This is a genomic window from Epilithonimonas sp., assembly GCF_056329745.1.
In genome coordinates this window covers 57,672-115,342 of the sequence record NZ_JBWEYV010000008.1, presented here as the reverse complement: position 1 = coordinate 115,342, position 57,671 = coordinate 57,672, and the positions used below count along the sequence as shown (strand labels likewise).

The 57,671-nt window shown below is 38.1% G+C and carries 50 protein-coding genes (2 of these 50 cut by a window edge); 27 read left to right on the top strand and 23 right to left on the bottom strand.

Annotated features, from left to right (window positions below):
• Together AC00Y6_RS08055 and AC00Y6_RS08050 are read right to left on the bottom strand one after the other, a co-directional pair.
• Positions 1–255, bottom strand: partial view of a RagB/SusD family nutrient uptake outer membrane protein gene (locus tag AC00Y6_RS08055; RefSeq protein ID WP_474490106.1) — the beginning only. The gene continues 1,302 nt to the left of window position 1, outside the view; only the first 255 of its 1,557 coding nucleotides appear in the window; the start codon lies at positions 253–255; the stop codon falls past the left edge of the window.
• A gap of 11 nt (positions 256–266) precedes the next feature.
• Positions 267–3,164: a SusC/RagA family TonB-linked outer membrane protein gene (locus tag AC00Y6_RS08050; protein ID WP_474490105.1), complete on the bottom strand. Its 2,898-nt coding sequence runs from the start codon at positions 3,162–3,164 to the stop codon at positions 267–269.
• A gap of 209 nt (positions 3,165–3,373) precedes the next feature.
• On the opposite strand from AC00Y6_RS08050, the gene AC00Y6_RS08045 reads away from it, so the two are divergent.
• On the top strand, positions 3,374–4,561 hold the full coding sequence (locus AC00Y6_RS08045; protein ID WP_474490104.1) for an MFS transporter: 1,188 nt from the start codon (positions 3,374–3,376) through the stop codon (positions 4,559–4,561).
• Positions 4,548–5,315, top strand: coding sequence for an NUDIX hydrolase (locus tag AC00Y6_RS08040; protein WP_474490103.1), 768 nt, complete (start codon positions 4,548–4,550; stop codon positions 5,313–5,315). The genes AC00Y6_RS08045 and AC00Y6_RS08040 overlap by 14 nt, the downstream gene beginning before the upstream one ends.
• A gap of 33 nt (positions 5,316–5,348) precedes the next feature.
• On the opposite strand, the gene AC00Y6_RS08035 is transcribed toward AC00Y6_RS08040, so the two are convergent.
• The 4 genes from AC00Y6_RS08035 to polA all read right to left on the bottom strand — a co-directional run bounded on the left by AC00Y6_RS08035 (position 5,349) and on the right by polA (position 9,946).
• Positions 5,349–6,374, bottom strand: coding sequence for a M28 family metallopeptidase (locus AC00Y6_RS08035; RefSeq protein WP_474490102.1), 1,026 nt, complete (start codon positions 6,372–6,374; stop codon positions 5,349–5,351).
• 32 nt (positions 6,375–6,406) lie between these two features.
• On the bottom strand, positions 6,407–6,757 hold the full coding sequence (locus AC00Y6_RS08030) for a bleomycin resistance protein (protein WP_474490101.1): 351 nt from the start codon (positions 6,755–6,757) through the stop codon (positions 6,407–6,409).
• An 11-nt stretch (positions 6,758–6,768) separates the two neighbouring features.
• On the bottom strand, positions 6,769–7,038 hold the full coding sequence (locus AC00Y6_RS08025; RefSeq protein ID WP_474490100.1) for a YciI family protein: 270 nt from the start codon (positions 7,036–7,038) through the stop codon (positions 6,769–6,771).
• A gap of 64 nt (positions 7,039–7,102) precedes the next feature.
• Positions 7,103–9,946 (bottom strand): DNA polymerase I, encoded by a 2,844-nt coding sequence (polA, locus tag AC00Y6_RS08020; protein ID WP_474490099.1) that lies wholly within the window; start codon positions 9,944–9,946, stop codon positions 7,103–7,105.
• A 135-nt stretch (positions 9,947–10,081) separates the two neighbouring features.
• Here polA and AC00Y6_RS08015 point away from each other — a divergent pair, with 135 nt between their 5' ends.
• From AC00Y6_RS08015 to AC00Y6_RS08000, 4 genes are all read left to right on the top strand, one after another.
• Positions 10,082–10,654 carry a pyruvate decarboxylase gene (locus AC00Y6_RS08015; RefSeq protein WP_474490098.1) on the top strand — a complete coding sequence of 191 codons (573 nt, stop codon included), beginning with the start codon at positions 10,082–10,084 and terminating at the stop codon, positions 10,652–10,654.
• 14 nt (positions 10,655–10,668) lie between these two features.
• Positions 10,669–12,039: a magnesium transporter gene (gene mgtE / locus AC00Y6_RS08010; protein ID WP_474490097.1), complete on the top strand. Its 1,371-nt coding sequence runs from the start codon at positions 10,669–10,671 to the stop codon at positions 12,037–12,039.
• A 264-nt stretch (positions 12,040–12,303) separates the two neighbouring features.
• The gene (locus AC00Y6_RS08005) at positions 12,304–14,625 is read left to right on the top strand and encodes a TonB-dependent receptor plug domain-containing protein (RefSeq protein ID WP_474490096.1); all 2,322 of its coding nucleotides are present in this window, start codon (positions 12,304–12,306) and stop codon (positions 14,623–14,625) included.
• Positions 14,626–14,635: 10 nt separating this feature from the next.
• Positions 14,636–15,136, top strand: a complete 501-nt coding sequence (locus AC00Y6_RS08000) for a thioredoxin fold domain-containing protein (RefSeq protein WP_474490095.1) — start codon at positions 14,636–14,638, stop codon at positions 15,134–15,136.
• Positions 15,137–15,306: 170 nt separating this feature from the next.
• Here AC00Y6_RS08000 and AC00Y6_RS07995 read toward each other — a convergent pair whose 3' ends face one another.
• From AC00Y6_RS07995 to AC00Y6_RS07975, 5 genes are all read right to left on the bottom strand, one after another.
• Entirely contained in the window at positions 15,307–15,918 is a 612-nt protein-coding gene (locus AC00Y6_RS07995; protein WP_474490094.1) for an inorganic pyrophosphatase, read from the bottom strand.
• Positions 15,919–15,924: 6 nt separating this feature from the next.
• Positions 15,925–16,434 (bottom strand): DUF7935 family protein, encoded by a 510-nt coding sequence (locus AC00Y6_RS07990; RefSeq protein ID WP_474490093.1) that lies wholly within the window; start codon positions 16,432–16,434, stop codon positions 15,925–15,927.
• Between the two features lie 92 nt (positions 16,435–16,526).
• Positions 16,527–17,204 carry a RadC family protein gene (gene radC / locus AC00Y6_RS07985; RefSeq protein ID WP_474490092.1) on the bottom strand — a complete coding sequence of 226 codons (678 nt, stop codon included), beginning with the start codon at positions 17,202–17,204 and terminating at the stop codon, positions 16,527–16,529.
• Positions 17,205–17,276: 72 nt separating this feature from the next.
• Positions 17,277–17,951 carry an ABC transporter ATP-binding protein gene (locus AC00Y6_RS07980; RefSeq protein WP_474490091.1) on the bottom strand — a complete coding sequence of 225 codons (675 nt, stop codon included), beginning with the start codon at positions 17,949–17,951 and terminating at the stop codon, positions 17,277–17,279.
• A 62-nt stretch (positions 17,952–18,013) separates the two neighbouring features.
• The gene (locus tag AC00Y6_RS07975; RefSeq protein ID WP_474490090.1) at positions 18,014–20,344 is read right to left on the bottom strand and encodes an ATP-dependent helicase; all 2,331 of its coding nucleotides are present in this window, start codon (positions 20,342–20,344) and stop codon (positions 18,014–18,016) included.
• Between the two features lie 138 nt (positions 20,345–20,482).
• Here AC00Y6_RS07975 and AC00Y6_RS07970 point away from each other — a divergent pair, with 138 nt between their 5' ends.
• Positions 20,483–21,565 carry an FUSC family protein gene (locus AC00Y6_RS07970; RefSeq protein WP_474490089.1) on the top strand — a complete coding sequence of 361 codons (1,083 nt, stop codon included), beginning with the start codon at positions 20,483–20,485 and terminating at the stop codon, positions 21,563–21,565.
• Positions 21,566–21,569: 4 nt separating this feature from the next.
• Here the strand turns inward: AC00Y6_RS07970 and AC00Y6_RS07965 are convergent, their stop codons facing one another.
• From AC00Y6_RS07965 to aspA, 3 genes are read right to left on the bottom strand one after another with little or no spacing between them, the layout of a single operon-like run.
• The gene (locus tag AC00Y6_RS07965; RefSeq protein WP_474490088.1) at positions 21,570–22,625 is read right to left on the bottom strand and encodes a glycosyltransferase family protein; all 1,056 of its coding nucleotides are present in this window, start codon (positions 22,623–22,625) and stop codon (positions 21,570–21,572) included.
• A 59-nt stretch (positions 22,626–22,684) separates the two neighbouring features.
• Positions 22,685–23,596: a glycosyltransferase family 2 protein gene (locus AC00Y6_RS07960; RefSeq protein WP_474490087.1), complete on the bottom strand. Its 912-nt coding sequence runs from the start codon at positions 23,594–23,596 to the stop codon at positions 22,685–22,687.
• A 4-nt stretch (positions 23,597–23,600) separates the two neighbouring features.
• Complete coding sequence (aspA, locus tag AC00Y6_RS07955; RefSeq protein ID WP_474490086.1) at positions 23,601–25,010, bottom strand: aspartate ammonia-lyase; 1,410 nt, start codon at positions 25,008–25,010, stop codon at positions 23,601–23,603.
• Between the two features lie 316 nt (positions 25,011–25,326).
• On the opposite strand from aspA, the gene AC00Y6_RS07950 reads away from it, so the two are divergent.
• From AC00Y6_RS07950 to AC00Y6_RS07930, 5 genes are all read left to right on the top strand, one after another.
• A complete protein-coding gene (locus AC00Y6_RS07950) occupies positions 25,327–26,520 on the top strand; it encodes an MFS transporter (RefSeq protein WP_474490085.1) in 1,194 nt (397 codons plus the stop codon).
• A gap of 82 nt (positions 26,521–26,602) precedes the next feature.
• Positions 26,603–28,195 carry a peptide chain release factor 3 gene (locus tag AC00Y6_RS07945; protein ID WP_474490084.1) on the top strand — a complete coding sequence of 531 codons (1,593 nt, stop codon included), beginning with the start codon at positions 26,603–26,605 and terminating at the stop codon, positions 28,193–28,195.
• Positions 28,196–28,233: 38 nt separating this feature from the next.
• Positions 28,234–29,004 (top strand): 16S rRNA (adenine(1518)-N(6)/adenine(1519)-N(6))-dimethyltransferase RsmA, encoded by a 771-nt coding sequence (rsmA, locus tag AC00Y6_RS07940; protein ID WP_474490083.1) that lies wholly within the window; start codon positions 28,234–28,236, stop codon positions 29,002–29,004.
• Positions 29,005–29,323: 319 nt separating this feature from the next.
• Positions 29,324–29,833, top strand: a complete 510-nt coding sequence (gene idi, locus AC00Y6_RS07935; RefSeq protein WP_474490082.1) for an isopentenyl-diphosphate Delta-isomerase — start codon at positions 29,324–29,326, stop codon at positions 29,831–29,833.
• A 50-nt stretch (positions 29,834–29,883) separates the two neighbouring features.
• Positions 29,884–30,537: an NAD(P)H-binding protein gene (locus tag AC00Y6_RS07930; protein WP_474490081.1), complete on the top strand. Its 654-nt coding sequence runs from the start codon at positions 29,884–29,886 to the stop codon at positions 30,535–30,537.
• Positions 30,538–30,549: 12 nt separating this feature from the next.
• Here the strand turns inward: AC00Y6_RS07930 and AC00Y6_RS07925 are convergent, their stop codons facing one another.
• The 4 genes from AC00Y6_RS07925 to AC00Y6_RS07910 form a co-directional block, all read right to left on the bottom strand.
• Entirely contained in the window at positions 30,550–31,992 is a 1,443-nt protein-coding gene (locus AC00Y6_RS07925) for a hypothetical protein (protein ID WP_474490080.1), read from the bottom strand.
• A gap of 110 nt (positions 31,993–32,102) precedes the next feature.
• Entirely contained in the window at positions 32,103–33,122 is a 1,020-nt protein-coding gene (gene galE / locus AC00Y6_RS07920; protein WP_474490079.1) for a UDP-glucose 4-epimerase GalE, read from the bottom strand.
• A gap of 220 nt (positions 33,123–33,342) precedes the next feature.
• Positions 33,343–33,810 carry a transposase gene (locus AC00Y6_RS07915; RefSeq protein WP_474490078.1) on the bottom strand — a complete coding sequence of 156 codons (468 nt, stop codon included), beginning with the start codon at positions 33,808–33,810 and terminating at the stop codon, positions 33,343–33,345.
• Between the two features lie 27 nt (positions 33,811–33,837).
• The gene (locus tag AC00Y6_RS07910; protein WP_474490077.1) at positions 33,838–34,974 is read right to left on the bottom strand and encodes a DegT/DnrJ/EryC1/StrS family aminotransferase; all 1,137 of its coding nucleotides are present in this window, start codon (positions 34,972–34,974) and stop codon (positions 33,838–33,840) included.
• Positions 34,975–35,090: 116 nt separating this feature from the next.
• Here AC00Y6_RS07910 and AC00Y6_RS07905 point away from each other — a divergent pair, with 116 nt between their 5' ends.
• Entirely contained in the window at positions 35,091–36,704 is a 1,614-nt protein-coding gene (locus AC00Y6_RS07905; RefSeq protein ID WP_474490076.1) for a S8/S53 family peptidase, read from the top strand.
• A 45-nt stretch (positions 36,705–36,749) separates the two neighbouring features.
• Here AC00Y6_RS07905 and AC00Y6_RS07900 read toward each other — a convergent pair whose 3' ends face one another.
• On the bottom strand, positions 36,750–37,253 hold the full coding sequence (locus tag AC00Y6_RS07900) for a thioredoxin family protein (protein ID WP_474490119.1): 504 nt from the start codon (positions 37,251–37,253) through the stop codon (positions 36,750–36,752).
• Positions 37,254–37,377: 124 nt separating this feature from the next.
• On the opposite strand from AC00Y6_RS07900, the gene AC00Y6_RS07895 reads away from it, so the two are divergent.
• Genes AC00Y6_RS07895 through AC00Y6_RS07885 form a run of 3 tightly spaced genes read left to right on the top strand, consistent with a single transcriptional unit; the run spans position 37,378 to position 39,792 of the window.
• A complete protein-coding gene (locus tag AC00Y6_RS07895) occupies positions 37,378–38,256 on the top strand; it encodes a lysophospholipid acyltransferase family protein (protein ID WP_474490075.1) in 879 nt (292 codons plus the stop codon).
• Positions 38,257–39,231 (top strand): glycosyltransferase family 2 protein, encoded by a 975-nt coding sequence (locus AC00Y6_RS07890; protein ID WP_474490074.1) that lies wholly within the window; start codon positions 38,257–38,259, stop codon positions 39,229–39,231.
• Between the two features lie 6 nt (positions 39,232–39,237).
• Entirely contained in the window at positions 39,238–39,792 is a 555-nt protein-coding gene (locus AC00Y6_RS07885) for a 3'-5' exonuclease (RefSeq protein WP_474490073.1), read from the top strand.
• A 95-nt stretch (positions 39,793–39,887) separates the two neighbouring features.
• Here the strand turns inward: AC00Y6_RS07885 and apaG are convergent, their stop codons facing one another.
• Positions 39,888–40,271, bottom strand: coding sequence for a Co2+/Mg2+ efflux protein ApaG (gene apaG, locus AC00Y6_RS07880; RefSeq protein WP_474490072.1), 384 nt, complete (start codon positions 40,269–40,271; stop codon positions 39,888–39,890).
• Between the two features lie 156 nt (positions 40,272–40,427).
• Between apaG and purB the strand changes: the two genes are divergently transcribed.
• From purB to AC00Y6_RS07825, 11 genes are all read left to right on the top strand, one after another.
• Positions 40,428–41,855, top strand: a complete 1,428-nt coding sequence (gene purB, locus AC00Y6_RS07875; protein ID WP_474490071.1) for an adenylosuccinate lyase — start codon at positions 40,428–40,430, stop codon at positions 41,853–41,855.
• A 143-nt stretch (positions 41,856–41,998) separates the two neighbouring features.
• Positions 41,999–45,694, top strand: coding sequence for a phosphoribosylformylglycinamidine synthase (locus AC00Y6_RS07870; protein ID WP_474490070.1), 3,696 nt, complete (start codon positions 41,999–42,001; stop codon positions 45,692–45,694).
• 112 nt (positions 45,695–45,806) lie between these two features.
• Positions 45,807–46,508 carry a DUF3667 domain-containing protein gene (locus AC00Y6_RS07865; RefSeq protein WP_474490069.1) on the top strand — a complete coding sequence of 234 codons (702 nt, stop codon included), beginning with the start codon at positions 45,807–45,809 and terminating at the stop codon, positions 46,506–46,508.
• 19 nt (positions 46,509–46,527) lie between these two features.
• A complete protein-coding gene (locus AC00Y6_RS07860) occupies positions 46,528–47,460 on the top strand; it encodes a GLPGLI family protein (RefSeq protein ID WP_474490068.1) in 933 nt (310 codons plus the stop codon).
• An 89-nt stretch (positions 47,461–47,549) separates the two neighbouring features.
• Complete coding sequence (locus AC00Y6_RS07855; protein WP_474490067.1) at positions 47,550–48,122, top strand: RNA polymerase sigma factor; 573 nt, start codon at positions 47,550–47,552, stop codon at positions 48,120–48,122.
• Positions 48,106–48,951 carry a hypothetical protein gene (locus AC00Y6_RS07850; RefSeq protein ID WP_474490066.1) on the top strand — a complete coding sequence of 282 codons (846 nt, stop codon included), beginning with the start codon at positions 48,106–48,108 and terminating at the stop codon, positions 48,949–48,951. The genes AC00Y6_RS07855 and AC00Y6_RS07850 overlap by 17 nt, the downstream gene beginning before the upstream one ends.
• A 48-nt stretch (positions 48,952–48,999) precedes the next feature.
• Complete coding sequence (locus tag AC00Y6_RS07845; RefSeq protein WP_474490065.1) at positions 49,000–49,806, top strand: DUF4097 family beta strand repeat-containing protein; 807 nt, start codon at positions 49,000–49,002, stop codon at positions 49,804–49,806.
• A gap of 20 nt (positions 49,807–49,826) precedes the next feature.
• Positions 49,827–50,525, top strand: a complete 699-nt coding sequence (locus AC00Y6_RS07840; RefSeq protein ID WP_474490064.1) for a hypothetical protein — start codon at positions 49,827–49,829, stop codon at positions 50,523–50,525.
• A gap of 9 nt (positions 50,526–50,534) precedes the next feature.
• A complete protein-coding gene (locus AC00Y6_RS07835; RefSeq protein WP_474490063.1) occupies positions 50,535–50,918 on the top strand; it encodes a barstar family protein in 384 nt (127 codons plus the stop codon).
• Positions 50,919–50,934: 16 nt separating this feature from the next.
• Positions 50,935–51,561, top strand: a complete 627-nt coding sequence (locus AC00Y6_RS07830) for an SGNH/GDSL hydrolase family protein (protein WP_474490062.1) — start codon at positions 50,935–50,937, stop codon at positions 51,559–51,561.
• A 77-nt stretch (positions 51,562–51,638) separates the two neighbouring features.
• Positions 51,639–52,820: an acyl-CoA dehydrogenase family protein gene (locus AC00Y6_RS07825; protein WP_474490061.1), complete on the top strand. Its 1,182-nt coding sequence runs from the start codon at positions 51,639–51,641 to the stop codon at positions 52,818–52,820.
• A 38-nt stretch (positions 52,821–52,858) separates the two neighbouring features.
• Here AC00Y6_RS07825 and AC00Y6_RS07820 read toward each other — a convergent pair whose 3' ends face one another.
• The 3 genes from AC00Y6_RS07820 to AC00Y6_RS07810 all read right to left on the bottom strand — a co-directional run.
• A complete protein-coding gene (locus tag AC00Y6_RS07820; RefSeq protein ID WP_474490060.1) occupies positions 52,859–55,552 on the bottom strand; it encodes a PD-(D/E)XK nuclease family protein in 2,694 nt (897 codons plus the stop codon).
• Between the two features lie 253 nt (positions 55,553–55,805).
• Positions 55,806–56,177, bottom strand: a complete 372-nt coding sequence (locus AC00Y6_RS07815; protein ID WP_474490059.1) for a response regulator — start codon at positions 56,175–56,177, stop codon at positions 55,806–55,808.
• On the bottom strand, positions 56,164–57,671 hold the 3' portion of the coding sequence (locus tag AC00Y6_RS07810) for a sensor histidine kinase (protein ID WP_474490058.1). 7 nt of this gene lie beyond the right edge of the window; the window shows 1,508 of its 1,515 coding nt (coding positions 8–1,515); its start codon lies beyond the right edge, outside the window; the stop codon is at positions 56,164–56,166. The genes AC00Y6_RS07815 and AC00Y6_RS07810 overlap by 14 nt, the downstream gene beginning before the upstream one ends.

The following is a 57,671-nucleotide window of genomic DNA, read 5'->3' as shown; positions in this document are numbered from 1 at the left end:
ATAGAAGTCATCAGATGCCGCATTGAAAAATGTAACCATATTTTCAAATCCGCCAGCATATTTTTTCATGATGTCATATACCGAGGCTGTTGCACTGATGCATTGATCTTCTGATTTGAAATAATTAGCTTCATCAAAAGAGCCTATATTTTGTACATCACCAATATAATCTCCTGTACAGCCAACCGTACACAAGCTCATACTACCCAGCATAAGAACGGCTAAACTTTTATATAATATTTTCTTTTTTTGCATTTCTTTAAATTTTAGAATTGAATATTTGCCCCGAATAAAAATGTTCTTGCCTGTGGATAATAGGCTCTATCGATACCATATTCGTTACCACCGGCAATTTCAGGATCATAGCCTGTATATTTTGTAAAAGTGAAGACATTTTCGCCAGTAACGAAAATTCTAACCTTGTTAGCACCAAATTTAGATGTCACATCTCGAGGTAAGGTATAGCCTAATGAAACTAATTTGATTCTCATGTAATCACCTTTCTGTAAATAATAGCCAGACATTTTTGTGTAATTTCCGTTAGGATCATCTCGGGTCAATCTAGGGTTGTCATTGGTAGAGCCTTCCCCAGTCCAACGATTTAGGATAGATGTTTGATAGTTGGCATCCAACATATCCAATCTTCTTAATCCCTGCAAAATTTTGTTTCCACCTTGTCCTTGGGCAAATACCATCAAATCAAAGTTCTTATAATTCATATTGACTGTAAAGCCATAAGTGAATTTTGGCAATGAACTGCCAATGTCCACCATATCGTCTTCTGTGATCTTGCCATCTCCGTTATTATCTTTCCATATAAAATCTCCCGGCTTTGCATTTGGTAATATCATAGAACCTGATGAATTAACATATGAGTTAATCTGGGCTTGGTTTTGAAATACTCCATTGTAGGTGTAACCGTAGAATGTACCCACAGGTTTACCAACTTGTAGTCTAGAAACAGTTCCCATAGAATGCAATGATGAAAATTCTCTCCATTCTACATCATCTTCCAATCGGAGAACTTTATTCTGATTAGTAGAGAAGTTACCATTTAAAGACAAACTAAAATCTTCCCAATTTTTTTTGTAGCCGAGTTCAAACTCCATTCCTCTATTTTCCATATCTCCGATATTAAAGAAAGGATCTGTAGGTACGCCTACATAGCCCGGTATAGCTACTCGTCGGAGGATATCTGTTGTTTTTTTGTAATAATAATCAAAGCCTAAGGTAAAATTGTTCAAGAATTTGATATCAGCTCCTACATCGGTTTGAGCTGTCTGCTCCCACTTTAGATTTGGATTACCAAGCGTGTTGGGACTATAACCAATAATAATCGAAGGATTAAGTTCACCATTAGGATAATTACTGCCTGGCACAAGGGAGCTTCTATACATGAAATCATCTATAGCATCATTCCCAAGAACACCATATCCACCTCTAATTTTTAAAGTATTGATGATATTATTCTCACGCCAAAAGCCTTCTTTGTGTACATTCCATCCTAATGAAAAGGAAGGAAAATTACCCCAGTATTTCAAAAACTTAGAAGATCCATCCCTTCTGAAAGTACCTGTTAACAAATATTTGTCTTGATAGTCGTACATCAAGCGACCAAAATAAGAAGCTTTTCGGGTTTGAGAAGTATCCCATGCATTAGCCGTAATATTTTTAGCATCTACCGAATAAAATGCGGCTTCATACCAATTATCTACGGGCAGGTTCTGATAGGTCACACTTTCTCCAGAACCAATGTTATATCTATAAACACCTTGTCCCAACATAATATTGAAGTTGTGATCTCCCCATTTTTTTTGATAGCTGATGGTATTTTCAAAACTCCATTCAAATTTTGTTTGAGTAGTTCTGTTCAGATTATTGAAAACAAGGTTACTAAGAGAACTACTCAGATAGAATTTTGGAGAAAAACCTTGGCTACCCCAAAATGACTTTTTGCCATTGAGTGTTGTTTTGAAGTTAAGCCCGGGTGCTAATTTTAAATCTGCAAACACATTCCCAACAAAGTCATCGGACCAGCCATTTCTACCCTTCTGAGTATAACGGTAAGCCAGTGGATTAGACATCTCTTGGTTAACCCATGGTGATATACCATAAGGATTACCATTAGGATCTCTAATAATGTACTGATTGGTATAGTCATTAGGATTTACCAAAGACCAATCTCTAACAACTGTAGGCGTAGTAGGATCTAAATTGATTGCGGAACTAAGTGGGCCACCAAAAGTCTCGTTAACTCCAATACCCTGACTTTTCTGATGGGTATATAAGAATGTTTGGCCAATCGTTAAAAAATCCAACACCTTATGATTGGAGTTTAATCGGGCATTCATTCTTTTATAGTTTGAAATGTCTCCCATTACAATACCTGTCTGATCAAAGTATCCAAAAGAAGCGTAGTAGGTAGACTTGTCATTTCCTCCATTAATGCTAATTTCGTGAGATTGTCTGTTGCCTGTGTTAAAAATAGTGTCCTGCCAGTCCGTCCCTATTCCAAACGCACTTGGATTAGAAAATCTAATGGGCTTGTTGTCATTAGAAAACCCTTCATTAATAATTGTAGCATACTGTGTAGCATTAAGAAGATCTAGTTTTCTTGCCGCACTTGAAACACCAAAAGAGCCGCTGTATGATAAGTTTAGCACACCTTTTTTCCCCTTTTTTGTCGTAACTAAAACTACCCCTCTTGCCGCACTTACACCGTAAATTGCAGAAGAAGCTCCATCTTTAAGAACTTCGATACTTTCTATATCAGATTGATTTAGCCATCCAATCCCATCTACTATAATCCCATCAACAACATACATTGGGTCATTACCCCCTGCTCCAAAACTGGTTAGCCCACGAATCCTCACAGTAGCACCTGATCCTGGTTGTCCAGAGTTGGTCACCACATTAACCCCTGCTGCCCGCCCTTGAAGAACCTGCTCGGGCTTCCCAGCTGGTATGGCTTCTATATCAGATGCCTTGATACTGGCAATGGCACCTGTTACATTGCTTTTCTTTTGAGTCCCATAGCCGATGACCACTACCTCTTCTATCGTTTTCTCTTTAGAAGCCGTATCTTTCACCTGCTGTGCAGAGTAGTTAGCTGTAAAGTAAAGTACAGCTGCCAACCCAAGACATTTTGAATACTTTAAGTTCATATTATTAATTAATTTTAGTTAATCTCATATTGAGACAATAAAAATATATTTTTTTTCTACATGTCAAAATTATTTTTTACTTTTTTAAATTTTCCTTTTATTTGTGGGATGTTAAGAGTGATAGATTTGTTCAAAAATGATATGCTTGCTTCGATTTTTCTTCCCCAAAAATGCTATCTACTGTTAACAATACGTTAATATGACCATAAATGAGTGTTAATAAAAATAATATAAAACTACCGTTGATGCTGAGCTTTTTGATTTTCTCCATGCTCCTCAACAGCATGGGCGTCATCATCCTAAAACTCTCAGAAAATGTGTCGTACGATGGTCTGGGCTTTTTGGAGTCTTTCAAAGATCTGCCAATGGCTTTTGTATCTCTGCTGTGCGTCAATTTTATTAACAGAACCGGGAATAAAAATGCCCTGATGTTTTCCCTGCTGTTTATTATTGTCAGCTGTATAGCCTTACCTCTGGTAGATGCTTTTTGGTTTTTCAAAATATGGCTGAGCATCGTGGGGGTTAGCTTTGCCCTAGCGAAGATTTCGGTATTCAGTATTATTAAAGATAATTTTAAAGACCGTCAGCTGGCAAGTACGATGAGCCGTGTAGAGGCTTCTTTTATGATTGGGATTTTCGTTATCAATATCGGCTTTGGGAGTTTGTTGTCCGGCCCATTTGCAGAATATTGGAAGTTTGGTTTTTGGCCAATTGCCTTGGTGAGTATCATTACATTACTCATTCTGAAACCCATAAAAATTAATGAAACACAACTGTCTGACAAACATGTTTTTGCCGGTGGCATTGGTTTTATGCTTTCGCGCAAGATGATTTATTTTTTTGTAATTATCTTTCTGATGGTATTTGTAGAACAGAGTTTCAATTCGTGGTTGCCTAGTTTTCTGAAAAGCAATTTACAAATGAGCTCTTATTTTGCACTGCAATCATCGGCATTTTTGGCCTTGTTTTCTTTTTTGGGCAGGATGGTTACCAGCAAACTGATATTGCGTTTTCATTGGTTTCGGTTTGTAATAATATGCCTTGTCGCGATATTTTTTATTTTGATAAGCTCGCAGCTCATTATTTCCTTCGTTTCAGATTCAAAGCTTTTACTCGCTATCCTTATTCCCGTTACAGGACTGTTTCTTTCGCCGTTGTACCCTCTGTACAACTCGGAGGCTCTTAATGAGATTCCATCAGAGAAAACACATTTGTTTATCTCGGTCGTTGTGATTTTTTCATCTATAGGAAGTTCTGTGGGATCAATCTACATGGCACTTATCTTTCACAATCAGGTAAGTTCTTACTATCCATTATTTATTTCTTTACCATTAATAATTATATTTGGCCTCACATTTTTTCTGAATAAAAAAACATTAGCTTATGATCGAGAATAATAAAATAAAACAGAATCTTCGGGAACTTATTGATACCAAGGATTTTGTGGAGCATGTTTCGGTAGACTGCGTAATCTTTGGTTTTCACAAAGACACACTAAAAGTTCTTTTGCTAAAGTACCACGATCTCGACCTATGGTCTGTCCCTGGTGGATTTATTTTTAATGATGAGAATCTCAATGACGCTGCTGCAAGGACTTTGTATGAACGTACCCACCTTTCGGATGTTTTTTTGGAACAGTTTTACACTTTTGGAGATATCCACCGGACCGAAAATAATACACACCAAAAGTTGTTGGAAAACCGCAAAATCGATGTAGATCAAAACCACTGGATCTACCAGCGTTTTATCTCTGTGGGCTATTGTGCCTTGATAGATTATACCATGACCTACACATTCCCGGATTCCTTTAACGAAGTTTGCCAATGGTTCAACGTCAATGAGTTGCCCAATATGGCATTTGACCACAAGGAAATGATCGAAAAAGGCCTACTGTACCTCAGGAAAAATATTGATTATCAAGTGATGGGCAGCAATCTTTTGCCGGAAAAATTTACGATGAAGGAACTTCAAAACCTCTACGAATCTATCTTGGGAGAGCCATTAAGAAGGAATAATTTCCAGCGTAAAATATTGAGTCTTAATATACTGGAACGCCTGGAGAAGCACTACAGCGGATCTGCCAACAAGGCACCTTACCTCTACCGTTTTCTCGATTCTCCCAAAATATCGGTCAACGATTTTCTTAAATAAAAAAAGCAACCTTCAAAAAAGGTTGCTTTCTTATTATCTTGTGTTTTTGCCATCTACCACAATACGTTCCGCCCTATTGGCCAGTTCCCACGCGGTTGCAAATACCAGCTGAGTCCGCTTTTGCAGCAATGGATAATCAATCTTATCCGGGTCATCCGTAGATTTGTGATAATCTTCATGGATGCCGTCAAAGAAAAATGCCACAGGAATATTGTGCTTGGCAAAATTATAATGGTCAGACCGGTAATAAAGGCGTTGAGGATCTTTGGGATCATCATATTTGTAGTTAAGTTTTAAGTTGACCGTTTTTTCATTAGCCGCTTCATTGATTTTTTTAAGCTCCGTACTTAGCATTTCGGAACCGATGACATAAACATATTGCTGGCCTCGGTTTTCTGGATCGTCGCGGCCAATCATGTCAATATTAAGGTCTGCAACAGTGTTAGCCAGCGGGAAAACCGGATGGTCAGAATAATATTCGGAACCGAACAAACCGTGCTCCTCACCTGTTACATGCAAAAACAGGATAGAACGCTTCGGGCCAAAACCTTTCTTTTTAGCTTCCTGAAAAGCTTCTGCAATTTCCATCACAGCCACGGTGCCGCTTCCGTCATCGTCGGCACCATTGTAAACAACGCCTTCTTTGGTCCCCACATGATCGTAATGTGCAGAAACTACGATGATTTCATTTGGCTTTTCTTTACCGGGGATGTACGCCAAAATGTTCTCCGAATCTGGTAGTGTTTCACCATACTTTTTCATGGATGATGAGGGTACTTTCTGATAATAAGATCCAAGATCTGGTGGAAAACCAATACCATTTTTCTTGTATTGCTCTATCATATAAACCCCTGCCCGCTTCTGCCCTGCGCTTCCGGTGTCCCGGCCTTCCATATTGTCGGCAGCAATGACATAAAGGTTTTCTTTCAGTTCCGCAGCAGTGATGCCATTATAAGCATCCTTGAAAGCTTTGCCTTCGTAAGTGTAGTTTTTTACCGAAGAGCAACTGCTCACTAAGGCTACAGTGAGGAAAAAGCCATAAATTTTTAAGTTTTTCATAAGTTTATTTTATAAATATTAACAATTAATTATCAGAGTTTTTCACCAAAAGTTAAAAGTGTTCCACAAGGGTCTATCACAGAAAATTCACGCATTTGCCAAGGTTGGTTTTTCAAATCGCCATTGGGGTGTATGGCGATATTTTTATCCTTGATTTGCTGGTAAAACTCATCAATATCATTCGATATTTTCAGGTAGATCATAAAATCAGATTGCTCCGGAATCAACGTTGGATAATAAAAAAAATGAAGTTCGTGATTGTTATAATGCGCCATTAAATAATTATCATAATCACCCACAAAATCAAAACCCAGTTGTGCGTAAAATAGCTTGGTTTCTTCTTTATTAATAAACGGAAGCTTTGGGATAATGTGCGAAATCATAATTATACTATTTAGGCTAATTCATCATTCCATTCCTTGATGCTGACTTTGGCAATCAGGCCGTGTTTTACAAACGGATCGCCATTCACAAAAGCTTCGGCAGACTCTTTATCTATAAAAATCGCCATAGCGCCTTCTCCAGGATTGGCAAAAGCGCCAGTTCCCAAAACTTTCCCCGATTTCAAAAATTCTGCTTCAAAAGCTTCATGCAATGGGAAAACTGCCATAAAATCTTCCATAGACTTTGTGGCATCATGCTCGTAAAAAACAACTGCTTTCATATTAATTTATTTTGGTTTATAGCATTATTAATCGATCATCATTGATCAATTATCTTTTATTAATCTAATGTGCCTGAAGCCAATTATCCCCAACACCTACTTCCACTAGTAGTGGCACATTCGTTGGGAAAGCTGATTCCATTTCTTTTTTAATGAGTGCTTTGGCAGTCTCCACTTCGTCAATCGGTGTTTCGAAAAGCAATTCGTCATGCACCTGCAAAAGCATCTTGGTTTCCAGTTTTTGGATCTCCAGTTCTTGCTCAATTTTAATCATCGCCAGTTTGATAATATCGGCGGCACTTCCTTGGATTGGCGCATTCACAGCGTTACGTTCGGCATGGCCTTTTACTACAAAGTTGGTAGAATTAATATCTTTCAGGTGGCGTTTTCTGCCAAGGATGGTTTCTACATATCCCAACTTTCTGGCCTTCTCGATTTGCTCGTTCATGTATTCTTTCAACCTTGGGTAAGTCTCAAAATAAGCATCGATCATTTTTTTGGCTTCTGACCTGGAAAGCCCCGTCTGATCAGCTAAACCAAATGCACCCTGCCCATAGATAATCCCAAAATTAACCGTTTTGGCTTGGCTTCTTTGGGTTTTGGTAACGTCTTCCAGCGCAATATCAAATAGTTTTGCAGCCGTGGAAGCATGGATGTCTTCATTATTTTGAAAGGCTTTGATCATATTTTCTTCTCCCGAGATCTCCGCAATCAGCCTTAATTCGATTTGGGAATAATCCGCAGAGATGATTTTCTTGCCTTCATCCGAGACAAACGCACCGCGGATCTGTTGCCCGCGCAAAGTCCTGATGGGAATATTCTGCAGGTTGGGATTTACGCTGGCGAGCCTTCCTGTGGCGGCCACCGTTTGGGCAAAAGTAGTATGCACGCGGTTGTCTTTTTTCTCAATCTGCATAGGCAAAGCATCCACATAAGTCGATTTAAGCTTTTGCAACGTCCTGTATTCCAATATAGAGGCAATAATCTCATGTTTGGAGGACAGTTTTTGCAGCACATCTTCCGAAGTGGCGTATTGACCGGTTTTGGTTTTTTTTGCTTTGGGATCCAACTGCATTTTTTCGAAAAGAATATCTCCCAACTGCTTAGGCGAGTTCATGTTAAATTCTTCTCCAGACAACTTAAAAATTTTGGATTCCAACACTTTCAAATCATTTTCAAGGTCTTTACTCTCCTTGGCCAACCATTCGCTGTCAAGTTTTACGCCGGTTAATTCGATTTTGGCCAGCACTTTCATCAGTGGCATTTCTACATTGTAGAAAAGATCTTCCAAGTTTTCCTTGGCCAGTTGTGGCGCAAATAATTCATATAGCTGAAACGTCACATCTGCATCTTCTGCAGCATAATTGGTTTGAGTTTCGATGTCCACTTCGCGAAGTGTCAACTGATTTTTGCCTTTTTTGCCTATCAGAGATTCTATCGAGACCGGTTTATAGTTGAGATACATCTCAGAAAGGTAATCCATCCCGTGCCGCCCGTCAGGGTTTAGCAGGTAATGCGCAATCATAGTGTCAAAAAGTTTTCCCTCAACATCAATATGATAATTTTGAAGGACCTTGTAATCGTATTTGAGGTTATGGGCAATTTTTAAAACTTTCTGATCTTCAAAAAACGGACGGAAAACCTCTAACGTTTCCTGTGCTTCTTCTTGATTTGCCGATATGGGAACATAGTAGGACAAGCCTTTTCTGTAGCTGAAACTCATGCCAATCAATTCTGCTTCCAACTCATTAAGCGATGTGGTTTCGGTATCAAAACACACCGCTTTTTGACGGAGAAGGTTTTGCACCAAGATCTTTTGCGCCTTGGCATCGTTAATATATTGATAAAGATGATCGTTCTCCGTAATGGTAGATTTGGTAGTGGTGGCCTGATCTAGCTGTTCAAATGTCGCGAAAAGATCCATTGTACCGTTTTTATGAACCACCACTTTTTCTTCGATTATTTCGGTTTTCACTTGAGCGGTTTCGTCACCATCCATAAGCGCTTCGGTATAATCTCTATTCGCAAAAGCGCGGTAAAGGTTTTCATAAAGCCGACGAAATTCTAGCTCTTCAAAAACTTCTTTTACTTTTTCAAAGTCAGGGACTTCTAGGTCATATTGTTCTTCTACAAACTCAATAGGTGCGTCACAAAGTATGGTAGCTAACTTTTTGGATAACAAACCTCTTTCTGCACTGGCTTCAACTTTTTCTTTAAGTTTTCCTTTAAGCTGGTTCGTATTTGCTAGAAGATTTTCCATAGAACCATATTGCTGGATAAACTTCTTGGCAGTCTTTTCACCGACGCCTTCCAGCCCGGGAATATTGTCCACCGCATCACCCATCATTCCTAGATAATCGATGATTTGCTTAGGGTCATCAATCTCATATTTGGCTTTCACTTCTTCCACACCTAAGATTTCGATATCGCCTCCTTTCAATCCTGGCTTGTAGATCTTGATTTTGTCAGTAACCAATTGGGCAAAATCCTTATCGGGTGTCACCATAAATACATTGTAGCCCTGTTTTTCGGCTTTGCAGGCAATAGTTCCTATCACATCATCTGCCTCGTAACCTTCCACCCCAAGAATGGGAATATGCATCGCTTCCAAAATGCTGTTAATGTAGGGCTTAGCCAAGAGAATAGGCTCCGGAGTTTCCAGCCTATTAGCTTTGTATTCAGCATAATCATCATGTCTTACGTTGGTTCTTCCAACATCAAAAACTACAGCAAGATGCGTGGGTCTATCTCTTTTTATCAGTTCTATCAATGAGTTGGTAAAGCCAAAAATAGCAGATGTATTAAGGCCTTTGGTGGAAATTCTTGGATTTTTGATGAATGCAAAATACCCACGAAAAATCATTGCGTAGGCATCTATAAGGTATAATCTTTTGTCTTGAGAAGTCATAAAAACAAAAGTAACGATTTGCAGGTGATTATAAACTGTAATTGTTCCAAAAAAAATAATTTTATGAATGTTAAAAAATCTTAAATTTTTGTTATGACTAAATGATTTTGGTTGTATTTTTGCAACATCAATACGATGAAAAAAAATTACCCATTTTCTATAATCATTCTTTGCCTTCTAGTATCCTGTGCCAACTATGGCGACAGTCTTCTTTATTTTAAAAAGGATGCAAAAATCAATGGTATAAAAACAGTACTGTTTTTTGACCCTGAAATTTTTCCCGATATTAATGAGATCAAAGAACCTACCTACTCGGCTTTTTATAATGCCACTTCGGAAAAGATGAGAACTATTGGTACTGTAAAATATATGCAGGTGAATACAGCCATCCCATTTGAAGAAATAGATTCGGAGATGATAAAAGATATTTGCAAAAATAATAATGCAGATGTTGCCGTGATTCCGAAAGTTAAATATTTTAAAGTTGGTTTTGGAAAATATGTATTTTCTAATCAGGTAGTTGTAAGCCTAAAACTGTATGATTCCCAGGGCAATTATATTATGGAAACCTCTTACGACACCTACAAAGGAAATGGGAGATTGTTGGGATCTGCAGAAAATTCTGTGATCATCGGTACTAAAGGCGCTATCCGCAAAATGGAAAAAGAACTTCGTAACCGGCAAGTGATTCTCAGAAAGGCATCTTAATTTACATTGTATTAATGTATGTTTTGTTTAGTTTTTATACTTTTGCAAAGCAAAAAATTACACTTATCAAGGAGCAAGAAATCATATTAAACCCTGCAGACGTCGCAGAAACGCTGAGCAAATTGCCGGCGGAAGAACGCATTCTGCAATTCCTGAAACTTCCAAAATCAGAAAAGGCAGAAGTTTTCGCACACCTTGATCCTGATTTTCAGGAAGATACCATCAGAAGCATTGCCAGTCACGAGGTATCCGACATCCTTAACGAGATGTCTCCGGATGACAGAACGCAGCTTTTTGAAGATTTTCCCGATGAGTTAATTAAATATTCCATTAATCTGCTAAACCCACAAGAACGGCGTGTTGCCCTTAAATTGTTGGGGTATGAAGCAGATTCTATTGCACGTCTTATGACGCCTTATTACGTGCAAATCCGTAAAGAATGGACCGTCAAACGCTGCCTGCAACAGATCAAAAAAGTGGGAAAAAAAGCTGAAACGCTCAATTTCCTGTATGTGGTAGATGAGAGAAACCGCCTGATAGATGATATTACGGTGGGATCACTTCTCTTGGCAGATGAAGAAGAATTGATTTCTGAACTTTGTGATAACCATTTTGTAGCTATCACGACAACAACCAGTAAAGAAGACGCTGTCCCATATTTTGAAAAGTACGACCGCAGTGCTTTACCTATCATTACAGAGAATGGGGTTTTGGTAGGTATTGTAACCATTGATGATATCTTGGACCAAATCGAACAACAAAATACCGAAGATATCCAGAAATTTGGTGGTTTGGAAGCATTAGATATGCCCTACACACAGACTTCGGTGTTTGAAATGGTAAAAAAACGAGGATTTTGGTTAGTTGTTTTGTTTTTTTCGGAAATGCTTACGGCATCGGCCATGGGCTACTTTGAAGAAGAAATCCAGAAAGCTGTTGTGCTTGCCCTTTTTGTACCATTGATAATCTCAAGTGGTGGTAATACCGGTTCTCAGGCCGCTACCCTAATTATCCGAGCCATGGCTCTTCAGGAAATTGGTTTAAAAGACTGGTGGTATGTTATCCGCAAAGAGGTTTTTACAGGTATACTTTTGGGTGGTATATTGGGATCCATCGGATTTTTGAGAATTGCGCTTTGGCAAGAGACAGGCCTTTTTAACTACGGTGAACATTGGGTTTTCGTAGGAATCAGTATTGCTTTTTCCCTAATGTTGATTGTCCTGTGGGGAACAATTTCTGGTTCTATGGTACCATTCGTATTAAAGAAGCTAAAACTTGACCCTGCAACATCTTCTGCCCCATTTGTAGCTACATTGGTAGATGTTACCGGCCTAATTATCTATTTTTCTGTTGCCGGATTATTTCTCACAGGTAAACTATTGTAATTAATATCCGTTTATTTCATTTTTTTAGTCCTGCTTTTTTATTTCTTAAAGGCTTATTACAGTTTGATTTCAGACTTCTGCTTTGCCAGGCATCCTTTTATGAGTGCTCTTGTAGTTTCTAGTTTTCATAATTAGTCATCTTATTCATCATCATTTAAAAAATTTAGGAAAAATATAATTCTAAAAAAATTTCTTAAAATTATTGTTAGATTAATCTAACTTATTATTTTTGCAAAACTAAAATTATGCAATATATAATCTAACATGAATAAATTTAAAACTCCTTTGCTATCCATATGTTGTTCTACAGCTACATTATGGGCTAGCGCACAAACTATTAACGATTCCATACCTTCTAGAAGAGAAAAATTTGCCACCGGAGATGTTGAAGAGGTAGTGGTTACGGGTACAATGAAGCAGGTGCGAAAGTCTGACAGTCCTGTACCTGTCACTATTATATCTGCCAAGCTTTTTCAAAAAAATCCGACGTCCAATGTTTTGGATGCTTTGTATCAGGTAAATGGACTCAATCCGCAGGTTAACTGCAATATGTGTAACACTTCGGATATTGGTATTAATGGAATGCAAGGACCTTACACAATGGTTTTGATTGACGGAATGCCAATCGTAAGTTCTTTGTCCACAGTGTATGGACTAAGTGGAATCCCTAACAGTATTATTCAACAGGTAGAAATTGTAAAAGGTCCGGCCTCGTCCCTCTATGGCTCGGAGGCCATTGGTGGTGTCATCAATATTATAACAAAAAAGGCGAGCCAAGCGCCTCGTTTTTTTCTGGACTACAACTCAACTACTTGGGAGGAATTGACAGGGAATATAGGTTTCTCTCAATCTTTTAATAAAAAAGTCTCAACACTCTTCAATATAGACGGCTATTATTATGATAAACCACAGGACTTGAACCATGATAATTATATGGATAAAACACTGCAAAAACGAGTATCTATTTTTAATAAATGGGATATTAAGCAGAAGTACAATAAAACAGCCAGTGTTTCATTAAGGTATTATAATGAAAATAGGAATGGTGGTGAATTGGGCTGGGATAAGGATCAGAGAGGTTACGTTCAGTTTAATGAGTTGAATAATGATCTTGCGTCGCCAGGGTATAATGGCGATGTTGTTTTACCAAATGGTTACACTGTCTTTAATCAAAAATATGCAAAGGGATTTCGAATACCGAGATTTTTGACCCCGTCAGAAAAGCAGGAGTGGATACAAAAAGTTCATAATGCTAACCCCGATGCCCTTTTGGCAGATCATATGAAATATCAGGAATCAATTTATACAAGCCGGTTTGAAGCCGTGGGGCAATGGCAACTGCCTATCAAAGAAAATATAACAATACAAGCTTCGTATAATCAGCACGATCAAAATTCAGCCTATGGGACCGAATTATTTATGGCACATCAGAAAACTGGATTTGGACAAATATATTGGGATAAAAAATGGGGAGCGCATGATCTTTTGGCGGGAATAGCCTATAGATACACCTGGTTCAAAGACAATACTATTGCATCAAACAATGGCACATTTCCCTTTGAAACCCACCTGCCCGGAATTTTTTTCCAGGATCTTTGGAAAACCGGAGAAAAAACCAGTTTGTTACTGGGCTATAGATTGGATTACGATAAAACAATATCCGCCAACGGAAGCCACGAGAACATTGTACATTCACCAAGGGCTGCCTTTAAATGGACACCAAATTCCAATAATACCCTGCGGGCTAGTGTAGGTACCGGATACCGTGTGGTAAATATTTTTAGTGAAGACCATCGTGCTTTGAGCGGACAATACGAGGCCCGATTTGGAGAGGACCTGAAACCCGAAAAATCGATTAGCGGCACATTGGATTATGAGGGACGCTTGGCGACAGAATCTGTTGGGCTGACTTACGATATAGGAGCTTACTACACCCATTTTTTCAATAAAATATATCCGGTAAGAAATGATCAAACCAGAACATTGATCTACTACAATGTAGACGGACAAGAATATGCTAGAAATATCGGTTTATCATTGGATATCGCGCTTAATTTTAGCTTTCCATTGCGACTTACAGGTGGTGTATCTTACAACAAAGCACAGTTGTTTGAATTTCAACGCGATGCAGAAGGAACAAAAACCAGTACTACGATAACCGCCCGCGATTTTGAATTCTCACCAAGATGGATGGGTGTTTACTCTGCCAGCTACGATATTTCAAAACATCTTACCATTGATATTACAGGAGATTGGAAAGGTCCTATGCTTTTACCAACGCAGGGCGAAATGGAGACCTACGATGCGATGGGGAGCGTTACATTAAGTATTAGAGACCCAAGGCCGGAGCGTTCCCCATGGTTCACCAAACTCAATTCTCAGCTGACTTACCGTTTAAATAAAATCCAAATCTATGGCGGTGTAAAGAACATTTTCAATTACATGCCTAAATATGTTCTGGTAAACAGTAATGACCCTTTTAATGATCATGCTAATAAGTACGGCGGATTACAGTTTGATACTGAATATAATTACACGCCACTCCAGGCTCGCATAGGCTATTTGGGTATCCGATATAGTTTCTAAAAATTCTACGATGTTTTATTATAAAAAACAATTTATAAAGAGTTTTAAAAAAAATTCGTCGCCACTCGATTGTCGATGGATTTTTCTCTTAATGATAATTGGGACTTCATCTGCTTTTTACACTCAGGTTAAGATAGACTCTGTTGATATTTTGATGAAGACAGAGCCCAAATTTATTATTGTAAATATCAGCTCAAAAGGTTGCATCTATTGTATGATGCAGGAAAAGAAAATTAAAAAGGACAAATTGTTACAACAAAATCTAGCCTCTCAGGTTTATAGCATTTCGATAATGGCAGAACACAGCAATTCTTTCAAATTTGATAGTACAAACTTCAAAAATATGGAAACATTTATAGATAAATATGGAAAAGACAAATTTGGTTATTTAGCTTACCCTTTGTGGATTATTTTTGATAAACAATATCAGCCGATATACCGATATTATGGCCTCTTAAAGAATGAAGAAATTGAAAAATTACTCCAAATTTTAAGTAACGATAAAAAGTAATTTTAAATAAAACCGAATTTACTGTTAATGTGAAATCATATTATAGACTAGCGCTTTAGTGCAAAAAAAATTGTTCGTGGGTTGTATATTATCGTAACGATAATTGCAAACACACGAACAATTTAATCTAAAAGCTGGCCTCTAATTATGAAAGCAACAGCTGGAATTTATTAATTGCTGTAATTATCAGCATAATCTTTCTGAGAAGCCAAAATCACCTTTTTTGCGTGATCTGCTCCGTAAACCAAATCAATTTTAACTTTGGCAGGTTCTGTTGGTAGGTTTTTATAGCTCAAAAAGTAGTGAAGCAAACGGTTCACTTCTGCCTGAGGCAATTCAGAAATATCTCTGATATGTCCATACAATTGATCCTCTACCAAAACAGCAATAATTTTATCATCAGCTTCACCTTTGTCAATCATCTGAAATCCTCCGATTGGAATGGCTTGGCAAATAATGTTACCCGAAGTGATGTTGTGTGAGCTTAGCACGCAGATGTCCAATGGATCATGATCCCCTTCGGAAACGTCTTTTGCGCCCGTAGCCACAGCCAGGTTTTTAACTTCCTCTTCACAGTAAGTTTTAGGCACAAAACCATACAGGGCAGGGATAATGTTGGAAAACTTCTGTGGACGGTCTACTTTTAGGTAGCCCGTTTCTTTGTCAACTTCGTATTTTATAGTGTCTGTAGGTACAATTTCTACAAAAACGTTAACCACTTCCGGGGCATTTTCTCCTGCAGAGATCCCATGCCAAGGATGGGCTTTACAATTAGGAATCATGTTTATTTATATTATTTTGTTAAGTTCTTTTCTAAGGTTTTCTATCGTGTCGGCAATATAATCATCAGACTGCAGGTAACCCATCAGCAAGATGGTCTTAAAATCATCCAATCCTGCGTTGTCTGCCAACTCCTCATAAGTTTTGCGAAGCAGCTGGATCACATTATTCTTTGAGGTAATAATGTCCTGCCAGGAAGATCTTGAGATGTATAACTGCTGAGAAGAATTGTAATCAAACTCCTCATTGATATTCTTTTCTGTAAGGAAAACAAATTCGTGCGGTTGAAGGCCTTTATCAAACCTGGTGACAAGGTTGGCCGGTTTCAGGCGTTCCAGAAAAAGCGTCATCCGTTCCAAAGCCTGAAGCTTGATCTCGCTGTTGGACTTGGTTGCCAAAAAGTTGATTTCCTGCTTTTTCAGACGGATAAAGTTGTTGACAAACTGTTTTGCAAAAACCAAAAATGGCAATGCAATAATAACGGCCGCAGCATAAGGTAAATAATCTGAATCAAACATATCTGAAATCGGATTGCAAAATTAAGAAAATTTTGATCAATTTTAACGGATGTTTCTGCATTTTAAAACGGTAAGTTCAAAATGTATCAATATTATAGCATTCCTTCGTCCTTGAAACTGTAATATTTATTCTGGGCGATGATGAGATGATCCAGCAGTTCTATGTCCAGCAATTTCCCGGATTCTTTGATTTTTTGAGTGATGGCTATATCCTCCCGGCTGGGGTTTAGACTGCCTGCAGGATGGTTGTGTGCCACAATAATCCGTGTAGAAAAATGTTCCAATGCAGTTTTGAAGATAATCCGTACATCCGCAACAGAGCTGGAAATACCGCCGCGGAAAAGGCAACTTTTGTAAAGTACTTTGTTCTGATGATTGATAAAAATAGCCCAGAATTCTTCGGTGGACAAATCCGCAAGATGCGCCTGCAGGATTTCAAAAGCATCCTGGCTGCTACCAATCTGTTGCCTTTCCAGGACTTCTTGTTGGGACTTCCTGTTACCGATTTCCATCGCTGTTGCAATAGAAACTGCCTTGGCCTCACCCACCCCTTTGAATTTCATTAGGTCTTTGATTGACAGTTGGCTTAGTCTATGCCAGTTATTATCCACCGAATTGAGTACGCGGCGCGCCAATTCTACCGCTGACTCTTCCCTATTTCCGCTGCCCATAATGATCGCCAGCAGCTCAGAATCCGAGACGGCTGCTTTCCCCTTTAACAGGAACTTTTCTCTTGGGCGGTCATCTTCCGCAAGGGATTTGAGATTCAAAATAGAAGTTTTTTGAGTTAAAGAAAAGTCTATTATTTATCTGTCTATTATCAACAATTCATTGATCACACATCATTTATCATTAATAATCTGCCCGTCTTTCATCACCAGCTTTCTATCGGTACTTTCTGCTAAAACCATATTGTGCGTCACAATTACAAAGGTCTGATGGTACTTGTCCCGGAGGTCAAAGAACAACTGATGCAGCGCATCTGCATTCTTGGAGTCCAGGTTGCCTGTAGGTTCATCGGCGTAGATAATTTTTGGCGAATTGATGAGGGCTCTGGCAACCGCCACACGCTGAGACTCGCCACCGGAAAGTTCTGACGGTTTGTGGTGCAGCCTGTGCGCAATGTTCAGGTCTTCAAAAAGCGAATGGGCTTTGTCTATAACTTCTTTTTCTGCAATGCCGGCAATTCTAGTAGGTAAGAGAACATTTTCCAAGGCTGTAAACTCAGGCAGAAGCTGATGGTTCTGGAACACAAAACCAATATTTTTGTTCCTGAATTTTGACAGGTCTTTATCCTTCATCCCTAGAAAACTTTGCCCGTCAAGGCTAATCTCGGTATGGTGTTTTTCGATGTCAGTTGGCCTGTCCAGCGTCCCAAGGATCTGTAACAAAGTCGATTTTCCCGCCCCCGATTCTCCAACGATGGAGATCACTTCGGCCGGTTTTATATGGATGTCTACACCTTTTAAAACTTCTAGGCTACCATATGATTTATGTATATTTTTTGCTCGGATCATAGTCTGCTTATTGCGGTTAGCACTTGGCTTTTCGTTGATTATACTTTTGCTAATATATAATTTTAAATCTTTGTCAATTTAGCAAATTTCAGGATAAGGTTTTTCTCGCCTTCATTGGCAAAGATCACTTTGGCCTTGATATTCTGTGGATCTGTACCATCCAAAAATGTGACTTCACCAATACCAAAACGGTCGTGGCGCACGCGGTCTCCCACCTCTATATCTTCGGAAGATGATCCACTTGGGTTGATTATTTTGGCTGTGGCTACAGGTTTCAGTTGTTTTTTAGGTGCAGGAACGCCAATATTTCTATCCAGCGTTTTCTTTTCCTCTTTCTTCTTGAAAAACCGTGGCTCTGATGGCGTTTCATCAAAAATATTGGAACTGATCCCCGAATTATTTACAAAACGGGCTTCCATCATTGGATTGATAAACTCGATGTATTTGGAATCGACTTCACTCAAAAATCTTGACGGCTCCGAATCTGTAATTTTCCCCCATTGGAAACGCGACACGGCGTAGGTAAAATAGGCTTGCTTTTCTGCTCTTGTCAAAGCCACATAAAACAACCGGCGCTCTTCTTCCAGCTCTTCTCTCGTGGATGAACTCATAAAACTCGGGAAGAGGTTTTCCTCAAGCCCAACAAGGTAAACTACAGGGAACTCCAGCCCTTTGGAAAGGTGGATCGTCATTAGCGACACTTTATCTGTATCATCGTCTTTTTTGTCCTGCGTGTCCGATGACAGTGCAATATTCTCAAGGAAATTGGACAAGCTTGGGTTACCGTCTTCTATCTGCCTTTGCTCCTCGATAAATCCCTGCATCGAGTTTAGTAATTCCTGGATATTTTCTACCCTCGAAATTCCTTCGGGTGTCTGGTCATCTTTCAGGAACTTGATAAGGCCGCTTCGTTTGGCCACTTCCATCGCCACATCGTAAACGTTTTCGGTTTTCAGCATGACCTGAAAGGCTTTGATCATTGCCCAGAAATCGCCAAGTTTGGTAAGAATTCCGTTGTTAAGACCTAGTTGTGGGGCATAAAATCCGAGGTTATCCAATACCTGGGTTAACGCCAAGTTATGCGAATCTGCGAAGACAATTAGTTTGTTTTGGGTAGTTTCGCCAATACCTCTTGCAGGATAATTGATAATCCGCGACAATGCTTCGGAGTCATTTTCATTCACCAGAATACGAAGATAGGCCAAGAGATCCTTCACCTCTTTTCTTTGGTAGAAAGACAAGCCGCCGTATACTTTGTAAGGGATATTTTTTTTCCTCAATGCGTCTTCAAACGCTCTGGTTTGGGAATTGGTGCGGTACAGAATCGCAAAGTCAGAAAAATGACGCTGTTGCGTATTGTGTAATTCGAAGATGTTGGCAGAAACAAAGTTGGCTTCATCGGCATCGGAAAGACTTCGGTAAACCTTGATTTTTTCCCCTACTTCATTCTCACTGAAAACATTTTTCTTAAACTGCTGCAGGTTTTTGGAAATCACCACATTAGCAGCATCCACAATATTCTGAGTAGAGCGGTAATTCTGTTCCAACGAAACCGTGACCGCATCGGGATAATCCTTTTTAAAATTGAGGATGTTGTAAATATTGGCACCACGGAATGAGTAGATGGACTGCGCGTCATCACCCACCACACAAATATTTTCAAATTTAGACGCTAATGCCTTGACAATCAAATATTGAGAATGATTGGTATCCTGGTACTCATCCACTAAAATGTATCTGAATCTATCTTGATATTTTGCTAAGACTTCAGGAAATCGTGTAAGTAATTCGTTGGTTTTTAATAATAAATCATCAAAATCCATTGCTCCGTTCCGGAAACAAGTATCCACATATTTTCTGTAGATTTCCCCAATCAATTTCATATTGGCACGTTCGTCCGCCTCGAGCAATTCAGGATTATTGAAATAGGCATTGACGGTGATCAGGTTGTTTTTGTATTGCGAAATCCTACCAAGAACTTTTTTGGGTTTGTAAACTTCCGAATCTATATTAAGGTCTTTGATTACTTTTTTAAGGACGTTTAGCGCATCCTGAGCATCATAAATCGTAAAATTGGAAGGGAATCCGAGGTAATGCGCTTCACTCCTGAGGATTCTTGCAAAAACCGAGTGAAAAGTTCCCATCCAAAGTGATCGGGCATCGCTGTTTCCCACAACTTTGGCAATACGCTCCTTCATTTCTTTGGCTGCTTTGTTGGTAAACGTGAGCGCCAAGATATTAAAAGGATCCACGCCATTGGTGATGAGATGGGCAATCCGCATGGTGAGAACCCTGGTCTTGCCGGATCCCGCGCCTGCCAAAACCATCAGTGGTCCCTGTAATGTGGTAACTGCCTCATATTGTGCTTCATTCAACCCTTTCAGATAATCCATTATAATCTCAAAATTTTAAGATAACAAAAATAGGGAATTTTAAGCAATTCTATGTTCAACCCTCTTGAATATCCGGTTAGCATTAGGTACTTTTGTGAAATCTAAATTTTATCATTTCAATCCAAAAAATAGTTACAGTTGAAAATTAACCAACTCAAAAAGGAAATCAGTACATTTTTCATTCTTAAACCGTCGCCCCGCAGCTGGCATATCCCTTTTCTTGCAGGACTTTCGGTGGGGATTCCGCTGGTGTTTGGTTATATCTTTGCCGATGTAAGATCTGCTTTAACCGCCAGTCTGGCAGGATTGGTCATCCTTTACATCCCCAACACAAAAGATATTTTTGAAATGATGATGAAGATGTTTGTCTGTTCGTTTGGGATGATAATTTCTTACATATTTGGGCTGGTTTTCAGTTTCAATATGTGGGTTGCACCGCTAGCATTTGGGATTTTTTCCGGGATTGTATATTATTTGGTCAAATATTTTAACCTGAAACCGCCCGGTAGTTTTTTCTTTATTATGATGGCTTCTATGGCAATTGGGCTGCCTCATCACTGGGAAACAATCCCGCAGAGGATTGGTATTTTCACCATTGGGACACTTAATGCCTGCTTAATTTGCCTGATTTATGGCCTTTTAAAATCGAAAAAAGGAATTAAAAGTAATGTCACTACCCTAGAAATAAATCCCTATGTCAACTTTGTAGAATCCTTTATTGTAGGGATTTGTATGCTGGCTTCGGTTTTGGTTGGGCATATTTTCAAACTGGAATATCCTTATTGGATCCCAATTTCCAGCCTTGCCGTTTTGCAGGGCGTTAGCCGATACCACATCTGGAAACGCTGCCTGCACAGGGTTATAGGAACTATTATTGGTTTAGGGATTGCCTGGTTTATCTTCTCTTATGTCAAGGATATGCTATGGATTTGTGTGGCGATTGTTTGCTTGCAAATTATTGTGGAAATGCTGATTACCAGACATTACGCATTGGCTGTAGTCTTCCTCACCCCGATGGGGATTTTATTGGCTGAGACCGGAAGTTCTACTTCACTTAATCCTGATTATCTTTTAAAAATGAGATTGTTAGAGATTTTAATAGGGAGTGCTATAGGCTGCGTTGGCGGATGGTTTTTGTACAATGAGAAAATTAGGTTTAACTCTATAAAACACCTGCGAAAAACCAAAGTGGTTCTTAGAAAAGGTTTTCTGAAACAGTAAGTTTTTAAAGTCGTTTAAGCAGCGTGACCAAATCCTGGGATACGTGCTCTTTAGAATAAGAACTGAAATCAAAGTTTTGACGAAACAATTCCGTTATTTGATGCTGCAGATCAGATGTTTCTACGATTATAAAATCGAGATTAGAAGGATAGCTTGCAGGGAAAATTGCCGGTTTACCATACTTGATAGCATCACCGATGTTTCCGCTTGCTTTGGTTTTTCCATAGAATTCTTTCACAGAGAAAAAATCAGTTTTTGGCTGTATCGGGCAATACAGAAGATCCGCAGTGGACATTATTTTGTCAAACTGATCCTGTGGAATTTTATCTATAAAATATTGAAAATTAATATTTTGAAGATTATTTTTTTCAAAATATTTCAGCTTTTCCAACTCTTTCCCTGATGCTTTTCCCAGGAAAATAAATTGGTAAAACAAACCATTATCCTTGAAATTTTTCAGTTTTTCAAACAACGAATCATAATCCCGCCTGCTCTGAGAAACAGCGCCGGGAATGACAATCTTAATAATTTGACGATCCAATAATTGAGCTGATTTTCCTATTGAAGCATTATAGTGATAAAGTGGAAGGAATTTAAATTGATATTTTTCCGACATTTTTTTATCGATCGCCAAAATATTTTTAGCTTTTTGATAAACATTCGGAGCCTCCAACAATCCTTCTTTCAATAGCAGTTTGAGCCTGTATTTAAAATCTTTCCTGAAGATACTTTTAAATAAATCCCATTTGGAAGCTTGTGAAAAATTGAGATTATGTACAAGAACCGCCGTGTTATATCTTTTCACAATGGCTTTGTAAAAAATAAAATGCCTGTGAACGGTCCCGATAATAATCAGGTCATATTTCTTCTTTTTAAGAATGTCCAAAAGGTCAGAATAGTCTGTGATATGGATGTTTTTATCTCGGATATTGAGTAGTTTAAATATCTTTTCGGAGAAGTAGAAATCAACAGAAATATCAGCGGAATCTTTCGTCAATTCATAAAAATTGGCGGCCAACTCGGCGTGCGTATCCAGCTCTATGTATGCAATTTTTTTCAAAATGATAGTCTGTTTTTTCTTCTGAACCTTTCATGATTTTTCAGCCCTGAAAAGCTTTGTTAAAATCCAAAATTTTTAAAAAACTCTTTCCACCTCAGGTTTCTGATGAATTTAATTTCTTCTTTACTTAGCTGTAGCTGCCCTTTTTGCCTCAGAAAAGATCTGATGGTTACAAAAAATTCTTTTACAGATTGGTTTTTAAAAGAAGATTTTGCGGAAGAAATCATTGCCAAAGGTAAGCTGAGACCAATATTATAAAAATACTGCCCTAGTTTTTCTGCCTTCTGCGATTTGTATTTGTAAGCCGTTGGCCGCAGGTGTTTTACCCAAAGATCCTTGATGGTAACCACTTCCCAATGATGCATCTTTGCCAGCAAAATATCCAGATTGTCCCAGCCAAGCACCGGACGCAGCCCCTTCATAGCAACAAAACATTCTCTCCTGTAAGCTTTTATCGGACCACGGACGTGATCCCGCGAAGATAGGTTTTCAAAAACCCAGTCTTTATTTTGATTGCTAAAATCTGCCCAGTTTTCGCTTTGTTTCCTCAGGTTTTTGATCTCCGGATTCTGCTTGTAATTTCTGATATAAACCAAACCGGAACAAATGCCGATTGTTGGATTGGTCTCAAATTTATGATTGATTTTTTCCAGGTAATTTTTAGGAAATACAATATCCGCATCAAATTTACAGATGATGTCAAAATCTTGCCAGTCAACAGACTCCAAACCCTGATAAAAAGTTTTTACCACTTTGGCGCCAGGATGATGCTCAGATGTTTCTAAAGTCTGAAGTTTGAAGTTTGAAGTCTGATGAACCAATTCCTGAGCTATTTCTCCAGTTTTATCGGTAGAGCCGTCGTTCACCACCATACAGAGAAAATCCTGAAAACTCTGATGTTTAAGAGAATCCAGACAGAGGGAAATGTTATTTTCCTCGTTATGAGCCGGAATGATGATGAGGAACTTCAAAATTCTAAATCAGTATTTTGTTATGCGGGTTCAGCATGTTTTTAGGATCCAGGATTTCGTCCAGTTTTTCCTGAGACAACAATTGATGTTCAATCACCAGGTCATACACGCTTTTACCAGTTTCCAAAGCTTCTTTTGCAATCTTGGTCGAGTTTTTATAACCGATGTAAGGGTTAAGCGCCGTTACAATCCCAATGCTGTTTTTTACCATATTTAGGCAAACTTCTTTGTTTGCAGTAATACCGACAACGCATTTTTCGCGAAGCGTATCAAGCGCATTACAAAGAAAATGAATATTTTCCATTATGGCGTGGCAAAGCACAGGCTCCATCACGTTCAGCTGCAATTGCCCGGCTTCTGCCGCAAAAGTTACAGTCAGGTCATTACCAATCACTTTATAGCAAACCTGGTTTACAACTTCCGGAATCACAGGGTTCACTTTTCCTGGCATAATGGATGATCCCGGCTGCATAGGGGGAAGGTTGATCTCATACAAACCGGCACGCGGACCAGAAGAAAGCAACCGTAAATCGTTACAGATTTTGGAAAGTTTTACAGCCATCCTTTTCATAGCAGAAGAATAGATAACGTACGCACCCGTATCCGGCGTAGCTTCTACCAAATCCGGTGCTGAGATAATAGGCATACCGGTAATTTCGGCTAAATTCTCAGCGCATTTTTTAGCATATCCTGATGGCGCATTAATACCTGTCCCAATAGCCGTTGCGCCCATGTTGAGTTCTACAAAAAGCTTGGCATTGTTATTCAGTTTTTCAATATCTTCGTCCAATGTGGCCGCAAATGCTTCAAACTCCTGCCCCATGGTCATTGGCACTGCATCCTGCAACTGGGTGCGTCCCATCTTGATAACATCCTGAAATTCAAAACCTTTTTGGCGAAATGCTTCCACAATTTGTTTCAGTTTTTCTACCAGGATTTTATTCATATTATACAGTGCAATTTTTATGGCACTTGGGTAGGCATCATTGGTGGACTGTGACAAATTAACATGGTCGTTAGGCGAACAAAACTGATATTCACCTTTCTGATGGCCAAGCAGCTCCAGCGTGATATTGGCAATGACTTCGTTGGTATTCATGTTAACCGAAGTTCCTGCTCCGCCCTGGATCATATCAACCGGAAACTCATAATTGTATTTTCCCGAGATCACCGCATCGCAGGCTTTATTGATATGCTGATACAGGTTTTCATCCAGCAGACCTAGCTCATAATTGGTTTTTGCTGCCCCTTTTTTCACATAACCCAAAGCTTTGATAAACTCGGGGTAAGAAAATAATTTTTGACCTGAAATATTGAAATTGTTAATAGCACGTTGGGTCTGAACTCCATAATAAGCACCAATTGGTACCTGTAATTCGCCGAGCAGATCGCTCTCCAATCTATATTGTTCCATGATTGATTTTTGAAAACCGAAAGTTACTGAATATTTGAATTATTATTCTTATTTTTAATGAATATCTCAGTTGTTATGCACAAAAACTTATTCTTCTGGGACATTATAATTTCCGTTGGGGCATTTCTATTTTTTTGTCTCAATTGTTTCTATCTGCCCTACTCTAATTTGACGGCCAAAAAATTTGAAGTAAGAAATTTTGTTTCGGGATTATTATTTATTGTATTGATGCTTTTGCTTATGACCTGGATAATCATTTTTAAATAATTAAATAACAATTCTCAAAATGCTAATTTTGCAATATCTAATTAGCATAATGACAGTTGACTCAGAAACTCCCAAAAACATTTTCAATCAATTAATATCCTATATTGCTTTTACCTTTATAGGTTATTTTATCATTGGTTTATCCTTATCGGTTTTACCCATTTTCATTAATAAAACCTTGGGATTCAGCATGCTAATTGCAGGTATTGTGATTAGTTTACAGTATGTAAGTACTTTCCTGATGCGTGCCTATTCCGGTAAAATTGTGGATCAGAAAGGCCCAAAACCTGCGGTGATTGGCAGTATGTTAAGTTTTGCAGTCACAGGAGCTATTTTGATTGGTGCTTATTACTTTCGCTTTTCACCAGCCATCAGCCTCATTTTTTTGATTATAACCCGTCTTTTAACCGGTTGTGCTGAGGGAATGGTAGGCGCAAGCCCTATCAACTGGGCTATTTTATCTTTGGGCGATCAGCATACTGCAAAAATTATTTCTTATAATGGTGTCGCTTCGTATGGTGCTTTGGCTTTAGGAGCATTTTCTGGTGTTATAATAGTCAACAATTTAAGTTTTTACGGATTAGGCATTCTGATTATTGTTGCAGGATTGGTTGGTTTTCTGATGGCCAGAAATAAGCAGAACAAAATAGGAATACACTCTGCGGAGAAACAGCAATCTTTCTGGTCCGTTTTAGCCAAGGTTGCGCCGTTTGGTTTTTGCCTGGCGTTTGGAGGCCTTGGTTTTGCAACCATTTCCACATTCATCACATTGTATTACGACTATTATCATTGGAAAGATGGTGCGCTATGCCTGTCGGTTTTTGGGATTTTGTTTGTCTTTTCCCGGATTGTTTTCAGCAATGCGATTAATACTTTTGGCGGCATCCGCGTGGCCATTGCCAGCTTGGCTGTTGAGACCATTGGCTTGACGGTTATCAGTCTGTCACATCAATCGTACATGGCATTAATTGGTGCTGGGATCACAGGTTTGGGATTCTCCCTAATTTTTCCGGCTTTGGGCGTTATGGCTATCAAGGCTGTTCCTCCATCTAACCATGGTTCAGCATTAGCAGGATACGGGCTTTTTATTGACATTTCCTTAGGCATCACAGGGCCGCTGATTGGCGGCGTGGCAGATCATTTCGGCCTGGCATATATCTTTCCATTCAGCGTGGGGATTGTTTTGATCGGTTTGGCGTTGGCTTATTATTTAAAAATCAAAGATTCCGGTTCGGGGATGTGATTTTTTTGATTGAATTAATAATAAAATTGAAGACTTTCAGGATTCGATAAAAATCACGATTTTTGCAGTCTCAAATTTTATTATGTCTCTAGAACAGGAAATCAGCAAAAGAAAAACTTTCGGAATCATCTCCCACCCCGATGCCGGTAAAACGACATTAACGGAAAAGCTCCTGCTTTTTGGAGGTGCCATTCAGGAAGCCGGTGCCGTAAAATCTAACAAAATTAAAAAAGGGGCAACCTCCGACTTTATGGAGATTGAGCGCCAGAGAGGGATTTCTGTGGCAACATCGGTTTTGGCTTTTGAGTATAGAGACCATAAAATCAACATCCTGGATACGCCTGGTCACAAAGATTTTGCCGAAGATACTTACCGCACATTAACAGCCGTTGACTCTGTAATTGTGGTAATAGACGTGGCAAAAGGTGTTGAGGAACAGACCGAAAAACTGGTTCAGGTGTGTAGGATGAGAAATATCCCGATGATTGTTTTCATCAACAAACTGGACCGTGAAGGGAAAGATGCTTTTGACCTTCTGGACGAAGTGGAACAGAAATTAGGTTTAACCGTTTGCCCGCTTTCTTTGCCAATTGGTATGGGAAGCGACTTCCAGGGGATTTATAATATTTGGGAAAACAACATCCAGTTATTTCTGGAAGAGAAAAAACAGAAAGTTGGGGAATCCATAAAATTTGATGACATCAATGATACTTCTATCGATGAAGCTGTTGGCGAAAAGGCAGCTAAAACATTGAGGGAAGAATTAGAATTGATACAATCCGTTTATCCCGAATTTAACCGCGAGGATTATATGAATGGCGAGCAGCAGCCGGTTTTCTTCGGTTCTGCGCTTAATAATTTTGGGGTTAGGGAATTGCTGAACGCCTTTATAGACATCGCGCCAATGCCACAACCCAAAGAAAGCGAAACAAGATTGGTAAAACCTGAAGAACCCAATTTTACAGGTTTTGTTTTTAAAATCCATGCCAATATGGATCCCAAACACCGCGACCGTTTGGCGTTTGTGAAAATCGTATCGGGGACGTTTAAAAGAAATGAAAATTACTTGCTGGTAAGAGAAGGCAAAAAGATGAAATTCTCCTCTCCCAACGCATTCTTTGCAGATAAAAAAGAGGTTGTGGACGAGAGTTTCCCCGGCGATATTGTGGGGCTTCATGACACCGGAAGTTTCAGGATTGGCGATACATTGACCGCTGGCGAAAAGCTGAGCTTCAAAGGTATCCCAAGTTTCTCACCGGAGCATTTCCGTTATATCAATAATAATGATCCGTTGAAAGCCAAACAATTAGCAAAAGGTGTAGATCAATTGATGGATGAAGGTGTGGCTCAGCTGTTTACACTTGAAATGAACAACAGAAAAATTATCGGAACCGTTGGTGCGCTTCAGTACGAAGTGATCCAATACCGTTTGGAGCACGAATACGGCGCCAAATGTACTTACGAACCAATCAGCATCCATAAAGCTTGCTGGATAGAAGCCGATGAAAAATCAGAAGAGTTCCGGGAATTTGCCCGCTTAAAACAGCGTTTTCTAGCTAGGGACAAATATGACCAATTGGTTTTCTTGGCAGATTCGTCTTTCACGATTCACATGACACAGGAGAAATTCCCGAATGTGAAACTGCATTTCATCAGTGAATTTCAGCACGATTAAACTTTAGATAAATAATATAACTTTGTAAAAAATCAGCATTGGACGTAAGAGCAAAAAAACACCTTGGGCAGCATTTCCTCACAGATCAAAACATTGCCGGAAAAATTGTGGATTCACTGTCGTTTGAAGGCTACAAAAAAGTGTTGGAAGTTGGTCCGGGAATGGGCGTTCTTACCAAATTCCTTTTGCAGAAAAATACTGAAATCTACGTTGCAGAGATCGATCAGGAATCTATAGTTTATCTGAAAGAACATTATCCTAAGCTGGAAGCGCAGCATTTTGTAGGCGATTTCCTTAAGATCAATATTCCCGAAATCTTTGGCGAAGAGCTGGCCGTGATTGGGAATTTCCCGTACAATATCTCATCGCAGATTTTGTTTAAGATTATTGATAATTTCACGTTTATTCCCGAGATGAGCGGCATGTTCCAGAAGGAAGTTGCGGAAAGGACGGCGGCCAAACCAAGAACCAAGGATTACGGCATCTTGTCGGTTCTCGTGCAGGCTTACTATGATGTGGAGTACCTTTTCACGGTTCATGAGAATGTGTTTAATCCGCCACCGAAAGTAAAATCGGGTGTTATCCGAATGACACGGAACCTGAAACCCGGTTTGGCCGGAAACGAAATCCTTTTTAAACAGATTGTAAAGGCCGGATTTGGACAACGACGTAAAAAAATGAGCAATTCTCTGAAAGTGCTAGGAATCCCAGAAATGCTAAAATCACATCCCTTCTTGGATATCCGTGCAGAAGAGCTTTCTGTAGCCGATTTTATCGCTTTTTCGAATGAGTGGAGAGAGTGTGTTTAGGGTTTTCAGAGCCGGAGAGTTTTAAAGTTTATTGAGGACCTGATACTTTTCTTTTGGTTTGAAATCTATATTTTGAGGGTTAAAAACTTAAAATTATTCTTCAAACAAGAATATCTTAACATTTTACTTTGATTTGTTAGTGTTGTTTTTTTACAAAACCCTAGCCCCGATGGAAACGGCATCCTTTTTTTGCGGAGGTCTGGTGATGGAAAAAAGATACAGTGGACAGCGGGAAATAGCTCCCAATAAAAATAATTACAACATTTTAGCTTCATCAAAAAGCCTGAAAAATTAATTCTAAAATCCTTATTTTTGTAAGATGGAAAAAGTGGTATTGGTAAATCCTCAGGATGAAGTTTTGGGGCAAATGGAAAAAATGCAGGCACATGAAAACGGACTTTTGCACCGTGCTTTTTCGGTTTTTTTGTTCAATAAAAACGGGGAAATGCTGCTGCAGAAGCGAGCCGGGGAAAAGTATCACTCGCCGAACCAATGGACCAATGCCTGCTGCTCGCACCCCAGGATAAACGAATCTTATCCCGATGCGGCCAAAAGGCGGCTAAAGGAGGAGCTGGGAATTGATTGTGACCTGACAGAGAAATTCCATTTTATCTACAAAGCGGATGTGGGTGACGGCCTGTGGGAGCACGAGCTAGATTATGTTTTTACCGGGGATTTTGACGGAAATTTTAATCTGAATCCGGAAGAAGTTTCGGAAATACGTTATATCTCGCTTGTTGACCTGCAAAAGGAAATCGCGGAAAAACCTGATCATTTTACAGAATGGTTTAAAATTATCCTAGAGGAATACCTGAACCAATTGCAGTAGTTAATTTCGTAAGAAAATTATGCCTACCTTTATTATCAAATCTTATGTTTATGAAGGCTTTGGTAATTGGTGCAACTGGCGCCACCGGGACAGATCTTGTGAATCAGCTTTGCGCAGACCCAGACTTTGAACAGGTTGATATTTTTGTAAGGCGCCGTTCTGATTTTCATCATGACAAAATAAAATCGCATCTCGTAGATTTTGACCATCCCGAGGAATGGCAAGATCTTGTAAAAGGTGATGTGGCATTTTCCTGCTTGGGAACAACGCTGAAATCTGCCGGTAGCAAAGCCAACCAAAAAATCATAGATTATGATTATCAGCTGGAGTTTGCAAAAGCAGCGCGGCAAAATAATGTTGAGGATTACATCCTGGTTTCGGCTTACGGGGCCAATCCTGATTCCAAAATTTTTTATTCAAGGATAAAGGGCGAATTGGAAGAAGCAGTTAAGAATTTGAAATTCGATAAAACAACCATTTTCAAACCGGGTATGCTGGAACGCAAAAACAGTGACCGGAATGCAGAAGTCCTGAGCCTTAAGGTTGTCAAATTTTTGAATAGCTTAGGTTTATTCAAAAGTCAACAGCCTTTGCCAACAGCCGTTTTGGCAAAAGCGATGATTGTAGCCTCCAAGATAAAATCGACCGGTTTTGCTGAAGTGAAACTTCATAACATCTTCAGTTTTGCTGAGAAAAAATCTTAAAATTAAGCCTGATCATTTTTCACAATCGCATTTTTTACGTCGGTGCCTTTTCATATCGTTGTCCCAGAACGGATAAAGTTTGACTGCCAAATAAACCGAAGCCGCATGAAGCTTGTTTTGTTTAAAAAGAACCGGAAAAATATTTTCGCTGCCCAAGATAACAGGTCCTAATCGTAAATAACCACCAAACTGCAGGTTTTTATAATCCACAAAAGATGTAGAAAACCCATACGCCAAAGCATTCTTCTGGATGCTGTAATTGGCATTGATGATATTGCTCCTTTTTATACTATTCTCAAAAACAGGCATTCTCTGAATCCAATTAAAGTTGACAAAATGATTGGCTTTGATTTTTTGGCTGTAATTGATATTAATGGCAGTCGGCAATCCAATCCTGAATCCCGTTCCTGTGAAAGAAGCATCCGCATTGCCGTAAGCCTGTTCGCTCAGCATCCTGAGAAATTCTTCCGGGCCATCGTATTTTCGATTTTCTAATTCTGGGTTATTTTGTAACCAAACAGTATTCCCTTTAAAATAATGGTTGCGCCCAGACTTGAAGTTGACAAACCCAAAATCCGTTACATTAAATGCGACTTTGTAATTATATTCATCATCATTTTTGTCTTTGTCCAGCATGGCAATCCCTAAATCCAAACCAACACCGCTACCGTTTGGGCGCGGTTGATATTGGTTTTTGTCTGCATTGTAGCCGGTACTGTAAGAAGCTGCCAAATCATATCCAGATGCATAGATATCCTTATTTGGATTCTCTGGATCTACCGAATCTTTCGCGGTAAGCGTAATGTTTGATAAGCTTTTGATATTCGCAGCATCCAGCCCGATTTCGTATTTTAAATTGGAACCGATGATCCATTGTTTTTCGGAATCTGGGAAGATTTCGGTAGCAAGGTTAAGACCAACTTCTGCCCAGTTCATTGCCGAAGTATGTAAAGGACTCATCTCAAATGTGACAGGTTGGGAAACACCTTGATTATTAAACCGCAGATAATTATCCAATCCCAAAAGTGAAGTTTGTGTCCTGATTCTGCTAAACAAGCCCAATACATATTTTCTGTCTCCAAGCTTGGCAGTCATAGAAAATGATGGACCCAAAATATCGGAATTAAGACTAAGGTTTGCCAGATTTTTGTTGTAAAAATCCATAACATTGGACTGATTCTCACCGGTCACATTTTCACGATGATTAGCTATTTTTATATTTGCTGAAAATAACCCAAGCAGACTCTGCTTTGAGATAAAAGCATAATCATTTTGAAAAAAAAGATCAGCAGAAACAAGATTAATGTCCCAAGGATTTGGGTTGAGATAACTTTGCGTTGGCGATAAAACAACACTATTAATCCCAGAAAAACGGTCATTGGAAAACGTAAGATTGTTTTGTGCGAAGATCGCAAAACTTACATTAAGGCAACATAAAAAAAGTAACTTTTTCAAAACCATCCACTATTTGTATTTAACAAAAAAACAGTGCTAAATATTATAATCGAAACAAAAAAAGGTGAAGTAAACGATACTCCACCCTCATTTATTTAATATTGAGAAAATTATATTTCTCTAGATTTCAGGTATTTTTGCCATTCCCAAGTTGTTTTCAATGCCTCTTCCAAAGACGTATCGGATTTCCAATGGAGCTCTCTTTCCGCCTTGTCTGCATTGGCATAAGCAATGGTAATATCACCTTCCCGCCTTGGGCAGATCTGGTAAGGTACGCTGACATCATTGGCTACTTCAAAAGCCTTTACCACTTCCAGTACCGAAGAACCTTTTCCCGTGCCAAGGTTGTAAATTTCCAAGACTGTTTCTTCTTCAGAATTCATCAGTTTTTGTAGTGCCGCAACGTGAGCCTTGGCCAAATCCACAACATAGATATAATCCCGTACTGCTGTACCGTCTTCTGTAGGGTAATCATCACCCCACACACTCAGTTTTTCCCTGATTCCCGCAGCCGTTTGTGTGACATAAGGCACCAGATTGTTGGGGATCCCGGCAGGTAATTCCCCCAAAAGAGCCGTTGGATGTGCACCAATAGGATTAAAATATCTTAGAAGACAAACCTTTTTTTGATAAGCTCTTGAGAAATCTTTAAGGATATCCTCACCCATCTGTTTGGTTTTGCCATAGGAAGATTCTGCTTCTTTCAGTGGTGTGTTTTCGTCAATAGGCATCTCGTCTGCCTGGCCATAAACCGTGCAAGAGGAACTGAAAATAAAGTTGGAAATATTTCTTTTTTTGAATTCCTGCAGGACATTAATTAAAGAAAAAAGATTATTCTCATAATAATCCAGAGGTTTTACCATGCTCTCTCCCACTGCTTTATAAGCTGCAAAATTGATACAGCCTTCGATGTTATGAGCATCAAAAACCTGAGCTAAAAGTTCTTTCCTTTTAAGGTCGAACGGGTAAAAAACAGGGCGTTTCCCTGTGATTTCTTCGATATTATCAAGGATAAATTTCTCCGAATTGGAAAGGTCGTCAACGATAACGACATCAAAATTGTTGTTGATTAATTCTACAACTGTATGCGACCCAATATAGCCGAGACCGCCTGTTACGAGTATTGACATAGTTTTTTGTTTGCATTTTGACAAAGTTTAAAATCTTTGTCAAAGTTTTAGGTTAATTTTTTTTATACTTATAAACTATGTCAAAGTTTTATTTGCTTCGCAAAACTTTGACAAAATGTTTAATTCAAATTCTTATTTCAGTTTTATGACAGAATTTAAAATTCTCCAAATCATCAAATAAACATATAACTTCCGTTCTTTTCAAACTTGTTTCTGAGCCTCATATAATGGCTCGATAAGACGAAAATTTGTAATTCTGAAAATTATCTGCATTTTGATGGATATAAACAATCAGATTCTTCAAATAGTCTTCGGCATCAATTTCGATTCGTTTAAAAGGCGATTCGAACAAACGACCTGTTCTTTGATAAACATTGTTAAAAGCTTGGGTATAACTGCTGATTAGTTTTCCGATAGATTTGCTGAAAACCGATTCTTCCGAGTGTAAACCTTTTTCCCGAAACTGATTTTCAAAATTAATATCGGATTTTGGTTTCAGGATAAAATGAAAATGATTTGGCATTAGGCAATAAGCATAAACATCAAAAACAGACAGGATATACTTTTCTGTCTTCCGAAGAAAAAAAGAAAAATTTTCATCATTCAGAAAAACTCTTTTAGAATCAATTCCTCTGTTGAAGATATGATAAAACTTATCGGTTTCTAATATGCATTCTCTTATTTTCATTCGGTTAAGCTAAACTTTGTCAAAGTTTTAAAACTTTGACAAAGTGAAAAACTCAAGGACAGAATCTGTAATATAGGTCAGCTGTTCCTCATCAAGCTCGGTGTGCATTGGCAATGAGATAACCTGATCCAGCAATTGGTCTGTATTGATAAAATCCTTTGGATCGCTCTCCTGGTAGTAGGCTTTTTGTTTCCTAAGCGCCACCGGATAATATATCATCGCCGGGATTTCTTTTTCGGCCAAGTATTTTTGTAATTCGTTTCGTTGTCCGTTCAGTATCCTTAGTGTATATTGATGGAAAACGTGCGTAGAATTTTCGGCTCGTTCCGGTGTACGGATGTTGTTATTGCCTGCAAAAGCTTCATCGTAGAAATCTGCGGCTTTCCTGCGCGCCTCGTTGTAAGCATCCAGATTAGGTAATTTTTTTCTCAAAATAGCGGCCTGAATACTGTCTAGCCTAGAGTTGACGCCCACTTCGTCATGGTAATATCGCTCATACATCCCATGATTCACAATGCCGCGAATCCTGTGTGCCAGTTGGTCATCATTGGTAAAAATAGCACCGCCGTCACCATAGCACCCCAAATTTTTGGAAGGAAAAAAAGAGGTTGTCCCAATTGTTCCCATAGTGCCGGATCGTTTAATCGTTCCGTCGGAAAACTCGAATTCTGCACCTATAGCTTGCGCATTATCCTCGATAACATAAAGATTGTGTTCTTTGGCTATTTTTAGGATTTCCTCCATATTGGCGCATTGCCCAAAAAGATGAACCGGAATAATAGCTTTAGTTTTTGGTGTAATAGCCTTTTTAACAGCTTCTGTATCTATTGTGAAAGTATCATAATCCACATCTACCAAAACCGATTTCAGTTTAAGGAGATGGATGACTTCTACTGTAGCAGCAAATGTAAAATCTGCTGTAATCACTTCGTCGCCTTCTTTAAGGTCTAAAGCCATCAATGCAATCTGAAGTGCATCTGTCCCGTTGGCACAAGGGATGACGTGTTTAACAACCAAATAACTTTCCAGGTCGGACTGGAAGGATTTCACTTCCGGGCCATTTATAAAAGCTGCAGAATCCATCACATTCAGGACTGCATTATCCACTTCGTTCTTAATTTTATAATACTGGCTTTGTAGATCAACCATCTGGATCTTTTTCATATGCAAATATTTATTTTGTGCTGTCAGCTTTGTATTTTAGCTTGTTTTATCAGCAAACCGTTTATTTTGTAAATTTACATTTAATTATTTTGTTTGAAAAATCTAAAGTCGGAAACGTGAGAAAAATTTTTACCATATTAGCAGCAAACCTATCGTTGTTTGCTGCGGCCCAAACTGAACTGGTTTTTGTGTTCTTCAAGGATAAACCTAGCAAATCAGTTTTTTATAATAATCCATTATCTGAGCTGAGCCAAAAATCCCTGGATCGAAGGAATAAACTTGGCATAGACCTCACAGATCAGGACGCGCCTATAGAAGTGAGTTATATTCAGAATATTAAAAATTTGGGGTTCACCGTGACGGACTACTCAAAATGGCTGAATGGCGTAGCGGTTAATGCGACTGCGAGCCAGATAACACAACTTTCAGGGCAATCTTATGTAGACCATGTTGAGAGTTTCGTAAGAAATCCTGACGGCGGCGGAAAGCGAAGCCAAAAAATCAATAAATTTAAACCGAAGAATGGTGATATTGAAGGAAGAGATGCACTTGCCAATTTTAATTATGGTAACAGTTTGTCCCAGATCAACCAGGTCAATCTAAGGGCTTTGCATGTTGCGGGATATACTGGCTCGGGCATGGCTATTGCGGTGATTGACACGGGATTCCCTTATGTGAACACGGGAAGTGCTTTCAAAAGAATGCGCGATAATGGACATATTAAGGCTACTTATAATTTTGTTTCTAAAACTTCCAATGTTTACAGCACTTCTCTCAATTCTCATGGTGCTATGTGTCTGGGCATTATCGGCGGTTATATTGACGGTACTTTTGTTGGCACTTCGCCGGATGCCGATTTTTACCTTTATGCTTCAGAAGATGCAGCCAAGGAGATCCCAGAAGAACAGCTCTATTGGATAGAAGCCGCAGAAGAAGCCGACAGACAAGGCGTTGACGTCATCTCTACATCATTGGGATATTCGGAATTCGATGACAGTCGTTATGACTATACTTACCAAGATATGAATGGGACTACAACCTTTATTTCCCGCGGTGCACAAATAGCGTCAGAAAAAGGAATCTTTGTATTGGTAGCTGCGGGAAACGAAGGTCAGGATGCCTGGCATTACATCTCTGCCCCTGCGGACAATGCTAAAGTTTTTTCAATTGGCTCGGTTACATCATCGGGCAATGCTTCCGGTTTTTCTTCTTACGGTCCCAATTCTGCAGGTCTAGTAAAGCCAGATGCGGCAGCACGAGGAACCAACACTTATTACGCTTATAATAATAGCTCAGATTATGGCAGCGGAACATCTTTCGCAACGCCTCTTGCGGCAGGTGGTGTAACCTGCTTGCTCCAGAGCTATCCGTCATCGGATTCTCGTGAGCTTATAAAAGACAGGCTCCGCCAAAGCGCATCATTATATCCCAATACATCTTCCCAGATGGGCTATGGGATTTTAAATTTCTATAAAACTTATCAGACTTACCTTGGCACTAATGATCTGACAAAATCAAAAATTATGGTCTATCCAAACCCTGCTAAAGATTTTGTGATCATTAAGTCTTCAAAAAAAGTGGAGTCAGTTTCAGTATATGATTATTTAGGAAGGCTTGTAAAAATCGAGAATCAAAATAAAATAGATCTATCAAAATTATTAAAAGGCAACTATCTCATTAAAATTAAGACTAAAACTGGAGAATTAATAGAAAAGATTGTCAAGGATTAAAATATAAAAAAAGGATGATCGCTGAGATCATCCTTTTCTTTAAAATTAAGATTTTTTGGGTGCCCAGTCTTTAAAAAAGGCTTGTACTTTTTCTAGGCTGTATCCACTGCCCTCTTCCAATACAGAACTGTCTTGGGTATGGATCTGCTGACCATTGGCATCCAGAATTATGAACACAGGATAACCAAATTTTTCCCCCGGGTTGCCATATTTGGAAAATACTTTTTCATTCTTATTTTCTGGCGACCAATTAAGATGATAATAGATATAGTTTTGATCTACAAAGCTTTTAAGTTCTGGTGTTTGCTGAACATAATTATTGAACCTAAGGCACCAGATGCACCAGTTGCCTCCTGCCTGGATCAGGACATTTTTCCCTTCTTTCTTAGCTTGCTTCACAGCATTGGCAATATCGGCTTCAGCGTTTGCCTCGGGATGGTAAGGTTTTGGCAGTCTTGCTTTTTCTTCAGCTGCCGCCTTCTTCTTGGCTTCAATTTGTTCTTTGCTAAGCGTGGGCTGTTGAGACTGGGCATAATTAAGAGAAAACATTAGTATCCCTCCTATCATTAAAATCTTATTAACCGATTTTCTCATATTTTGTAATTGTAATTATCATCAAAGTTAAACAAATATCCCGACAATAATCAGTATATTTGCCAATAACCATTATCCATTGAATCAATTTTTATTTAGTCTTTTACTTCTGATTTCCCGATTACCACTCAGGATTCTCTACTTTTTCTCAGATATTGTATTTTTTCTTAATTACTATATTTTTGGTTACAGAAAAAGCACTGTATTAGAAAATCTTAGAAATGCCTTCCCGGAAAAATCTGAAGCTGAAATCAAGGGTATTTCCAAACGTTTTTTTTCTAACTTCTGTGATTACCTTGCCGAGATGCTTAAGGCTTTTACCATTTCTGTCACCGAATCTAGAGTTCGGATGCAACATCTTAATCAAGACGTTTTTCACCAGGCAAAGGCAGAAGGTAAAAATGTAATCATGCTCTCTGGCCATATTTTTAACTGGGAATGGTACAACGCTCTGGCCACCGTTATTCCACAGAAAGACTGTCATCCTGTTTATCGGAAAATGAACAGCCACTTTTGGGAAAGTAAAATAAGACTAATCCGTAATCGTTTTAATAACAAATCACTGGAAGCCAATGAAGTGATTAAACATATTTTCCGAACGCCAAACAACGGCGATTCTGCTTACATGTTCGTGGCAGATCAAACGCCACATGTCTCGCATGTCAACTATGGTCTTAAGTTTCTTAACCAGCGCACGCCTGCTTTTGTAGGCTATGATAAGCTCTCTACAAGAATGGATTTGGCATTTATCTTTTGCGAAATGAAGAAGGTTAAACGGGGTTTTTATCAGGTTAATTATTACCGCATTTATCCTGAGGGCGAGAAGTTTGTCGAGCATGAAGTGGTGAGGAAATTTCATAAACTGCTGGAAAATACGATAAAAAAAAGACCTGATAACTGGCTTTGGTCTCACCGCCGCTGGAAATATAAGGATGCCATCAAAAAATATGACGAATAAATGACAGTTGCTGTTGCTATATTAAATTGGAATGGGAAAAACTGGTTACAAACATTTTTACCTTCGGTCATCCGGTATTCTCAGGATGCGGAGATCTATGTGATTGATAATGCTTCTACAGATGACTCTATTTCGTTTTTAAAGTCTGATTTCCCTTCGGTTAAAATTGTTCAAAACACTTCCAACTCAGGATTTGCCAAAGGTTATAATGATGGGTTAAAAACTATAAAGGCAGACATTTATTGTTTGTTAAATTCTGACGTAGAAGTTACAGAGAATTGGATTGATCCGGTTAAAAAGCTCTTCATTGAAAATCCTGACATTGCCGCCGTTCAGCCAAAAATCCTTGATTACAATCAAAAAAACAAGTTTGAATTTGCTGGTGCCGGTGGCGGATTAATCGACAATCTGGGTTACCCATATTGTCGGGGACGTATTTTTGACGATATAGAAACCGACAATGGCCAATATGATGATGAAACCGAAATTTTTTGGGCTTCCGGGTGCGCGTTGTTCATCAGATCCCAGGATTTTTGGAGTATGGATGGTTTTGACGAAAGATTCTTTGCCCATCAGGAAGAAATCGACCTTTGTTGGAGACTCAAAAATGCTGGGCGGAAGATCTATTACACTGGAAAATCAAAAGTCTACCATGTTGGTGGCGGAACATTAAATAAGCAAAATCCTCAAAAGACATACCTCAATTTTAGAAATAATTTAACCATGATGCTCAAGAATTTGCCTGCAGCAAAAGCATTTTTTATTCTGTTTTTCAGGTTGTCATTAGACGGTGTTGCCAGTTTTTATATGGCTTATCAAAACGGATGGCAACATCTTTGGGCTGTTTTTCTCGCACATATGGGCTTCTACAGTCAACTACCAAAATCGATTCAGCTGAGGCAAAAACATCAGATTGATCCCTATTATAATTCTAAATGGTTGATTTTTAGACATTTTTTGGGCCAAGGTAAATAAATGGAGATGGATTTTATAGCATTAGATTTTGAAACCGCCACGCACGAGAAAAATTCCGCCTGCGAATTGGGGATTTGTATTGTAGAAAATGGCCAAATTAAGGAAACCAAATCATGGCTTATCAAGCCACCGTCTTTTCCTTATTTTAACCGTCATAATGTGGCTGTTCATGGCATTTTGCCGGAAGATGTACAGGATGCTCCCACTTTTGATGATGTTTGGTATGAGGTAGAAAGCATGATGTACGGCAATCTTTTAATCGCTCACAATGCGGCTTTTGATGCCGGCGTTTTGCGTGGCTGCCTGGATTATTATGGATTTTTCAAACCCAACATCAACTATCTTTGCAGTATTGGTATCGCCAAAAAAGCATGGAAAGATCTCAAAAGTTATGGACTTCGGAGCTTGGCCGATCATCATCAGATCAGTTTTAACCATCACCGTGCAGATGCAGACGCAGAGGTTTGTGCGCAGATTTCCCTGTTAAGCTTTGAGAGATTGATGATTACAAGCAATGATGAAATCAACGACGTTTTCAGTAAACGGATTAAAATTTTGTAGAGTATGCTGTCAACTTTTTCTGCTGATAACTCCAATTTGTGATTCTGAGGCTCTCGAATAATCCAATTCAATTGAAGCTCAGCGTATATTAAATATTAATTACTCAAAACTTCGGAAACCAAATTGAATTTTGGGATTTCAACAGAAAAATGATCTTTGTCAGGTGATTCAAAATTGTAAGAGCCTTCCATATTGCCAACCCCGGATTTCAGGATAACATTGGAAAAATAACTGAAGGTTTCTCCACTTTCCAAAACTGGCGTAAGGCCAATAACGCCGGCACCTTCTACCTCGGTAAATCCAAACCCAAGATCGTAGATCATCCAGCGTCTTGTCAGTAGTTTCACCGGCATATTCCCCAAGTTTTCGATTTCAATATTATAACGGAAAACAAAGCGGTTTTCGGAAGGATAACTGTTGTAATTATCATACGCGGTTGTCACACTTACCTTGATTTGCGATGTAGTTTTTGATACCATTCCGATTAGATTTTGTGGTGAAAATACAAATATCCCGCCGAATTTTTGATTTCAAAATGATGAATTAGTTAAATCCACCTCTACTTTTTAATTTGATTTTATGCAATGAGTTAATTTTCTTAATTTTGTGTATCTAATAAAAGTAAAAAGTAATAAATGAATTCCTACAAAAATCCATTGGAAGAGCGCTATTCCAGTGAAGAGATGCTGTTTAATTTTTCGCCTGACAACAAGTTCAGAAACTGGAGAAAACTCTGGATTGCCCTTGCCGAAATAGAAAAAGACCTTGGTCTAGACATTACAGATGAGCAAATCACTGATTTGAAGGCCAATGCTGAAAATATTGATTATGACGTTGCGGCAGCTTATGAGAAAAAATTCCGTCACGATGTGATGGCTCACGTTCATGCTTATGGTGATGTAGCTCCTTCAGCAAAGGGAATTATTCACTTGGGAGCAACTTCGGCGTTTGTAGGAGATAATACAGATTTGATTCAAATCCGTGACGGACTTTTGATTTTGAAGAAAAAGTTGGTGAACGTGATGAAAAATCTTTCTGATTTTGCGATTCAGTACAAAGACCTTCCGACTTTAGGATTTACGCACTTCCAACCAGCTCAGTTAACGACCGTTGGAAAAAGAGCAACACTTTGGTTACAAAGTTTAGTCCTAGACATCGAAGAATTGGATTTCTTCTTGGAAACATTGAGATTCAGAGGAGTAAAAGGAACAACTGGAACTGCTGCGAGTTTCTTAGAGCTTTTCAACGGAGATTATTCTAAAGTAAAACATTTAGATAAAGAATTGTCAAAAAGATTCGGTTTCGAAAAAGTTTTCGGAGTTTCCGGACAGACTTACGATAGAAAAATCGATGCTAAAGTTGTGGCTTTATTGGGGAATATCGCGCAATCTGCTCATAAATTTACTAACGATTTACGTCTTCTTCAAAATTTGAAGGAAATTGAAGAACCATTCGAGAAAAACCAAATCGGTTCATCGGCAATGGCTTACAAGCGTAACCCCATGAGAAGTGAAAGAATCGGAGCATTGGCAAAATACGTCATGTCTTTGACGACAAGTTCTGCAATGGTCGCTTCAACACAATGGTTTGAAAGAACTTTGGACGATTCTGCAAACAAGAGATTAACAATCCCTCAGGCTTTCTTAGCTGTTGATGCCATCTTATTGATTTGGAATAACATCATGAACGGAATCGTAGTTTATCCAAACAGAATCAACAAACATATTAGGGAAGAACTTCCTTTCATGGCGACAGAATACATCATCATGGAAGAGGTGAAAGCTGGTGGTGACCGTCAGGAAATCCACGAAGTGATCAGAGTTCATTCTATGGAAGCTTCTAAAAAGGTAAAAGAAGAAGGTAAGGAAAACGACCTTATCGAAAGAATCCTTAATGATAATTCTTTAAAACTAGATAAATCAAAATTAAAAGAGGTTCTGGATCCTAAAAATTTCATCGGTTTTGCACCAATTCAAACGGAAGAATTCATTGCTAATGAAGTTCAGCCGATTATTGATGCTAATCAGGATTTGATTGGCCTGGAAGCTGACCTTAAAGTGTAAATATTGTGCAGTCTTTTGGGCTGCACATTTTATTAAAGTCAAAAGCTCTGGTTGTAATTCCTTAGGAATATCAGTAAATATAAAACTGATTCTGAGATGACAATTTTAAAACAAAAATAAATCTAATAAATACCTGACATCTAATGTCTCAAAACAAAAGAATTTTCGTAGAAAAAAGAGGAATTTTCGATGTGGAAAGTCCAAAAATTTTTGATGAAATAAAAGCAGTCGTTCCGTCAATCCAAAGCGTAAAAGTGTATAATGTTTACGATATTTTTGGTCTGAATGACGGCGAATTCGAAAAGGTGGTTAATAGCACTTTCGTGGATCCGGTTACGGATATTTTAATCGAAGAAAATCCTGCAAAGGAAATTCATTTCGCATTAGAATTTTTACCGGGACAGTACGATCAGCGTGCAGATTCTGCTCAACAGTGTATCGCTTTATTGACTGGGAATGAGAAATCAAAAGTTCGTAGCGGTAAGTTAATAGAAATAAAAGGAATCAATGATACCGATTTAGTCAAAATCAAAGATCTTTTAATTAATAAAGTGGAGTCTCAGGAAAAAGATTTATCAATTTTGGATATTCCTGCGGAAGAAACACCATCAAAAGTGATTATTCACGAAGGTTTTAATTCGTTTAATTCGGATGAATTAGAGCAATTTTATATTTCTCACGGTTTCGCATTAGGGTTGGATGATTTGAAATTTATTCAGGAATATTTTAAGTCGGAGCAAAGAAATCCTACAGAAACTGAACTTAAAGTTTTGGATACCTATTGGAGCGACCATTGCCGTCACACAACATTTGAAACAGAATTGTCAAATATTGAATTTGAAGGTGATTTCAAACAAACTTTACAAACAATTTTTGACGATTATATCGAGAAAAGAAAATTCTTAGGACGCGAATTGAAACCAATCTCTTTAATGGATTTGGCGACCGTTTGCGGAAGATATTTCCATAAAACAGGCAATTTGGAGAACTTGGTGGTTTCGGATGAGATCAACGCTTGTACGATCCAGATTGAAGCTGAATATGATGGTAAAAAAGAACCATGGTATTTATTATTCAAAAATGAAACGCACAATCACCCGACAGAAATTGAGCCTTTCGGAGGGGCTTCAACGTGTTTAGGTGGTGCCATCAGAGATCCTTTGTCTGGGCGTTCTTTCGTTTTTCAGGCGATGAGATTAACAGGTGCTGCTGATGTTTTAGAATCTGTAGATCAGACTTTACCGGGTAAATTACCTCAAAAAACAATCACAAAACAGGCTGCCAACGGATATTCTTCTTACGGTAACCAAATCGGTTTGGCGACTACAATGGTTTCTGAAATCTATGATGAAGGCTACAAAGCGAAAAGAATGGAAGTTGGTTTTGTTGCCGGAGCGGTTCCTGTGGATTGGGTAAGACGTGAAAAGCCTGAAGCTGGCGATTCTATTATCATTTTGGGAGGTGCAACGGGTCGTGATGGTGTTGGTGGAGCAAGCGGAAGTTCGAAAGAACAAGACGAAACTTCAATTCACACGATGAGTTCGGAAGTTCAGAAAGGAAATGCCGTGGAAGAGCGAAAAATCCAGCGTTTATTCAGAAATCCGGAAGTAACGAGATTAATTAAAAAATCAAATGACTTCGGAGCCGGAGGTGTTTCTGTAGCGATCGGCGAAATCGCTGATTCGTTGGAAGTAAATTTGGACGTTTTACCTTTAAAATATGAAGGTTTAAATGGAACTGAACTAGCTATTTCCGAATCTCAGGAAAGAATGGCGGTTGTAGTTGAACCAAAAGATAAAGAACAATTCATCAAATTCTGTGAAGCTGAAAATATTGTAGCAGTTGAAGTTGCAAAAGTAACAGATTCAGGAAGAATGCAGATGTTCTGGAAAGGCGATAAGATTGTTGACCTTTCAAGAGAATTTTTGGATACAAACGGTTGTTTAAAAAGTCAGGAAGTTAAAATTACTCACCTTAATGAAGTGAAAGAAGAAAGTCCTGCATTTAATGAAGAGAATTTCTTAAACATATTAAGCGATAAAAATGTAGCTTCCAAAAAAGGTTTGCTAGAAATGTTCGATTCATCGATTGGTGCAACTACGGTTGCGATGCCTTTAGGTGGAAAATATCAGCAGACATTGATGGAAGGAAGCGTTCAGACATTGCCAATTATCGGAGCAAAAGATATTGAAACAGTTTCTTTGGCGAGTTGGGGATTCGATGCAGAGATTTCTAAGCAGAATTCTTTGTTGGGAGCTTCTTATGCCGTTGTAGAAAGTGTTGCGAAAATCGTTGCGATGGGTGGCGATTATAAAAATATCAGATTCAGTTTCCAGGAATATTTTGAAAAATTAGGTCAGAACCCTGAAAAATGGGGGAAACCTTTAGCTTCGCTTTTAGGAGCTTACGATGCCCAGATTAACTTCGGTTTAGCTGCAATCGGAGGTAAAGATTCAATGAGTGGAACGTATCAGGATTTGAATGTTCCACCAACATTGATTTCTTTCGCCTGTGCTGATGGACAAAAGAAAAATATCATCTCTCCTGAATTTAAAGGAGAAGGAAATAAAGTGTATTTCTTCAATCACGTTGCTCAGGAAAACGGACTTCCGAATTACGATGCTTTAAAAGAAACTTTTGAATTCATTTTCGAAAACATCAAAGCTGGAAAAATAGCTTCTGTGAAAACAGTGAAAGAAGGCGGAGTTGCCGTTGCTTTAGCAAAAATGAGCTTCGGAAATAGATTAGGCGCTGAAATTACAGTTGATGAAACTGCTTTATTAGCTAAAAATATCGGTAGCTTGATTATTGAATCTAAAGAAGAATTAGGTTTTGTAAACCTGAAGTTAATCGGAGAAGTTAGAGATTCAAATGTTATTAAAATTAATGGTGCTGAATTTGCCATTGAAAAATTGTTAGCAGCTAACACCAATACGTTTGAGAATCTTTTCCCAACGGTTGAAAAAGAAAAAATCACGGTTGCATTGGATGAAAAATTAAATTCTATCAATCCAAGAAATATCATCATTAAAAAGCACAGAATCGCTCAGCCAAAAGTATTTGCACCGGTTTTCCCAGGAACAAACTGTGAGTATGATACGTTGAATGCATTTGCAAAAGAAGGAGCTGTGATCAGCAGTTTGCCATTAATCAATATCAATCACCAATTATTGGATGAAAGTATTGATGCTTGGGTTGAGGAGATCAAAACTTCTCAGATTTTGGCTTTCTCAGGAGGCTTCTCCGCAGGTGATGAACCGGATGGTTCTGCAAAATTCATTGTGAACGTTTTGAAAAACGAAAAAATGAGAAATGCATTACATGAATTATTAGACAGAGACGGAATGATTATCGGTATCTGTAACGGCTTCCAGGCGTTGATCAAATCCGGGTTGCTGCCTTACGGAAGAATCAAAGATTTGGATGAAAACTCTCCTACTTTGGCTCATAACGCTATCAGAAGACATATTTCTCAAATGGTAAACGTGAAAGTTGTTAATGACGAATCGCCTTGGTTAAAAGGAATGAAAGATCAGGTCTTTACCATTCCGATTTCACATGGAGAAGGTCGTTTTATGGCTTCTGAAGCTGAAATCCAGAAGCTGTATGAAAACGGACAGATTGCCACGCAATATCTGGATTTAGAAGGAAATATCGCTCACGGAATGCCATTTAATCCAAATAATTCATTGTTTGGAATTGAAGGGGTTACCAGTCCTTGCGGAAAGATTTTCGGAAGAATGGGACACCCAGAGCGTTTTGCAGAAGGTTTGTTTAAAAATATTCCAACTGCGAATTACCACAACATCTTCAAAAACGGAGTCGAATACTTCAAATAAAAATATCAAACCTCATAGATTACCTTATTCTATGAGGTTTTTTAATAATGATTTAACAAATAAGTTTATATTTTTGTAGCAACTACAATTAGAAAAAACAAACCTTTAACCAATGAACGAAGAACATTCTTCTGAGCCTAAAAAAGAAATCAAAAGAATTGACGCGAAATACATATCGCACGAGATACAGCATCTTTTACACTTTGACAAAGGTTTTCCTTTTACTTTCAAAGAAGTTTTGATTCGACCGGGAAAAGCTGTCAGAGAATATCTTGGAGAGAATCGTGAAAAATATGTAAAACCAATTGTATTTTTGGTTTTCTCAGCGGTTATTTATACCTTAATTATCCACTTTTTTCATATTGAAATTTCAGTTTTCAATGTAAAAGGTTTTGGAAAAGCATCAGAATGGCAAAAAACTCTTGATACTGAAGTTATAAATAATTGGATTAATTCTCATCTATCCTATTCTGCGATGTTAATTGGATTTTTTATGGCATTATGGACAAAGCTATTGTTTTACAAAAAAGGCTATAATATTTTTGAAATCTTTGTATTACTCTCTTACATCTTCGGTGTATTTTTTATTTTTCTTTTGTTTTTTTTACTGATAGGAAAATCAACTGGATTATTAATCTTTTCTCAAATTGGTGCGTATATGGGGCAGATTTACATAGTATTTGCTATGGGACAATTTTTTGGAGGAAAAAAAATAATCAATTATGTAAAAGGATTTATTTGTTTCTTTTTAGGAATGCTAACTTATAAATGTAGTTTGGTTTTACTGGCTTATTTGATACATTTATTTAAATAATATTATAAAAAAATAAAAAATGACTGCTAGTGGCGGTCATTTTGTTTTTCTAAGACAAATTGCAACATTCTTTACAGTATTGCATCTTAATAATAGTACCATCAAAAACTATTATATGAAACCCAAACTATTATTAAGCTTATGTACATTGGCATACTCCCTCGCAATATATTCCCAGTCATATAAAATCATTTATGACTTCAAATGGAAAACAGAAGAACAATCAAAAGATTACAATACGGAGTTAACCGCTCTATTAAAAAATGAAGAGAATTCTTATTTCGAATCATTGGCAAAATTTAAATATGATTCCATAAAAACCAAACTTGTGGATGAAGGAAGCAGAAGTTTTCCGAGTCCAAAAGTACAATGGAAATTACAGCCATTAATTTTTAAGGATTTGAAATCTCAAACCACAATTACGGAAGAAAACTTTTTTGACAAAGTATATCTAACGACTTACAAATGCAAACCAATTTGGAAGATTCAACAAGATAAAAGTAAGTTATTCAATTATAGTGTTCAGAAAGCTGAAACGGATTTTGGTGGCAGAAAATGGATTGCGTGGTTTACTAATGAAATCCCGATTAGTGATGGGCCTTACAAGTTTTTTGGATTACCGGGACTGATTCTTAAAATATCCGATTCGGAAGAAAATTTTATTTTCGAAATCAAAGGACTTACCAAAGAACAATATAATATTGAAGGCCGAAATGCTCACGATTCCAAAGTAAGCCTCACGCCTAAAAAGTGGGAAACATTTTGGAGCAAATATCAAAAAGACCCGTCGATGATTTTTGCCAATCTCAATTCTCCTAATAATACTTTTACTTATGTCTATCACGGTTTGAGCGTGGATAGCAAAGAAGCCAAAGAAATTTACAACAAAACAGAAAAAGAAAAAATCGATATTTTTAAGATACCTATAGAATCCAAACTCTGTGAAGAATAATTAAAAAATCAGAAAAAAATACAAAAAACTGCAACATTTGGAAATGGTTTGCGTCTACTATATAGAACCAGAAAAAAACGAATAACTTTTTGACGACAAAAACAGAAAATATCAGTGATAAAGAATTGTTGGAGCGGTGCAGTTCCGGGGACAATTCTGGGTATTCTCTACTCTACCACCGATATTCTAAAGCTGTTTTCAATTCCATCTATCGTCTTGTTAATGACAGGGAAGATGCAGAAGATATTCTTCAGGAGGTTTTTGTGAAAGCATTTTCTGAAATTAAATCCCTGAAAAATGCAGAAAGTTTCGGAGGTTGGATTAAAAGAATTGCCATTAATCAATCGCTCAATTTTCTCAGGAAAAATAAAATCTATTTTGCTGAGATTGATGAAGAGAAAATATTAGATATTAATGACGAAGAGCTGGAAGAAAAGCTAGAGATGGAATCTCGGGTTAAAGAACTTCAGGAAACTATTGCCGAATTCCCGCTGCAGACCAGAACGATTGTTAACCTTTTTCTGTTCGAGGAAATGCCACAGGAAGAAATAGCAAAAATCCTCAACATACCGCACGGAACGGTGAGGAGCTACTATCACCGTGCTAAAAAGAAAATATTTGAAAAATTAAGTCCAAAAGACCACAATGAAAGATCCGCTTAAAAAATATATAAAAGACCATCGAGAGGAATTTGACAACCTTGAAGTTCCTGACGAAATGTTTGACAAAATAATGTCCAAACTGGAAAGTCCTACGCCATGTGTTGGGAAAACACGATCGTTATTTTCTTTGAAAAATTGGGCAATCGCCGCTTCGGTTACAATTATTTTAAGTTTAGGAATTTTTAATCTCTGGCCAGAAAAAGAAAACGATAAAATGCTGGTTTCAACTCAACAAACTCCGAAAAAAGTAAATGAAATTATTGACAATATTCCAGTTACTCAAAAAGATTCGGAAATAGAACAAAAACAGATTGATAGCAAACATACAACGGAAAAAATTATAGCAAACCATTATTCTGATCATCAAAATAAATCAATTAAAGACCAGGATTTTGTTCCAAATGTTAATATAGAAGACAAAAATTATTTTGACAAAACAACCGTGATAGAACTGATAGATAACCAATTTTCCGCCAGTTCCAGATTACAAGGAATAGCTTTGGTAAGGGATTTTTCTTATTATGACACAGAAATAATCAATCTCCTTTCTCAAAAAGCCATCTCAGATGAAAACACCAATGTAAGATTAGCTGCAGTTTCAGCTTTGGAAACACAAAAACAAAATCCCCTTGTAAATGGTAAAATTCAGCAAATTTTTGTGCGCCAAAATGACCCGATGGTGCAGAAAGAATTGATCACTTTTTTGGCTGAAAAAAAATCCTCTGAGCTTAGCGCAGAAGTCAATAAAAAACTTGTAGCTCTCACCCAGGATCCCACAACAGTAGCCTTTGTAAAAGACGAAGCCTATGCTGTTCTAATGAAATATTAAAAGCTTTTATTTAAATAAACTCAGTAAATTATTAACAAATTAGACATTATGAAAAACAAGTTATATCTAATCATTTTGGCTTTGATGACAGTTTCTTTCCACGCACAGGATAAGACCGATCAAACCATTACAACAAAAGAAAATACCAAGACATATAAAGTCAAAAAGAACAAAGGAAAATTACTCGTCAACCTTGGAGCAGTAACGGTTGAAGGTTACAAAGGCAATGAAATTATTTTCTCTTTGGAAGGCAGAGTTCCCGCAGAAGATAAACGTGCAGAAGGTTTGCAGGCTGTCAATTCGTTGGGACTTATTGATAATACCGGTCTTGGAATCAATGTTTCTGAAAAAGACGGTATTTTGGAAGTTAATCCACTGAAAAAAATCTCAGCGCCATCCATCAAAATTTTAGTTCCTGAGAATGTGATCGTTTCTTTCAAACATCAATCCCAATATGGCGGAAAAGTGGTTTTTAAAAACATGCAAAACGAAATCGAGATCGCTTCAACTTACAACAATGTACAGTTAGAAAACATTACGGGACCAGCTACTGTAAAATCTATTTATGGAAATGTAGAAGCGGTTTTCAGCCAAAATGTGAAAGGTCCTTTATCTATTATTTCGGTTTACGGACATACAGATGTCAGCCTTCCAAAATCGGTAAAAGCCAATCTGAAAGCGACAACGTCGTATGGTGAAATCTATATTTCCCCGGATTTTAAAATTGAACAGGAAAAAAAATCAAGCGATGATTTGGTTCGTTTTGGGAATGATCTTGTCGGAAAAGTGAATGGCGGCGGAACGGATATAGAACTTCGTTCAGATTACAGTAAAATCTATTTGAGAGCGAAATGAGAAAGCTGATTTTTTTTGTAATGACTTGCATTTTTAGCATCATTACAGCGCAAACAAAGATTAATAGAAGTTTTCCCACAACAAAGGATCAGAAGATTTCTTTCAAATTCGATTATCCTCAGTTGATTAAAATCAGCACTTGGGACAAAGATGAAGTTCAGATTTCGGGGACGGTTAATATCAATGGAGAAGAAAATAATTATGCCTTTAAAATTACCGAAAACAAAGAAGGAAATTCATTAATAATCGAAGGTAAAATCCCAGATATCAAGAACCTCCCTCGTAGAATCAAAGTCAAAAACGCTGCAGAAAATCTGGTCTTTAAATCAAGGGAAGAATATCAAAAATATGCCCGAGAAAATAATAAAACTTTTGAATCGATAAGCGATGGCGCCGACATCAATATAGAGTTAGAAATCAAAGTTCCGAAATACCTGAAAACTCAAATCGAATCTACTTACGGCATGGTAGAAGTGAAAAATTTCGCAGGAAATATTGATGTGAAAGCCAAATTTGGTGGCATTGATGCAACCATTGCGGAACCTAAAACCGGTAAAATATCAGCTGACACGCGATTTGGGCAGGTTTACAGTAATCTGGACACCAAATTAAGCGGGAAAGATACAAATGATTTTCGTACCTTGGTTTCTGCAACACCTGGAACAGGTAATCAATACAGCCTGGAATCTGAGTTTGGGAATATTTATCTAAGGAAATAAAATCTATAAATGAAAAACGAAATCCATCATAAAAAAATCACTGTCATCAATGGCGGTCATTTTTCAGATTTAGACGGTTTTTATAAAGAAGTTTCTAAACTTTTTATGAAAGATGAAGATTGGACAGTTGGAACTTTGGATGGTTTTGATGACATTCTCTATGGCGTTGATACAGATATTAACTGGAAAAATTCTCAGAAATCGAGAGAAGATTTGGGTTTTGATTTAACCAAAGAATTTTACGAAAACAAAATCAGGCAGGGAAAACCTTTTAATGTGAAATTAATTCAGCAAAAACTGGATGATTTGATAGATAGAAAAGGCCAGACTTTATTCGAAATTTTAATTGAAATTATACAATCACACCAGAATATTAGACTAATTTTGGATTGATTATAATTTTAAGAAAATGAAGAAAATGAGGTACGGATTGTTCTTTGGGGACAGCATTACTTACGGAGAATATGATGGTGTTTTTGGCGGCTGGGTGGATATTCTTAAAAGATATGCCTTGCAAAAATACAACGAGGGCAGTAATGAGTTGATTCTCTTCAATCTCGGCATTGGCGGCGAAACAACCGAAGGTTTAACCAAAAGAATTCCTTATGAAATGGCTGCCAGGAACGCTGCTGACGGCAATATCATTTTTATTGCTTATGGCGCCAATGATTTAGCTTCTAAAGATGGAATTAAGTTGGTGAATTTGGAACAATTCAAAATCAATATTGAAACGGCTGTTCAAAAGGCCAAGCAATATTCCAATGACATCTTTTTGGTGAGTATTCTCCCGTTTTCTGATAAAGTTAATAAGATCATTCAACCATCTGGAAAAATCAGGTATAATGATGATGTTTTGATTTATAACCAGATCCTGAAAGATATTGCGGTTGAAAATTCATTAAATTATATCGATTTTTACTCAGGCTTTTTAGAAGACAAAGAACAATTACTCTCCAGAGATGGTGTGCATCCCAATGAAAAAGGCTACGGCTGGATGGCAGAGGAAGTTATTCCGATAATAGATAAGTACCTGTAAATAGTCAAAAACAAAATTTTTAAGGCAACAAACCTTGGTCAGTTGGGGAAATTTTTTAATTTTAGAAAAAACAAAATATGTCCTACTACCCTTTGACTCAAATTCCTGATTATTATTCCTTGGAAAATCTTTTGACTGATGAACACAAGCTTATCCGCGGTTCTGTCCGGGATTGGGTGGAGAGTTTCATAATGCCGCAAATAGATCAGGCGGCACAAAACCATGCCGATATTCCGGGATTGATGATGGAACTGGGGAAAATTGGGGCATTGGGACCTTACATTCCCGAAGAATACGGTGGTTCTGGACTTGACCAAATCTCTTACGGACTGATTATGCAGGAGCTGGAGCGTGGCGATTCTGCTGTACGTTCGGCTGCTTCTGTACAGTCTTCGCTGGTGATGTTTCCCATTTTTGAATATGGTTCTGAGGAGCAGAAAAGAAAATACCTGCCGCAATTAGGATCTGGCAACATGATTGGATGTTTTGGTTTAACAGAGCCCAACCACGGTTCTGACCCTTCCTCTATGGAGACACATTTTGTTGACAAAGGCAATCACTATCTTTTGAATGGTGCCAAAATGTGGATTACCAATGCGCCTTTGGCAGACATTGCCGTCGTTTGGGCAAAAGATGAAAATAATAAAGTGCGTGGACTGATTGTTGAGCGCGGAATGGAAGGATTTACAACCCCGGAAACCCATAATAAATGGAGCCTGAGGGCATCCAAAACCGGTGAACTGGTTTTCAATAATGTGAAGGTTCCTAAAGACAATCTGCTACCAAATATTGAAGGTTTGAAAGGACCTTTATCCTGCCTTAATTCGGCAAGATATGGGATTTCTTGGGGTGTGATTGGTGCTGCGATAGACTGCTATTGCACCGCTGTACAATATAGCAAAGAGCGCAAACAATTTGGGAAACCGATTGCTTCTTTCCAACTTCAGCAGAAAAAACTCGCCGAATTTTTAACTGAAATAACAAAAGCGCAGTTGCTTTGCCTACAATTGGGAAATCTGAAAAATGCGCATCAGGCATCGCCTGCACAAATCTCTATGGCGAAAAGAAATAATGTAAAAATGGCAATAGACATTGCCAGAGAATCAAGGCAGATGCTAGGCGGAATGGGCATAATGGGAGAATTCCCGATGATGCGCCACGCTGCCAACCTAGAGTCTGTAATCACTTACGAAGGGACGCATGACATCCACCTTCTGATTACTGGCATGGATATTACCGGCATCAATGCCTTTGGATAAGTACCAAATCTCCACTTATATTTTTATCGAGCAGCCTTTTAAAAGGTTGCTTTTTCTTTTTCGGTAAAAGGAATGTCCGGGTTAAGGATTTCGAGAATCAGATTTTTTATAGAATTTTCAACCTCCGAATCATCAATGTCTATAAAGTTGAGCGGTTGCGGCCCGTTTTTAACTTCGGCAAAAGACCAGATGGCTGTTTCCACATTCTCTGCACGAATATTGAGAGAATTGGTGATGCAATATTTATAAATGGAAAGCTGCAGAGCCTGCTTATAGTCTTCATTCAAAAATAATTGGGGCAGTTTCTCTTCCCTATCTTTTTTGATTTCTATGGTTAATTTCTTGGGTTTTGCTGTCTTGTAATCAATCACCCTTGTCATGCCGTCAAGCTGGTCTATCCTGTCCACAAAACCATAAAAACTTACGTTGTCCAAGCGGTCATCATCCAGATAAAAATCACAGTTGATTTCTTTTTCCAAGTCCAGGATCTGCAAAACTGCGCCATTTTTCACAAGTTCCAGATCATATTCTACAATCTCCCGGACTACCCTTTTGGCGATTTCTTTGTGAATATAATTCATCCCACGGTCATAAAATTCCTGCTGATGTTTGAGCTTTTCTATCGCATAATCAATAGCTGAATCTGATTGTTGAATTAAAAGCTCTAAATCATTAACCAACAATATTTTACATTTTACGGATTCATGTAAATATTGAAGCGCATAATGCACCAGATTTCCGTAATTCCGTTGTGAAAGTTCTTCCTCAATCTCGTTGGTTTCCCTGGTTTTAAGAATATTGTTAAGGTAAAAATCAATAGGATTATAAAGATATGTGACGAGATGTGAAGCCGAAACACGTTTTTTCCATTCACTAAGAAGGCGCATTACTTCTTCATTTTTTTCAATCGTCATCAGTTCCTGAACAATTGGCTCCGAGGTATTTTCTATGATAATATGTTCGATATGGTGTGGGCTTTCCATCTCAAGCTGGGTTACAAAACGACTTTTTTCACCGGTATTAACGCCCGAACTCAAGGCATTGAACAACAAATGTATATTCTTGGAATCCTGAATCAGACGGTAAAAATGGTAGGCATAAATACTGTCATTTTCCAGAAAAGTATTGAGGCCAAAATTCTTGCGGACATCAAAAGGAATATAGGTATTCTGCGTGTTTCCCAGCGGTAATTTGCCTTCGTTGACAGATAATAGTATTGTATTTTTAAAATTGAGGAGACGTGTTTCCAAAAGTCCCATAATCTGGAATCCTGCCAATGGTTCCCCCACAAAATCAATACTTTCTGAATTGACTAATTGATTAATGAGGACTTCTAAAGTTTCTATTTTAACTTCAATCTGGTAAGGTTCCAGCTGGTTTTTAATAATTTTAAAAACATTCTCAAACAATGCGACATTTTCGTACTGGATATCATCCAGTTCCTTAAATTTCAATTCGTAACAGAATTTAATGAGCAGATCCAGAAAGGTTTTATAACTATCCGGTTTTTGTAGAAGTTGGAAATAACTCAGGTCTCCAACCAATTCCTCCAGCAAATATCTTGAGATATAAACAATATTGCGCTCTTCTATTTCTGCAACAAAATTCCTAATGACCAATTGATCTTTTTCGTCGTTTGGAAGTTCTTCCAGAATTGGTAAAACATCGGCGTAATAGTAGCTTGACGATTTTTTTTCCTGCTGTTTTTGCAGATAAAACAGCTTCTTTACCGCATTGCTAAACGACAGGTTTTTCAGTGGAAAACCCATCGTAATATTCACATGTTCAACCACGCTCAAACTGTCCAAAACTGCAGATAAAAGGTTTTCATCCAACAGTACCAGAGCAGTTTCTGACAATTCTTCTTTTGGGATTTTTTTCAGGATTTCCGGTAAAAATTTGGCTTGGACAATATTACCGGATACCTCGTAAGTTTTGATGTTTTTAGGTTTTGAAAATTGGTTTTCCACCCACTTAAAATCTCTGCTGTCATTGAATTCTTTCCATTTCAGGATCTCCCGCAGGAACTTACCGGACTCCTGCCGCTCGTCATCGATATAATATTGATCTGCCTGGAAATAGCTTTCTGCCTTATTCCACTGCAGCAGTTCCCTCACCAGCTTCTCCTCTACCCTTGAAAGGGCGTTGAAGCCACAAAAAACAAATTGACGTTGTGTATCTCTTGCAAACGTTTCTATCTCCGCAAAAGCTTCCTGGTACAACATCCCGGATGTGGCCAGATTTTCTTTTTTGAGTTCCGACTTCAGGCGTGGTAAGAATTCGTTCATTTTTCGCCAGAAATTGAGGTTTCTTTTTCTGGGATTATCACCTTCGCCTAGATCTTCGCCCCAGTTTTTGATGCGCTCCTCATCCAGCATCCAGAGCAGGATTTTCTGATCATCATCTGAGAATTTCATCATGTCGTCCCAATCCTTGAGTAATGTTGGGAACCACTTGAGAAAGCCTGAAAAATCCTCTGACGCATCTATCTGATGATAAACCCGGAATGCGAAAAGCCATAGGGCAATCCCCTTGATCTCTACATGATCGGACAATTCGTAGATGAGTTCATCAATTGTGGTAAAGTTGGGGAGCAGGCCTTCGTAATGGTGTTCCTTCAGGATTCTTTTGATAAAAACCATTGGTCTTTTCCCAGGTAAAACAATGTCCAGACCGGACAAATCCTGATGTTTTTCTAATAATCCTAAAATAATCTTTTGAAGAAACTGCATAAAAAAGCCTTTAAAAACTTAAAGGCTCAATTTAATTATTTTTTGTGGATAAATGGCGGCATGACGCACATTGTTTTTATTGATAAAGATTGTCTGATGAATTGATAAAAATCAAATTATGAAATCACTAATACAAAAAATATCAAAGTTTATATTCAAATTAAGAAATAACTGGGAGAATTAAAACTTATCACAACAATTAAAACTAACTTGAAGTTCGGCGATATTATCTTATGAATGCTGAATTTTATTTTTAAATCTCAAGACATGAATTGACAGAAATTATGATGTCATTAAGATCGAATGGTTTCTGAATAAACTTGGTAGCACCCGCCTTTCTGGCCATCCCTTCTTCATGCATGCTAGCAGACAACACAATTACTGGAATATCGCCAATATCAGGATTACTCCTAATGCTTTCTAATATACTGTAGCCCGAAAGAACCGGCATCCAAAGATCCAACATGATAACATCTGGTTTTTCATTAATAATTTTTTGGATGGCTTTGGTACTGTCCGATTCAGCAATAATCTCGTAGCCTTCGGGTTCTAAGATCATTTCCAGAACGTCCAAGATGCTTTGTTCATCATCACAAAGGAATATTTTTGGGTTATTTCTCGTCATTGGTTTTAGTATAAATTGGAAGTGTAAAATTAAATTGGGATCCCTCTCCTAGTACAGATTCTACCCAAAGGGCACCATGATGATTGTCGATGATTTTTTTGCTGATATATAATCCAATCCCCATACCCGGATAGTTTTTTTGAGTACTTGAAATGCGGTAAAAACGATCAAATATTTTGCTGGTCTCGTCAAAACTGATCCCAATGCCAAAATCCCGGACTGACACCCTTATAAAATTAGAAACCTTGGATACGGTTATCTCCACCATATTGGATTTGGAAGAGTATTTAAAGGCATTCGACAAAAGGTTATTAATAACCTGCACAATCTGCAACTCATCGGCATACACTGTGTAATCATTATCGATTTTAAGATCAATACGTTTACTTCTATCTACAGCAGTCATGTTTTCTACACAATACTCAATGGCTGTACGCAAATCAACAGGCTCTTTGTGGGATTCTATATTACCGGTTTGTATTTTAGAAGTATCCAACAGGTCTGTAATTAATTTGTTCAACCGTTCTACATGCAAGACAATTTTGTCCACTACATTGGAATATTTTTCTGTCATGTTATCCCGAGAGAAACGCTGCAGAATCTGAATCAAACCTTTTATCGTGGTAAGTGGTGTTTTCAGTTCGTGGCTGGCTATAGACAGAAAATCATCTTTGCGGCGCTCGATTTCCTTACGATCTGTTGCATCCTCAATAGCAAGCAGAATTCTATCTTTATAACTGCCTTCAAACTCAATCCTATAGGCATTTAGAACCATTGTTTTTTTACCAATGTTGGGGAAACTGTGTTCTACTTCAAAGTCGATAATAGGATTGTTAGTAGGAAGAATCTCATGAAGAAGACTTTTGAGTTGAGGAATATCCCATTGATGGTTACCCAATTCAAACAGAATTTTACCGATTGTATCCTCTGATGACACTTTGAAAGTCTTAAAAAAATGATTGTTGGCACTTATGACATGAAATTCATTATCCAGAACCAATAAGCTTTCGCGAACGGTCTCAATAATACTGGAGAGGAACATCTCATTCTCATGAAGATTTTTTGTTCTCTCGATAATTTTGTTCTCTACAGAGGCCTTTTCCTGCCTCAGCTCGTGCTGGATTGTTTTTTCCGAAGTGATGTCATTTTGAACACCAATAAAGTTGGTAACATTACCTTGGTCATCTACAACAGGCGATATGAACAGTTCATTATAAAAAAGCTCACCGTTTTTTTTATAATTTCTTATAACAGTTCTGGATTCCTGCAGTTTATCAATGTGAGTTCTAATTTCTTTACGCTCATCTTGGTTTCTATCTTCTCCCTGGAGGAATCTGCAATTCCTTCCTATGATCTCTTCCCGCGTATAGCCTGTGATATTTTCAAAAGCCTTGTTGCAGTAAATAATAGGATTGTCTTCCAGCAGATTATCTGTGATAACAATGCCAGAATTGGAACTGTCTAAGGCTTGTTTATAGAGGTTAATATTCTCGT

Bases quoted from the DNA above. Each gene is read 5' to 3' on its own strand.
- AC00Y6_RS08035 (WP_474490102.1), bottom strand. From the start codon at position 6,374: ATGAAAAACTTAAAAATTTATGGCTTTTTCCTCACTGTAGCCTTAGTG.
- purB (WP_474490071.1), top strand. From the start codon at position 40,428: ATGAATTCCTACAAAAATCCATTGGAAGAGCGCTATTCCAGTGAAGAG.
- AC00Y6_RS08025 (WP_474490100.1), bottom strand. From the start codon at position 7,038: ATGAAAGCAGTTGTTTTTTACGAGCATGATGCCACAAAGTCTATGGAA.
- AC00Y6_RS07815 (WP_474490059.1), bottom strand. From the start codon at position 56,177: ATGACGAGAAATAACCCAAAAATATTCCTTTGTGATGATGAACAAAGC.
- idi (WP_474490082.1), top strand. From the start codon at position 29,324: ATGGAAAAAGTGGTATTGGTAAATCCTCAGGATGAAGTTTTGGGGCAA.
- AC00Y6_RS07865 (WP_474490069.1), top strand. From the start codon at position 45,807: ATGAACGAAGAACATTCTTCTGAGCCTAAAAAAGAAATCAAAAGAATT.
- polA (WP_474490099.1), bottom strand. From the start codon at position 9,946: ATGACTTCTCAAGACAAAAGATTATACCTTATAGATGCCTACGCAATG.
- AC00Y6_RS08000 (WP_474490095.1), top strand. From the start codon at position 14,636: ATGTTTTATTATAAAAAACAATTTATAAAGAGTTTTAAAAAAAATTCG.
- AC00Y6_RS07910 (WP_474490077.1), bottom strand. From the start codon at position 34,974: ATGAAAAAGATCCAGATGGTTGATCTACAAAGCCAGTATTATAAAATT.
- aspA (WP_474490086.1), bottom strand. From the start codon at position 25,010: ATGGAACAATATAGATTGGAGAGCGATCTGCTCGGCGAATTACAGGTA.
- AC00Y6_RS08045 (WP_474490104.1), top strand. From the start codon at position 3,374: ATGAGTGTTAATAAAAATAATATAAAACTACCGTTGATGCTGAGCTTT.
- AC00Y6_RS07850 (WP_474490066.1), top strand. From the start codon at position 48,106: ATGAAAGATCCGCTTAAAAAATATATAAAAGACCATCGAGAGGAATTT.
- apaG (WP_474490072.1), bottom strand. From the start codon at position 40,271: ATGGTATCAAAAACTACATCGCAAATCAAGGTAAGTGTGACAACCGCG.
- AC00Y6_RS07990 (WP_474490093.1), bottom strand. From the start codon at position 16,434: ATGTTTGATTCAGATTATTTACCTTATGCTGCGGCCGTTATTATTGCA.
- AC00Y6_RS07950 (WP_474490085.1), top strand. From the start codon at position 25,327: ATGACAGTTGACTCAGAAACTCCCAAAAACATTTTCAATCAATTAATA.
- AC00Y6_RS07915 (WP_474490078.1), bottom strand. From the start codon at position 33,810: ATGAAAATAAGAGAATGCATATTAGAAACCGATAAGTTTTATCATATC.
- AC00Y6_RS07930 (WP_474490081.1), top strand. From the start codon at position 29,884: ATGAAGGCTTTGGTAATTGGTGCAACTGGCGCCACCGGGACAGATCTT.
- AC00Y6_RS07995 (WP_474490094.1), bottom strand. From the start codon at position 15,918: ATGATTCCTAATTGTAAAGCCCATCCTTGGCATGGGATCTCTGCAGGA.
- AC00Y6_RS07820 (WP_474490060.1), bottom strand. From the start codon at position 55,552: ATGCAGTTTCTTCAAAAGATTATTTTAGGATTATTAGAAAAACATCAG.
- AC00Y6_RS07840 (WP_474490064.1), top strand. From the start codon at position 49,827: ATGACTTGCATTTTTAGCATCATTACAGCGCAAACAAAGATTAATAGA.
- AC00Y6_RS08015 (WP_474490098.1), top strand. From the start codon at position 10,082: ATGAAAAAAAATTACCCATTTTCTATAATCATTCTTTGCCTTCTAGTA.
- AC00Y6_RS07900 (WP_474490119.1), bottom strand. From the start codon at position 37,253: ATGTTTTCTCTTAATTATGCCCAGTCTCAACAGCCCACGCTTAGCAAA.
- AC00Y6_RS08040 (WP_474490103.1), top strand. From the start codon at position 4,548: ATGATCGAGAATAATAAAATAAAACAGAATCTTCGGGAACTTATTGAT.
- AC00Y6_RS07835 (WP_474490063.1), top strand. From the start codon at position 50,535: ATGAAAAACGAAATCCATCATAAAAAAATCACTGTCATCAATGGCGGT.
- AC00Y6_RS07860 (WP_474490068.1), top strand. From the start codon at position 46,528: ATGACTGCTAGTGGCGGTCATTTTGTTTTTCTAAGACAAATTGCAACA.
- mgtE (WP_474490097.1), top strand. From the start codon at position 10,669: ATGTATGTTTTGTTTAGTTTTTATACTTTTGCAAAGCAAAAAATTACA.
- AC00Y6_RS07980 (WP_474490091.1), bottom strand. From the start codon at position 17,951: ATGATCCGAGCAAAAAATATACATAAATCATATGGTAGCCTAGAAGTT.
- AC00Y6_RS07975 (WP_474490090.1), bottom strand. From the start codon at position 20,344: ATGGATTATCTGAAAGGGTTGAATGAAGCACAATATGAGGCAGTTACC.
- AC00Y6_RS08050 (WP_474490105.1), bottom strand. From the start codon at position 3,164: ATGAACTTAAAGTATTCAAAATGTCTTGGGTTGGCAGCTGTACTTTAC.
- galE (WP_474490079.1), bottom strand. From the start codon at position 33,122: ATGTCAATACTCGTAACAGGCGGTCTCGGCTATATTGGGTCGCATACA.
- AC00Y6_RS07825 (WP_474490061.1), top strand. From the start codon at position 51,639: ATGTCCTACTACCCTTTGACTCAAATTCCTGATTATTATTCCTTGGAA.
- AC00Y6_RS07945 (WP_474490084.1), top strand. From the start codon at position 26,603: ATGTCTCTAGAACAGGAAATCAGCAAAAGAAAAACTTTCGGAATCATC.
- AC00Y6_RS07845 (WP_474490065.1), top strand. From the start codon at position 49,000: ATGAAAAACAAGTTATATCTAATCATTTTGGCTTTGATGACAGTTTCT.
- AC00Y6_RS07885 (WP_474490073.1), top strand. From the start codon at position 39,238: ATGGATTTTATAGCATTAGATTTTGAAACCGCCACGCACGAGAAAAAT.
- AC00Y6_RS07870 (WP_474490070.1), top strand. From the start codon at position 41,999: ATGTCTCAAAACAAAAGAATTTTCGTAGAAAAAAGAGGAATTTTCGAT.
- AC00Y6_RS07890 (WP_474490074.1), top strand. From the start codon at position 38,257: ATGACAGTTGCTGTTGCTATATTAAATTGGAATGGGAAAAACTGGTTA.
- AC00Y6_RS08005 (WP_474490096.1), top strand. From the start codon at position 12,304: ATGAATAAATTTAAAACTCCTTTGCTATCCATATGTTGTTCTACAGCT.
- AC00Y6_RS07830 (WP_474490062.1), top strand. From the start codon at position 50,935: ATGAAGAAAATGAGGTACGGATTGTTCTTTGGGGACAGCATTACTTAC.
- AC00Y6_RS08030 (WP_474490101.1), bottom strand. From the start codon at position 6,757: ATGATTTCGCACATTATCCCAAAGCTTCCGTTTATTAATAAAGAAGAA.